This is a genomic window from Flavobacterium undicola (assembly GCF_009909155.2).
GTDB lineage: Bacteria > Bacteroidota > Bacteroidia > Flavobacteriales > Flavobacteriaceae > Flavobacterium > Flavobacterium undicola.
Genome location: NZ_JAAAPM020000011.1, coordinates 57672 through 115077, shown reverse-complemented (window position 1 = coordinate 115077; position 57406 = coordinate 57672). Strand labels below are relative to the sequence as shown.

The 57406-nt window shown below is 32.9% G+C and carries 59 protein-coding genes (2 of these 59 only partly in view); 18 read left to right on the top strand and 41 right to left on the bottom strand.

Annotated elements, in window-relative coordinates; genetic code table 11:
• Positions 1 to 848 carry the beginning of a metallophosphoesterase gene (locus GTZ96_RS08465; RefSeq protein ID WP_161642879.1) on the bottom strand. Its footprint begins 2878 nt before the window's first position, so only the first 848 of its 3726 coding nucleotides appear in the window; the start codon lies at positions 846 to 848; its stop codon lies beyond the left edge, outside the window.
• Between the two features lie 25 nt (positions 849 to 873).
• Between GTZ96_RS08465 and GTZ96_RS08460 the strand changes: the two genes are divergently transcribed.
• Positions 874 to 2064 carry a Pycsar system effector family protein gene (locus GTZ96_RS08460; RefSeq protein ID WP_161642877.1) on the top strand — a complete coding sequence of 397 codons (1191 nt, stop codon included), beginning with the start codon at positions 874 to 876 and terminating at the stop codon, positions 2062 to 2064.
• Here the strand turns inward: GTZ96_RS08460 and GTZ96_RS08455 are convergent.
• The 9 genes from GTZ96_RS08455 to GTZ96_RS08415 form a co-directional block, all read right to left on the bottom strand.
• Positions 2061 to 4427, bottom strand: coding sequence for a GAF domain-containing protein (locus GTZ96_RS08455; RefSeq protein ID WP_161642875.1), 2367 nt, complete (start codon positions 4425 to 4427; stop codon positions 2061 to 2063). The genes GTZ96_RS08460 and GTZ96_RS08455 overlap by 4 nt on opposite strands.
• A 74-nt stretch (positions 4428 to 4501) precedes the next feature.
• The gene (locus GTZ96_RS08450; protein WP_161642872.1) at positions 4502 to 4747 is read right to left on the bottom strand and encodes a hypothetical protein; all 246 of its coding nucleotides are present in this window, start codon (positions 4745 to 4747) and stop codon (positions 4502 to 4504) included.
• Between the two features lie 195 nt (positions 4748 to 4942).
• Positions 4943 to 6001, bottom strand: coding sequence for a nucleoid-associated protein (locus GTZ96_RS08445; RefSeq protein ID WP_161642870.1), 1059 nt, complete (start codon positions 5999 to 6001; stop codon positions 4943 to 4945).
• A gap of 93 nt (positions 6002 to 6094) precedes the next feature.
• Positions 6095 to 6634 carry an IS1096 element passenger TnpR family protein gene (locus tag GTZ96_RS08440; RefSeq protein WP_161642868.1) on the bottom strand — a complete coding sequence of 180 codons (540 nt, stop codon included), beginning with the start codon at positions 6632 to 6634 and terminating at the stop codon, positions 6095 to 6097.
• 104 nt (positions 6635 to 6738) lie between these two features.
• Positions 6739 to 7341: an HPP family protein gene (locus GTZ96_RS08435; RefSeq protein WP_161642866.1), complete on the bottom strand. Its 603-nt coding sequence runs from the start codon at positions 7339 to 7341 to the stop codon at positions 6739 to 6741.
• Positions 7342 to 7352: 11 nt separating this feature from the next.
• Positions 7353 to 8627, bottom strand: a complete 1275-nt coding sequence (locus GTZ96_RS08430; protein ID WP_161642864.1) for a chloride channel protein — start codon at positions 8625 to 8627, stop codon at positions 7353 to 7355.
• A 113-nt stretch (positions 8628 to 8740) separates the two neighbouring features.
• Complete coding sequence (gene gloA2, locus GTZ96_RS08425; protein WP_161642862.1) at positions 8741 to 9130, bottom strand: SMU1112c/YaeR family gloxylase I-like metalloprotein; 390 nt, start codon at positions 9128 to 9130, stop codon at positions 8741 to 8743.
• A 2-nt stretch (positions 9131 to 9132) separates the two neighbouring features.
• Positions 9133 to 9393, bottom strand: a complete 261-nt coding sequence (locus GTZ96_RS08420) for a hypothetical protein (protein ID WP_161642860.1) — start codon at positions 9391 to 9393, stop codon at positions 9133 to 9135.
• Between the two features lie 3 nt (positions 9394 to 9396).
• Positions 9397 to 9954, bottom strand: a complete 558-nt coding sequence (locus GTZ96_RS08415) for a sugar O-acetyltransferase (RefSeq protein ID WP_161642858.1) — start codon at positions 9952 to 9954, stop codon at positions 9397 to 9399.
• Between the two features lie 1281 nt (positions 9955 to 11235).
• On the opposite strand from GTZ96_RS08415, the gene GTZ96_RS08410 reads away from it, so the two are divergent.
• Positions 11236 to 11712, top strand: a complete 477-nt coding sequence (locus GTZ96_RS08410; protein WP_235972912.1) for a TlpA disulfide reductase family protein — start codon at positions 11236 to 11238, stop codon at positions 11710 to 11712.
• Between the two features lie 11 nt (positions 11713 to 11723).
• On the top strand, positions 11724 to 12329 hold the full coding sequence (locus tag GTZ96_RS08405) for a thioredoxin family protein (protein ID WP_161642854.1): 606 nt from the start codon (positions 11724 to 11726) through the stop codon (positions 12327 to 12329).
• 42 nt (positions 12330 to 12371) lie between these two features.
• Here the strand turns inward: GTZ96_RS08405 and GTZ96_RS08400 are convergent, their stop codons facing one another.
• The 4 genes from GTZ96_RS08400 to GTZ96_RS08385 form a co-directional block, all read right to left on the bottom strand.
• Positions 12372 to 13151 (bottom strand): CDP-alcohol phosphatidyltransferase family protein, encoded by a 780-nt coding sequence (locus tag GTZ96_RS08400; RefSeq protein ID WP_161642852.1) that lies wholly within the window; start codon positions 13149 to 13151, stop codon positions 12372 to 12374.
• Between the two features lie 60 nt (positions 13152 to 13211).
• Positions 13212 to 14231, bottom strand: coding sequence for a COX15/CtaA family protein (locus tag GTZ96_RS08395; RefSeq protein ID WP_161642849.1), 1020 nt, complete (start codon positions 14229 to 14231; stop codon positions 13212 to 13214).
• 59 nt (positions 14232 to 14290) lie between these two features.
• Positions 14291 to 15706, bottom strand: a complete 1416-nt coding sequence (locus GTZ96_RS08390; protein ID WP_161642847.1) for a CCA tRNA nucleotidyltransferase — start codon at positions 15704 to 15706, stop codon at positions 14291 to 14293.
• A gap of 69 nt (positions 15707 to 15775) precedes the next feature.
• Positions 15776 to 16345 (bottom strand): L-threonylcarbamoyladenylate synthase, encoded by a 570-nt coding sequence (locus tag GTZ96_RS08385; RefSeq protein ID WP_161642922.1) that lies wholly within the window; start codon positions 16343 to 16345, stop codon positions 15776 to 15778.
• Positions 16346 to 16432: 87 nt separating this feature from the next.
• Here GTZ96_RS08385 and GTZ96_RS08380 point away from each other — a divergent pair, with 87 nt between their 5' ends.
• Positions 16433 to 17332: a lysophospholipid acyltransferase family protein gene (locus GTZ96_RS08380; RefSeq protein ID WP_317168889.1), complete on the top strand. Its 900-nt coding sequence runs from the start codon at positions 16433 to 16435 to the stop codon at positions 17330 to 17332.
• A gap of 579 nt (positions 17333 to 17911) precedes the next feature.
• Here the strand turns inward: GTZ96_RS08380 and GTZ96_RS08375 are convergent.
• The 4 genes from GTZ96_RS08375 to GTZ96_RS08360 all read right to left on the bottom strand — a co-directional run bounded on the left by GTZ96_RS08375 (position 17912) and on the right by GTZ96_RS08360 (position 21729).
• Positions 17912 to 18673 carry a DUF4422 domain-containing protein gene (locus GTZ96_RS08375; RefSeq protein WP_161642845.1) on the bottom strand — a complete coding sequence of 254 codons (762 nt, stop codon included), beginning with the start codon at positions 18671 to 18673 and terminating at the stop codon, positions 17912 to 17914.
• 3 nt (positions 18674 to 18676) lie between these two features.
• Complete coding sequence (gene glf, locus GTZ96_RS08370; protein ID WP_161642843.1) at positions 18677 to 19777, bottom strand: UDP-galactopyranose mutase; 1101 nt, start codon at positions 19775 to 19777, stop codon at positions 18677 to 18679.
• An 11-nt stretch (positions 19778 to 19788) separates the two neighbouring features.
• Positions 19789 to 20889 carry a glycosyltransferase family 4 protein gene (locus GTZ96_RS08365; RefSeq protein WP_161642841.1) on the bottom strand — a complete coding sequence of 367 codons (1101 nt, stop codon included), beginning with the start codon at positions 20887 to 20889 and terminating at the stop codon, positions 19789 to 19791.
• 84 nt (positions 20890 to 20973) lie between these two features.
• Positions 20974 to 21729, bottom strand: coding sequence for a glycosyltransferase family 2 protein (locus GTZ96_RS08360; RefSeq protein ID WP_161642839.1), 756 nt, complete (start codon positions 21727 to 21729; stop codon positions 20974 to 20976).
• 80 nt (positions 21730 to 21809) lie between these two features.
• On the opposite strand from GTZ96_RS08360, the gene GTZ96_RS08355 reads away from it, so the two are divergent.
• The gene (locus GTZ96_RS08355; protein WP_161642837.1) at positions 21810 to 22517 is read left to right on the top strand and encodes a polysaccharide deacetylase family protein; all 708 of its coding nucleotides are present in this window, start codon (positions 21810 to 21812) and stop codon (positions 22515 to 22517) included.
• Here GTZ96_RS08355 and GTZ96_RS08350 read toward each other — a convergent pair.
• Positions 22509 to 23246, bottom strand: a complete 738-nt coding sequence (locus tag GTZ96_RS08350; RefSeq protein ID WP_161642835.1) for a glycosyltransferase family 2 protein — start codon at positions 23244 to 23246, stop codon at positions 22509 to 22511. The genes GTZ96_RS08355 and GTZ96_RS08350 overlap by 9 nt on opposite strands.
• Positions 23247 to 23302: 56 nt before the next feature.
• Here GTZ96_RS08350 and GTZ96_RS08345 point away from each other — a divergent pair, with 56 nt between their 5' ends.
• Complete coding sequence (locus GTZ96_RS08345; protein WP_161642833.1) at positions 23303 to 24118, top strand: glycosyltransferase family 2 protein; 816 nt, start codon at positions 23303 to 23305, stop codon at positions 24116 to 24118.
• 365 nt (positions 24119 to 24483) lie between these two features.
• Positions 24484 to 25293, top strand: coding sequence for a glycosyltransferase family 2 protein (locus GTZ96_RS08340; RefSeq protein WP_161642918.1), 810 nt, complete (start codon positions 24484 to 24486; stop codon positions 25291 to 25293).
• Between the two features lie 35 nt (positions 25294 to 25328).
• On the opposite strand, the gene GTZ96_RS08335 is transcribed toward GTZ96_RS08340, so the two are convergent.
• The gene (locus GTZ96_RS08335; RefSeq protein ID WP_161642831.1) at positions 25329 to 26390 is read right to left on the bottom strand and encodes a glycosyltransferase family 9 protein; all 1062 of its coding nucleotides are present in this window, start codon (positions 26388 to 26390) and stop codon (positions 25329 to 25331) included.
• Positions 26391 to 26455: 65 nt separating this feature from the next.
• On the opposite strand from GTZ96_RS08335, the gene GTZ96_RS08330 reads away from it, so the two are divergent.
• Positions 26456 to 27217 (top strand): lipopolysaccharide kinase InaA family protein, encoded by a 762-nt coding sequence (locus GTZ96_RS08330; RefSeq protein WP_161642916.1) that lies wholly within the window; start codon positions 26456 to 26458, stop codon positions 27215 to 27217.
• A gap of 66 nt (positions 27218 to 27283) precedes the next feature.
• Here GTZ96_RS08330 and GTZ96_RS08325 read toward each other — a convergent pair whose 3' ends face one another.
• Positions 27284 to 28099, bottom strand: a complete 816-nt coding sequence (locus GTZ96_RS08325) for a 2,3,4,5-tetrahydropyridine-2,6-dicarboxylate N-succinyltransferase (RefSeq protein ID WP_161642829.1) — start codon at positions 28097 to 28099, stop codon at positions 27284 to 27286.
• 113 nt (positions 28100 to 28212) lie between these two features.
• On the opposite strand from GTZ96_RS08325, the gene GTZ96_RS08320 reads away from it, so the two are divergent.
• From GTZ96_RS08320 to GTZ96_RS08300, 5 genes are all read left to right on the top strand, one after another.
• The gene (locus GTZ96_RS08320) at positions 28213 to 28947 is read left to right on the top strand and encodes a class I SAM-dependent methyltransferase (RefSeq protein ID WP_161642827.1); all 735 of its coding nucleotides are present in this window, start codon (positions 28213 to 28215) and stop codon (positions 28945 to 28947) included.
• Positions 28948 to 29023: 76 nt separating this feature from the next.
• On the top strand, positions 29024 to 29257 hold the full coding sequence (locus tag GTZ96_RS08315; protein ID WP_161642825.1) for a hypothetical protein: 234 nt from the start codon (positions 29024 to 29026) through the stop codon (positions 29255 to 29257).
• Positions 29247 to 29528 (top strand): type II toxin-antitoxin system RelE/ParE family toxin, encoded by a 282-nt coding sequence (locus GTZ96_RS08310; protein WP_161642823.1) that lies wholly within the window; start codon positions 29247 to 29249, stop codon positions 29526 to 29528. Before GTZ96_RS08315 ends, GTZ96_RS08310 begins: the two co-directional genes overlap by 11 nt.
• Before the next feature lies 1 nt (position 29529).
• Complete coding sequence (gene ruvX / locus GTZ96_RS08305; protein ID WP_161642821.1) at positions 29530 to 29946, top strand: Holliday junction resolvase RuvX; 417 nt, start codon at positions 29530 to 29532, stop codon at positions 29944 to 29946.
• Between the two features lie 113 nt (positions 29947 to 30059).
• Positions 30060 to 31553: a malate:quinone oxidoreductase gene (locus GTZ96_RS08300; protein ID WP_161642819.1), complete on the top strand. Its 1494-nt coding sequence runs from the start codon at positions 30060 to 30062 to the stop codon at positions 31551 to 31553.
• A gap of 46 nt (positions 31554 to 31599) precedes the next feature.
• Here GTZ96_RS08300 and GTZ96_RS08295 read toward each other — a convergent pair whose 3' ends face one another.
• Positions 31600 to 33822, bottom strand: a complete 2223-nt coding sequence (locus tag GTZ96_RS08295; RefSeq protein WP_161642817.1) for an FUSC family protein — start codon at positions 33820 to 33822, stop codon at positions 31600 to 31602.
• Between the two features lie 198 nt (positions 33823 to 34020).
• Between GTZ96_RS08295 and def the strand changes: the two genes are divergently transcribed.
• The 3 genes from def to mazG all read left to right on the top strand — a co-directional run bounded on the left by def (position 34021) and on the right by mazG (position 36029).
• A complete protein-coding gene (gene def, locus GTZ96_RS08290) occupies positions 34021 to 34608 on the top strand; it encodes a peptide deformylase (RefSeq protein ID WP_161642815.1) in 588 nt (195 codons plus the stop codon).
• A gap of 90 nt (positions 34609 to 34698) precedes the next feature.
• On the top strand, positions 34699 to 35172 hold the full coding sequence (locus tag GTZ96_RS08285; RefSeq protein WP_161642813.1) for a DUF5606 family protein: 474 nt from the start codon (positions 34699 to 34701) through the stop codon (positions 35170 to 35172).
• An 83-nt stretch (positions 35173 to 35255) separates the two neighbouring features.
• Positions 35256 to 36029, top strand: a complete 774-nt coding sequence (gene mazG / locus GTZ96_RS08280; protein ID WP_161642811.1) for a nucleoside triphosphate pyrophosphohydrolase — start codon at positions 35256 to 35258, stop codon at positions 36027 to 36029.
• Between the two features lie 180 nt (positions 36030 to 36209).
• On the opposite strand, the gene GTZ96_RS08275 is transcribed toward mazG, so the two are convergent.
• The 7 genes from GTZ96_RS08275 to GTZ96_RS08245 all read right to left on the bottom strand — a co-directional run bounded on the left by GTZ96_RS08275 (position 36210) and on the right by GTZ96_RS08245 (position 42942).
• Positions 36210 to 36665 carry an SRPBCC family protein gene (locus GTZ96_RS08275; protein WP_161642809.1) on the bottom strand — a complete coding sequence of 152 codons (456 nt, stop codon included), beginning with the start codon at positions 36663 to 36665 and terminating at the stop codon, positions 36210 to 36212.
• 181 nt (positions 36666 to 36846) lie between these two features.
• The gene (locus tag GTZ96_RS08270) at positions 36847 to 37140 is read right to left on the bottom strand and encodes a hypothetical protein (RefSeq protein ID WP_161642807.1); all 294 of its coding nucleotides are present in this window, start codon (positions 37138 to 37140) and stop codon (positions 36847 to 36849) included.
• Positions 37141 to 37297: 157 nt separating this feature from the next.
• Positions 37298 to 37879: an O-methyltransferase gene (locus GTZ96_RS08265; protein WP_161642805.1), complete on the bottom strand. Its 582-nt coding sequence runs from the start codon at positions 37877 to 37879 to the stop codon at positions 37298 to 37300.
• Positions 37880 to 38465: 586 nt separating this feature from the next.
• Positions 38466 to 38786 (bottom strand): hypothetical protein, encoded by a 321-nt coding sequence (locus GTZ96_RS08260; protein WP_235972909.1) that lies wholly within the window; start codon positions 38784 to 38786, stop codon positions 38466 to 38468.
• Between the two features lie 229 nt (positions 38787 to 39015).
• Complete coding sequence (locus tag GTZ96_RS08255; RefSeq protein ID WP_161642800.1) at positions 39016 to 40239, bottom strand: sterol desaturase family protein; 1224 nt, start codon at positions 40237 to 40239, stop codon at positions 39016 to 39018.
• A 99-nt stretch (positions 40240 to 40338) separates the two neighbouring features.
• Positions 40339 to 41625, bottom strand: a complete 1287-nt coding sequence (locus GTZ96_RS08250) for a Glu/Leu/Phe/Val family dehydrogenase (RefSeq protein ID WP_235972907.1) — start codon at positions 41623 to 41625, stop codon at positions 40339 to 40341.
• An 897-nt stretch (positions 41626 to 42522) separates the two neighbouring features.
• Positions 42523 to 42942: a hypothetical protein gene (locus GTZ96_RS08245; RefSeq protein WP_161642798.1), complete on the bottom strand. Its 420-nt coding sequence runs from the start codon at positions 42940 to 42942 to the stop codon at positions 42523 to 42525.
• Positions 42943 to 43398: 456 nt separating this feature from the next.
• On the opposite strand from GTZ96_RS08245, the gene GTZ96_RS08240 reads away from it, so the two are divergent.
• Complete coding sequence (locus GTZ96_RS08240) at positions 43399 to 43884, top strand: hypothetical protein (protein WP_161642796.1); 486 nt, start codon at positions 43399 to 43401, stop codon at positions 43882 to 43884.
• A 230-nt stretch (positions 43885 to 44114) separates the two neighbouring features.
• On the opposite strand, the gene GTZ96_RS08235 is transcribed toward GTZ96_RS08240, so the two are convergent.
• The 12 genes from GTZ96_RS08235 to GTZ96_RS08180 all read right to left on the bottom strand — a co-directional run bounded on the left by GTZ96_RS08235 (position 44115) and on the right by GTZ96_RS08180 (position 55754).
• Positions 44115 to 44669 carry an isochorismatase family protein gene (locus tag GTZ96_RS08235; protein ID WP_161642794.1) on the bottom strand — a complete coding sequence of 185 codons (555 nt, stop codon included), beginning with the start codon at positions 44667 to 44669 and terminating at the stop codon, positions 44115 to 44117.
• Positions 44670 to 45007: 338 nt separating this feature from the next.
• Positions 45008 to 46507, bottom strand: coding sequence for an FGGY family carbohydrate kinase (locus tag GTZ96_RS08230; RefSeq protein WP_161642792.1), 1500 nt, complete (start codon positions 46505 to 46507; stop codon positions 45008 to 45010).
• A 231-nt stretch (positions 46508 to 46738) separates the two neighbouring features.
• A complete protein-coding gene (locus GTZ96_RS08225; protein WP_161642790.1) occupies positions 46739 to 47713 on the bottom strand; it encodes an ABC transporter permease in 975 nt (324 codons plus the stop codon).
• A gap of 2 nt (positions 47714 to 47715) precedes the next feature.
• A complete protein-coding gene (locus GTZ96_RS08220; RefSeq protein WP_161642788.1) occupies positions 47716 to 49206 on the bottom strand; it encodes a sugar ABC transporter ATP-binding protein in 1491 nt (496 codons plus the stop codon).
• Between the two features lies 1 nt (position 49207).
• The gene (locus GTZ96_RS08215) at positions 49208 to 49822 is read right to left on the bottom strand and encodes a DUF2291 domain-containing protein (RefSeq protein ID WP_161642786.1); all 615 of its coding nucleotides are present in this window, start codon (positions 49820 to 49822) and stop codon (positions 49208 to 49210) included.
• A gap of 2 nt (positions 49823 to 49824) precedes the next feature.
• Positions 49825 to 50745: a D-ribose ABC transporter substrate-binding protein gene (locus GTZ96_RS08210; protein WP_161642784.1), complete on the bottom strand. Its 921-nt coding sequence runs from the start codon at positions 50743 to 50745 to the stop codon at positions 49825 to 49827.
• Positions 50742 to 51701 (bottom strand): transketolase family protein, encoded by a 960-nt coding sequence (locus GTZ96_RS08205; RefSeq protein ID WP_161642782.1) that lies wholly within the window; start codon positions 51699 to 51701, stop codon positions 50742 to 50744. The genes GTZ96_RS08210 and GTZ96_RS08205 overlap by 4 nt, the downstream gene beginning before the upstream one ends.
• Positions 51701 to 52540, bottom strand: a complete 840-nt coding sequence (locus GTZ96_RS08200; RefSeq protein ID WP_161642780.1) for a transketolase — start codon at positions 52538 to 52540, stop codon at positions 51701 to 51703. Before GTZ96_RS08200 ends, GTZ96_RS08205 begins: the two co-directional genes overlap by 1 nt.
• Before the next feature lie 10 nt (positions 52541 to 52550).
• Positions 52551 to 53954, bottom strand: coding sequence for an L-fucose/L-arabinose isomerase family protein (locus GTZ96_RS08195; RefSeq protein WP_161642778.1), 1404 nt, complete (start codon positions 53952 to 53954; stop codon positions 52551 to 52553).
• Positions 53955 to 53992: 38 nt separating this feature from the next.
• Positions 53993 to 54754, bottom strand: a complete 762-nt coding sequence (locus GTZ96_RS08190) for a DeoR/GlpR family DNA-binding transcription regulator (protein WP_071185836.1) — start codon at positions 54752 to 54754, stop codon at positions 53993 to 53995.
• A gap of 357 nt (positions 54755 to 55111) precedes the next feature.
• Positions 55112 to 55462, bottom strand: a complete 351-nt coding sequence (locus tag GTZ96_RS08185) for a HepT-like ribonuclease domain-containing protein (RefSeq protein WP_161642776.1) — start codon at positions 55460 to 55462, stop codon at positions 55112 to 55114.
• The gene (locus GTZ96_RS08180; protein ID WP_161642774.1) at positions 55455 to 55754 is read right to left on the bottom strand and encodes a nucleotidyltransferase family protein; all 300 of its coding nucleotides are present in this window, start codon (positions 55752 to 55754) and stop codon (positions 55455 to 55457) included. Before GTZ96_RS08180 ends, GTZ96_RS08185 begins: the two co-directional genes overlap by 8 nt.
• Positions 55755 to 55923: 169 nt before the next feature.
• Here GTZ96_RS08180 and GTZ96_RS08175 point away from each other — a divergent pair, with 169 nt between their 5' ends.
• Positions 55924 to 57406, top strand: the 5' portion of a protein-coding gene (locus GTZ96_RS08175) for a tetratricopeptide repeat protein (protein ID WP_161642772.1). The gene runs 239 nt beyond the window's last position; only the first 1483 of its 1722 coding nucleotides appear in the window; the start codon lies at positions 55924 to 55926; its stop codon lies beyond the right edge, outside the window.

Below are 57406 nucleotides of genomic sequence, written 5' to 3'. Positions count from 1 at the left end.
TGCGGACTAATTCCAGAAGTTTTTCTAAAGAAATTGACAAATGAACCAATTATAGGTAATGGGATTTTTTGTTCTAGTGGAAATAGTTGTTTCTCTAGTGAAAATTGTCCACCATGTGTTCCGTTGCTCATCAAAGGATGATGAAGTGCTAAGATTATGGTTTTGTCCTTGTTTTTGTTTAAAATGCTTTCGAATTCTTCAAAAAAGGCTTCGCGTGTTTTTATAGAACAATCGTCATTCATGTTTGGCGTTTTGTTCCAGTCTTCCAGAAACCATTGGCTGTCAATAGTAACTAAACAAAGTTGCTCATTTATTTTTTTATCGTCAATAGGACAGCTGTTAGCAGGAAGAAAGTTTTTTTTATCACCAAGATAATTGTTTACTATTTTTTCCTGACGTTTTAATCCGTTAATGCCTGAATACCAATCGTGATTCCCGGGAATAAAAATGGTTTTTCCTTTAAAATCTTTAGAAAGCGCTAATTGGAGTTTTATTTTTTCTAATGCAATATCGTAAGCTGTCTTATCTTTCTCATCAGGCATTCCTTTTGGATAGATATTGTCTCCCAAAAACAATAATGTAGCATTTTTATTAGATTGTTGAAGCTGTTCTTGTAAAGAATTCAGGATTTTTTTTGCGCTTTCTTTATCAGCATTTCCTGCATCGCCAATTAAAAAAAAGCGATGTGCAATTTTTGTTGTATCCTTGTCGTTAGTTAGTGTGATTTTTTTTGAATCTCTTCCAAATTGAGAATGATAGGTTGCGCAAGAAGTAATGATAAAAAGAGCAACAAGAGAGCAAAAAAATATTTTAATTTTGATGAATCGCATATCCGAAAACAATTTCATAATTTAGTAGTATAAAAATTTACTTATGAATCTTATAGAGCAAGCACAAGATTTTGTTTATAATTTACTCAAAGATAAACTTTCTAGTTCATTTATATATCACAATTTCGACCATACTTCTGATGTGGTTGCAGCAGTGAAAAAACTTTCTGAACAAGAGGATTTAACTGAGAAAGAGCTTGAGATGCTTCTTGTAGCGGCTTGGTTTCATGATACGGGTTATATTGAAGGCTTTGAAAATCATGAAGAAAAGAGCGTGAAAATTGCAGCCGATTTTTTGACTGATAAAGGAAAATCAACAGTATATATCGAGCAGCTTAGTACTTTAATTCGGGCAACCTTATATTGTTATGAACCTAAAAACCTACTTGAAAAAATAATCAAAGATGCCGATTTTTATCATTTTGCAACCGAAAATTATAATGACCGATGCGAACTTTTAAGAGAAGAATGGAAAATTGTAAAACAAAAACAAACTTCTGATTTAGAATGGGCTCAGGAAAATTTAAAAATGCTGACCCAATGCCATCAATATTATACAGATTATGCAATTGCTAACTGGCAAGTTCTAAAAGATAAAAACGTTAGTTTGATTCAAGAAAAAATTAAAAAAATGGAAGAAGATAAAGAAGAAAAAAAAGCAAAAAAAAATAAGGCTGAAAAACCGGCTAAAGCAGCTAAACCTGATCGCGGGATTGATACTTTGTTTAGGGTTACTTTGAGTAATCATACCCGTTTGAGCGGAATTGCCGATAGCAAAGCCAATATTTTATTGTCAGTAAACGCGATTATTATTTCTATTGCTTTGTCTTCGATAGTTCCTAAATTAGATAGTCCCAGTAATGCACATTTAGTTATTCCTACTTTTATTATGTTGACTTTTAGTGTGGTGTCTATTATTTTTGCGATTCTTTCTACCCGCCCTAAAGTAACTACTGGTGTTTTTACAAGACAAGATATTGAAGACAGAAAGGTTAATCTATTATTCTTTGGTAATTTTTACAAAATGCCTTTGGATGAATACGAATGGGCAGTTAATGAAATGATGAAAGACAACACCTATTTATACAATTCGATGATTAAGGATTTGTATTTTTTAGGAATTGTTTTAGAGCGAAAATATAAATTGTTACGCATTACCTACAATATTTTTATGATTGGAATCATCATTTCATTCCTGGCTTTTTTCCTGGCGTTCAACAGTACCCGAGTTTAGTGCAGCGTATCGAGTAATTCTTTGTAAGTGTATTTTGTGTCTAAACTTTCATCGGTATTCATTACTTTAATTCGAATGGCTTTTAAGCCATAAACACCTTGTAAATCTTCAACTTCAAATTGTTCTATTTGAGGTTCAAGGACTTTTTTGAATTGTAAAAACTTGATGTATTTTAGGTATTCAGTTTCTTCAAATTGATGTGAATAGACGATTGTAATTTTCTCTTTTTGGGTAATTCTTTCTTTTGTTCCTTTGATATTTGCTTTGTCTATGCGTTTTTTTACCACTTCATAACGGGCGTTGTAAGTGCCGTCAACATCAAAACGTTTTTCGTCCATTCTGAATCGAATTGAAATTGGCGAACTAAAAACAAGTATTAACGAACTTACATCTAATTGGCCATAAGGCAATACTTTTTTCAGACGATGGTGCGCTAATTCCATCTTACACAAGGTTTGTAATTGCCACAATCTTAAATTGTTTAAATAAATTAAATCAAAAGATTGAGAGGGAGTTATTGAAGCACCAATGTATAAATTATGCTCTACACCATCGGTTTTAAAGCGCTCAAAATAATGAGGAAAAATAGCCTGAGCTTCAATTTGCTCGTTATCTAAAACGGCTGCCATTTCTTTATTTATTATTGACATGGCTTCATCAAACTTTTTTCGGGAATGATAAAAAAGATTTGTTTTAGGATCTAAGTTTTCAAAATATGAGTTAAGAAGCAATTTGTCATTACTGTCAATAATTGCATTGGTCAAAAAAGGATGAATTTCTTTTTCGATATAATTTTGAATTTGTTGTTCAGTGTCGGCTTTTAATTCTTTTTCCAGTTCTTTTCCATAAGAATGCAATTCAAATTTGAGCTGTTCTAATAAAGGCAGCTTTTGGATTGATTTTGAATTTTCGAAAATAGATATTAAATGGTTTAATTGATTTTTTAAATCGTCTTTTACTGTATTGTTGCGATGTTCAGAAGAACCATTAATATCTATTTGACCATAAAGCGGATATACATCTTTAAAAACAATTTCTTTAAAAGTATGTTCTTTATTTGTAGTATCAGTATTTAAATATTTTTGTGCTTCGGCTTTAAATTTCCAATACACGCTGGAATGAATAGCGGTATATTCGCGTTGGATTATAGCTTCAATCTGATTTTGTAAATCGCTGTCGTAGCGTTCCAGTGTATCAATAATATTCGGAAGGATTAATTGAAGGTTATTCGCATTAATACTGTTTAATTGTCTAGGAGTTGCTGAAACTAGCTCGATGATTCCAAGTAATTTATTGTCTTTTACAATAGGAGTGAGAATGCAACTTTTGACATTTTGATCTAATAATTTTTGTGCAAAATTTTGGTTTCCAGGGATAGTGGCAAAAGTTTCCACATTTGAAATGGAAATAGATTCTTTACAGTCTAAAATCTTATTTAAAGAACATCCTAAAAAAGCATTACAAGATTCTATTTCGTCTTTGTTTTGCAAAATGAAACTGCCTATACTGTTTTTGTCGAAAGCTATTTTGGTAAACTTTTTTTCATCATCATTATAGATACTAATTCCAACTCTTAAATCAGGGATTTTAAAAATAGATCTAAAAATACTTTCTGAATTTTTATTTTTTTCGCCAGGTTCTTGATCTCTTTTTAAAAGATTGCTTTTTAGATTAGAAATAGCACTTTCTTTGGTTGCATCAAATAAACTAACGATTCCAAATCCTTTCAAAACCCAACTTTCTAATGGGAATTTTTCTTTCCACAAAGCTACATCGTCAAAGTTGTCCATTAATTCATCGATATCTTCTTGACTCAAAGTTAGCGCATTTTCCGAAGGATAAATTTCTATAAAATCGGCATTGTAAAGAATGCGATAATGTTTTAAAACCCCGTCAGCATCCGGAATGTCATAGAATAAGGGTTTGCTGTAATCAAAATTTTGATTGTAAAAAGCATTTAAAATAAGAATACAACTGAGCACATAAAATTGATCTTCGCTAAAATCGCGAATGTTTAGGTCAAAATCCCCAGCATTTTTTACTATTTTTTTAAATCTTTTTGTATAGTTGAAAGTTATATTTTGAAACGGAATTGTTACTGCCTTAATTTCATTATGCGTTAGTACTGTAGGAAATAAATCGGCTAGTAAGTATTTAATGAGTTTTTTATTGTCAGCAATGATAGAAAAATCCTCAATTCCAGTTCTGAATTCCGGAATATGTTCAATTTCTTTTAGTAATGATTTCGCATAATTAGATCGATAATCAACATCTGATAGGGCAATTTCTTCTAAAGACTCGATGAGTTTATGAAAAGAAATTAAGGTTTTAAAGGGACTCTCTTTAAATAAACGATGGTTCATTTTTGTATTTGTTAGCTATACAAAAATAGTGAATTAACTTATTCAAAAGTTTTTATTTAGAAGAGTATGTACGTTTAATGTTGTTTAACTGTTAATTTTTTTTGACAAAAAGTACCTAGGGCTTCATTTATTTCTTTTAACTCTGGCGTAAGAAATGTTATGCCTCCTTTTTCGTCATTTGTTAATTCCATTTTACAAACCGTGCATTTGTATTCTTTTAAATTATTGGTGATTTTTTTAGAAGTAACAATGTTGTGTCCAAAAATGGTGCATAAAAGTTTTTTACTTGCTATAAGTTTCTTGATTTCAATTAAATCCATAATAAAAGTAGGTTAGTTTTGTTAGGGATTGTAAAAATATTAATTTATAGTTAAAAGTACTTATAAAGTCGATAAAATACATATTTATATTATTTTCATAAGTATAAACTTATTTTTAAGTAATTGTTAAAAAAAATCTCCAATTGATTTAACAATTGGAGATTAGGTATGTAGTGAAACTGAATCCTGAGATATTTAGGATTTTTGTTCTTTATTAAAGTATACTAAGTAGTAGTACATTTGTTTTTCTTCGTCCCATCCTTTTTCTACGTATTTCTCAGCACTTTCAGGGTTAATGAAATCCATTTTAATTTGAATATTCGTATCGAGATTGATTACGTTTTTGATAGATTTTCGAGCATCACTTACGGCAGCATTTGCAATAGGGAAGGATGTTACGTCTTCAATGCTGTATTTTTCTCCTTTATCAACTTTGTAGTTTTTAAATTCAGGAATCAAATCAGGATTGTCTAAAACTTCGTTTAAGAAATTTTGTTCTTCAAACTGATCGTTTTTAGCAAAATAATTCACTGAACGGTTCATGAACATTACTTCTTCTTTTTTGTCTTCGGCAGGGAAAACAACATCTTTAGCAAAGCCTTGGCAAAATTTCAAATATTTTTTTGTGATGAAATTCTCGTCTTCAAAAGCATCTACTGATAAGAAATGCTCTAACCAATAACGTGCATCGTAGCGGTTGCTATCTACTGTTAAAATTTTGTAACCTTCTTCTTTTTTGTGATTAAAGATCAAACAACCTTTATCTAATTTGCTCAGGTTAATTCCTTGTTGCAAAATCATTTCCAGATTAGATTCTTTTTCTTCAAATTGTAAAAAGTCACTTTGCAACTCACTTTTGAAAATTCCAATAGCATCAACCACATTGTTGTCGATGTTTATGTTCGTTAAATAAGTCACATAAACTTCTCCATTTTTAATGTGTGGATGATTCGATTGTTCGAATAAGTGCTTGGTGATTTTTTTAGAACCTTCGTGCAAAGTACTTGGGTTTTCAAAAATTTCGGTAGCATACTTATACATGTCATTATAATCTAAATCAACTTCGTGGGCAAATTGAAAATAGTTTTCTTCTTTTTCTCTAAAAGGTTTAAAAAAGAATTCTTTTATAAGTGGAACAATTTCATCTTGTAGATTAAAAGATTGCTCCGATAAAAAGATAGATTCATTTCGGCTTTTATTTCCTACTCTATGAATAGAAAGTGTCTCGATGTGTGTGTTGAATAAGTTGATCATGTAGTTGTTTTGTTTTTAGATGCGAGAGCCAAGAAAAAAGACAGTTTTTTGAGGTCTTTCATCTTGGCTCTTGATTTAGCTATTGGTTATATTTTAGTTCCAATTTTCTTCAAAGCCGTAATCTTCATAGCTGTCGTCTCCTTCAAACATATCCATGTCTTCCTCGTCTAGGCCGTCTTCAAATTCGTCATAAAAATCGTCAGCATTATCAGCTTCAAAGTTTTTTTCTAAAGCTTCATCTGGCATTTCACCATGAGAGAACAAAGTTTCTGGGTAAATAGCTCCGGCAGTCAGTTCTTCAATTGCGGCTAGCTCCACTAAGAAAGTCCACATATTGATAAAATCATAAACATAAATGATTTTAGTGTTTTCCTGATCAAGAATGTCCGAAAGTTTATAATCACTCATGATTCGTTGTTCACCAGGAACGTCTCCAGTGTCAAAAAGCGAAATTTCTTCTTCTTGATTCCAAGTTTCATCGCAAGTGTAAAAAGAAGCGACTTCCATACCATCAAATCCAAAAGAGTTGAAGATAGCGTTGTGTAAATCTTCTAAAGTATCATCATTTAGTATAGCGATATCTCTGAAAATATCTTCTTCTGCGTCTAAGATTACTCTAAATTTATAAACCATAATCGTTGTTTTTATAAAAAAGTCAAAGGTACATTTAATCCTTTTTAATCCCAATGCGATTCGTTAATTTTTATTAAAAAAACAATGATGTGTTTGATGCTGAATTAGTTATTTCGTCTCAGACGTCTTATAATTCTATGATAGCGTTTGTGGTAAGTACTGTGTGTAGGATACTTACGACTCGAGGTCATGTTGTTGAAAAGTAAGGCAGTAAAAAATAAGATTAACACCCCGGTTAATACAGGAGATATTACATACCAATAGCCTAAATCTTTAATTCTTTGTGTACCAATAACTGCGATCAAGGCTGTTGCTCCTCCCGGTGGGTGTAAAGTTTTAGTTATTTGCATCAAAACAATCGACAAAGACACGGCTAATGGAGCAGCGATGTATATTGTATTGGGAAATAAAAGATGAACGGTCACGCCAATAAAGGCAGAAATTAAATGCCCTCCAATAAGATTTCGGGGTTGTGAAAATGGACTTTCGATGATTCCATAAACTAATACGCTTGAAGCTCCAAAAGAACCAATAAGGTACACAACATCCTGATGTGAGAATTGTTGACTTTGGGAATAAGCAATAAGACCTATTCCAACAAATGAACCTATAAAAGACCAAAAATGTTCTTTGAAATCAATCAAGGTTTCTTTGTATAGAACATAACGGGTTTTGCGATAACTGCGTTTGATTTTAGTCGTCGGCATGATTTTAAAATTTAAATACTAGGAACAAAGGTGTAAACCGTGTTAGGGTAAATCATTTTTGCGGTATATTTAGAAATTAAGCAAGCAGCTAATATTGGGAAAAATAAAGTGTAATTATTGGTAAGTCCGCAAACTAAAAAGATGGCGGTAAAAGGAGCGTGAATACTCGCACTCAAAACAGCTGCCATACCAATCACCATAAAGTTAATAGGGATGATTTGGGTGTCGAAAAAAGTATTGAGTATAGAAGCAACTAATAATCCTAAAAAAGCACCAATAAACAGGCTAGGAGCAAAAACTCCACCATCGCCACCTGAAGCTAGAGTAATTGAGGTAACAATAGGTTTTAAAAGTAAAACACCTATAAAAGTAAAAGCTAACGTTAGGGTTAAAGGGATTTCGTTATTGCTGTTAATAATGTTTTTTATGGCGTGATAACCTTCACCGTATAGTTGCGGAAATATAAAAAGCGAAAAACTTAAAATGGCTGAGCCAATAATGATTTTGTAATAATGCGTTTCAATTTTACCAAATTGCGATTTGAAAAACAACACACATTTGGTAAGGTAAACCGAATTGATTCCAGCTAAAATTCCCAATAAAATAAAGTAAGGAATGGCTCTAAAATGCCAAGTGTTGATAGAAACATCAAATAAAGGTTCTTCTTTTAAGATAGTCAATAATCCATAGGCAATGGATACTGCAACAAGGTTAGAGATTACAAAGGCGCGTGTCACTTTTCTCGAAATTACTTCTAAGGCAAATAAAACTCCAGCAATCGGACTGCTAAATAGAGCAGTGATTCCAGCTGCAACTCCAGCGCAAATTAATTCGGTTTTGTATTGACGAAACACATTTTCTTTTTGCTGAGCTACTGATCCAATGGTTGCTGTTGCCACAACAGTAGAAACTTCGATTCCGGTTGAGCCACCAAAAATAACCGTTAATAAGCCGTTTATAGTATGTGATGGTATTTTATAAGAAGGTAAGTTTTTTGTTTTAGAATTGGTGCTTTCAAAAACCTCTTTAATGCCTTTGTTTTCTTTTTTCTTAAACATATAAAGCCTTAAAAAGTATATTACTGATAGACCAAATACGGGGAATAAAATTAAAAAAAGCGGATTGGTATTGGATTGGTGAAAGAATATCTCTTCGTAGTATTCTGTGATTTTTTTTAAACTTATCCCTAAAAAAGCGGAAAGAAAACCAATTAGTATAGAAACGATTACTAGTTTTCGAAGTTTAATGAATTGATGATTTTTTTTGATTTGCGCCGTTTTATTCATCAGAAATTAAATTTGTATAACATATTGTTAAAAAGGACTGCGAATTTAAGTAAAAAGAATCTAAATTTAATAAAACACCGCTGTTTTGTTATAATAAAGTTTAGTTAAAAAAATTAAAGTTCATAGAATTCAATAGGTAAGGAGTCAGGGTCAGCAATGAAGGTAAATCGTTTTTGAGTGAATTCGTCTATGCGAATAGGTTCGACATAAATGCTTTTAGATTCTAAGAAAGCCACTGTTTGGTTTAAGTCTTCAACTGCAAAAGCCAAATGACGTAATCCTCGGGCTTCAGGAGTAGAAGGTCTGGCGGGAGGATTTGGGAAAGAGAATAATTCAATGCAATAAGTACCATTCAGTGCTAAATCGAGTTTGTATGATTTTCTTTCTTCACGATATACTTCTCGAACAATTTTTAGTCCTAGAATTTTAGTGTAAAATTGTTTTGATTTTTCGTAATCAGAACAAATAATGGCGATGTGGTGTATGTTGTTGAGGTGTAGCATTTTTATTTAAGATAAGTCATTAAGGGTAAATTGGCTTCTGGGTTTTGTGCTAATGCTTCTTGATGTAAATTTTCGATAAGTGCTTTTGTGTTTTCTATCGAATCGATTTTGAAAAGAAACAATACTTCGTTTGCATCATCTGCATTTTGCCAAAGATGTTCCAAGTACATTCCTTTCGAAGCATGAAAGGTTTTGTCTTTTTCCAGTATTTCTTTAATGGTACTAAAAGGAATATTGTTGAGTTTGGCTAATAGTTGTGGCATAATTTATTGATTTAGTTTCCGGATTACTTTGGCAGGATTGCCTACCGCAAGAGAATTGTCGGGAATGTTTTTTGTTACTACCGAACCAGCTCCAATTACACATCCATTCCCAATTGTTACTCCGGGACAAATTACCGAATTGCCACCTATCCAACAATCGTCTCCGATAGTTATCGGTAAGGCATTTTCAAGTGTCTTTCTGAGCTCGGCATCGAGTGGGTGAGTTGCGGTATATAATTGTACTGCGGGAGCAAAAAACACATTGGAACCAATGGTGACTTTGCTGCAATCCAGAACAACACAATTGACATTGAAATAGACATTTTTTCCACAAGAAATATTGTAGCCGTAATCACAATGAAAAGGAGGTTCAATATATAAATTGGATCCAGCGTTTGGGATTAACTCTTTTAAAATCTCTCTTGCTTTTTTAGTCAATCGGTATTCGGTTACATTCAAACGGTGTAATAAATTTTTAGCTTTTATTCGGTCTTTTATTAGGATAGGATCGCCTGCTAAATAGTATTCGCCGTCGATCATTTTTTCTTTTTCATTTTTCATTTTTCGAGTGTTTTATTGGGGCGTTTTTGTGGTCTTTTTTAATAGGTTTTTGAGGTTGTTTTTTGTGTGAAATAACAGCTTGGTTTTTGATGTTTTTTGTAGTTAAAAACGATCTGAAAAACTAGTCTATTTTTGTTCCTTTTTTATTAGCTGATTGAGGAGAATTGATTTGGTTTTTCTGGGTTTTGATTTGTGTAAATATAATTTAAAAATGTAAAGCTTGTTGGTTTTTTGATAGAACTATTTTAAAGTTAAATGGAATCAGCTGATTTTAAAGAGGAGTTTTGTGTGCTGTTTTTGAAGGTGATTTTGAGAAGAAATTTTGATGGAATAAGAAGGGGATGTAGGTGTTTAATGATTGCTTTTTTTGAGGATAGAATAGAGTTTTTGAGTGACTTTTTTATTTAAAGTGATACTTTATATGAAATCATTTAATTTTATAATTATTTAGAATGTTTTTCTAAATGTAAGTTTGAATATTGCTTGAGTTGAGTTTAATGCTTGAAAATGAGTTTGTTAATTTTATGGTTTATGTGATTTGTTTTAAAGTGCTGGAATTTAATTTTTTGCTTACTTGTTATAGATTATTTCTATGGCTTATTTTTGATTGTTTTCGGAGTGTTTGTTATGTTTTTTGGAGTTGTTTTGGAAAGAATACTCTTTTTTGTAAAAGAATTTGTAATTCTTTGTTTTGTGGTTAGGCTTTGTAAAAGTAGTTTTTAATTTTTATTTGTACTTGTTTTAAAAGGCTTTTTTCGCATTCAGTTTTATAGCAGTTTTTTGAATTTTTTTCTTAATACAAAAAGCTTTTTTTGAATGCGATTTTTAGATTGTAAAAATGGTGTGGTTTCGATTTTGTTTTTTGAAAAGTAAATGGTCTTGCTGTTTTCGGATTCGTTTTTTTAATGGCTCTTTTGGAATTTTATTGTTAGTGTTGAGGTGTTGTTGAGGAAAAAAAGACAGTAATTAATGTTGCTTTAAAGAGTGTTTTTTGTGTTCTTTTTAGGCCTGTTTTTGAGTGTTTTTTCTGGGTGGATTTGTTATCTGTTTTTGTGTGAAAATTGGCTGAAATTTTCGTTGTTTTTTGAAGAGAAAAAAGAGTGTTTTTTAGCTTGTAAAAGTGCTGCTTTTTTATCTGTTTTTTTAGTTTTTGAATGTGTTATTAAAGGAGTTTTTGGAGATGTTTTTTGATATAAAGACAGTAATAATATTTTGTTAATGCAGTTCTTAAAATAACTTAAAGATTGTAAATTCGTCGGGATGATAATTTAAAAAATGGATATGAAATATTTTGTTGTACTTGCTTTTGCATTTCTTTTTTCTTCTCAAATTCAAGCTCAAAAAATAGCTGTTTTTGATCATTATTCCGATTTGGAAAAGGCAGTTTTGAATGATGAAAACACAACTTATGTGGTGAATTTTTGGGCCACCTGGTGCGCTCCTTGCGTGAAAGAATTACCGCATTTTGAACAATTAAATTTCGAAAATAAAAAGATAAAAGTAGTACTCGTTAGCTTGGATTTTAAGAATCAATATGAGGCAAAATTGTTGCCTTTTTTGAAAAAGAAAGCTGTGAAATCCGAAGTGGTTTTGCTAACAGATAAAGATTATAATACCTGGCTTCCTGCCGTAGATAAAGATTGGTCAGGTTCTATTCCGGCAACTTTAATTATCAAAAATGGTAAAAAGTTCTTTGTTGAAAAGATGTTTTCCAGCTACGAAGAATTAAATCAATATGTAAATTCAATTATTAATTAACAATTAAAACTATGAAAATTTTATCGGCTCTTTTATTATTTGTTTCTGTCATTTTTACGACAGCCTTTACTTCAAATGCACCAACGCCATACAAAATTGGCGATACGGCGACTGATTTTAAATTAAAATCGGTTGATGGGAAAATGTATAGTATGTCTGATTATAAGAGCGCAAAAGGCTTTATAGTTGTTTTTACCTGTAATCATTGCCCTTTTGCTAAAAAATACGAAGATCGTATTAATGATTTATCTAAAAATTACAAATCGAAAGGTTATGTTTTGTTCGCAATTAACCCTAATGATCCTGTAGCAGAACCTGCAGATAGTTTTGACATGATGAAAGTAAGAGCCAAAGAGAAAGGATTTGCTTTTCCTTATTTGTTAGATGAAGGGCAAAAAATATTCCCACAATATGGAGCTACTAAAACACCACATGTCTTTTTATTAGATAAAAACCGTGTAGTGAAATACATTGGAGCTATAGATGACAACGTGGATAGCGCTAGTGATGTAAAAGAAAAATACCTTGAAAACGCTATTGTAGCTTTAGAAAGCGGAAAAACACCTTCGCCTGAGATTACTAAAGCTATTGGTTGTAGTATTAAGGTGAAAAAATAGAAATATAGAATTGTATAAAACAGGAAAGAGTAAGCTGCTAGTTTACTCTTTTTGTTTTATATATACTTTTCTAATTACAATCAAAACAGGAATTAAGAGTGAGTAAATTATGAAAAATGGAATGATAAATTCAATCCAGTTGAGTATTAGCATCAATGAAATTAATAGTAATTGAAAGCCTAAACCGTATAAAGAAACCAAGGTCATGAACCAATTAGGAAAGGTTTTTAATTTGGCTGCATTGCGGTCTAATTTATAGATTATTTTATCAAAACCGCCGTAAACTAGGGTGTAAATTTGAAACAAAAAAGTAACCCATTTTTGACTTTCTCCAGCTAAGGCTTTTGGAGTTTTGTTTTCGAAAATTTTACTGGTTTTATCTCCGCCAACTGATTTGGTTCTTAAAATTACATAGTAATAATTGTATAAGGTTCCTTGTAATTGTATGCAAAAGAAAGCGGCTATAGTGGCTCGAAATGTGGTGTCAGAAACATAACAGATGGTAACTAGGATTAAAAAGTTAAGAAAGATATCAAAAAGACTGTCAAGGTATCTTCCTGTATAAGAAGGTGTTTTTTTTAATCGGGCAAGTTCGCCATCGGCTGCGTCAATAATGGATTTTAATATTATAAAAAAACAAGCCAGATAATAGTGGTTTTTGTAGATACAGTAGATTGCGATAATTCCAGACAGGCCAAATAGTAGCGTGACATGAATGGGGGTAAATCGCGTGTTTTTTAGTGTATTGGCAATCCATTTTCCAGCAAATCTTCCGTAATCAGAAAAATCAAGAAATTTGTCTTGAGTAGCAAGTTTAGACATTTATTGTAACGAATATGGAAATGCGACAAAATAGTCTATTGTAAATATAAGCAAAATATACTATTTAGACAATCGATGTAAGCTATAAGTCATAGCCGATAAAAGGAAAAAAGCGTTAATTTGGTGAATTAGTCCAAGCCATAACGGAACTCCATAAAGTAGCGTGAAAACGCCCAAGGCAAATTGAACAAAGACAAGAAAAACTAATGTTTGGATTCCTTTTTTCTGATTGTAATCTAAATTGAAGCTTTTACTTTTAAAATATAAAAAGAGTATAAAGGCTACCACTACATAAGCTAAAGTCCTGTGAACAAATTGGACACCACTTTTGCCTTCGGTAAAACTTAAAAGAAGACTGTCTTGTTCTAAAAACACACTGTCATGTATAAATTGCCCATCACTCATTAAAGGCCAATGATTGTGAATTAAACCAGCATTTAATCCGGCAACAAAACCACCATAGATAATTTGTAATAACAGAAAAAATAAGGCGTATCGGGCAATAGTGCGAAGTGATTTTTCTACATTCCTTTTTATAGGATAAATTAAATCTAAGGCTACCCAAAACGTATACGCAAAGGTGATAAAAGCAGTAGTAAGGTGTAGCGCCAGTCTAAAATGGCTTACATCAGGATTGTCTATTAATCCGCTTTTTACCATAAACCAGCCAAAAAATCCTTGTAACCCACCCAATCCTAAAAGAATAACACATTTTTTAATAGTGCTATTATCGAGTTTTTTTCGAATTAAGAAATAGATAAAAGGAATAATAAATACCATTCCGATAGCACGACCTATAAAACGGTGAAACCATTCCCAGAAATAAATGAATTTATAATCAGAAAGTGTAAAATCGTTATGGACGTTTATTAATTTATATTCTGGAAATTGTTTGTATTGGTTGAAAGCTTCCTGCCATTTGGCTTCAGTAAGAGGAGGGAGTGTATCGGTGATAAGATGCCAGTCGGTCATGGATAAACCGGAATTAGTCAGTCTGGTGATTCCACCAACAACTACCATTATAAAAATTAATACGCAGCCTGAAAGTAGCCAGATAATAACGGATTTGTTTGTTTTCATGAGATTCAAAGTTTCAAAGCTTATGTGATTTTGTAATTCACTTTGTATTTATATGATGATTATTTTTTTTTTAATCCTAATTTCTCCGCACGTTTTAAAACAAATTGATAGGCTGCTTCGTATTCGTTTGGGATTTCACCTTCTAAGATTGCTTCTTTCACCGCTTCTTTTAAAACACCGATTTCACGGGATGGTTTTAAATCAAAGATTTCCATGATTTCTTCACCAGAAATTGGTGGTTGGAAATTACGAACAGAGTCTTTTTCTTCGACTTCGACTATTTTCTGGCGTACAATTTCAAAGTTTTTATGGTATTTTTTGAATTTTGTAGGGTTTTTAGTTGTAATATCGGCTTCGCAAAGGGTCATTAAATTTTCGACATCTTCACCGGCATCAAAAACCAAACGACGCACAGCCGAATCAGTAACGATGTCCTGAGAAAGCACAATTGGGCGCGAACTCATGATAACCATTTTTTGAACAAATTTCATTTTTTGATTCAAGGGCATGTGTAGGCGTTCAAATAGCTTTTTTACCATTTTTCCACCCAGAAATTCATGTCCGTGAAAAGTCCAGCCTTGTTTTTTGTTGAAACGTTTGGTAGGTGCTTTTCCAATGTCGTGTAATAAAGCGGCCCAGCGTAACCAAACATCATCTGTGTTAGGACAGATATTGTCCACAACTTCAAGCGTATGGTAGAAATTGTTTTTATGTGTTTGACCTTCAATTTCTTCCACTTGGTTTAAAGCCGTCAATTCAGGTAATAAAGTTTCTAAAAGACCTGTTTTGTATAGGTGTAAAAAGCCAATTGATGGTTTGCGAGTAGAAAGGATTTTATTCAATTCATCTACAATTCGTTCTCCGGAAATAATTTTAATGCGTTCGGCATTTTTGGATATGGATTGTAGCGAATGTTCTTCGATTTCAAAATTTAATTGGGTTGCAAATCGGATAGCACGCATCATTCGCAAAGGATCGTCAGAGTAAGTGATGTCCGGATCCAATGGTGTTTTTAATATTTTGTTATCAATGTCTTTAAGTCCGTCAAAAGGATCTAATAAGTCTCCAAAATCAGATTCGTTTAAAGATAATGCTAGTGCGTTGATGGTAAAGTCGCGTCGGTTTTGGTCGTCTTCCAGTGTGCCATTCTCTACAATAGGATTTCTGCTATCGTGAGTGTAAGACTCTTTTCTGGCACCCACAAATTCGATTTCGGTATCTTCAAAACGAAGCATGGCTGTTCCATAAGTTTTGAATACCTGAACTTTAGGCTTTCTTGGAAGTAATTCGGATACTTTTAAGGCTAATTCGATTCCGCTGCCCACGGCGACGATATCAATGTCTTTTTTGAAATCACGTCCTAAAATTAAATCTCTAACGAAACCACCAATAACGTAGCTGTCAACTTGAAGCTCTTTTGAAGCTTGAGAGATAAATTTAAAAATAGGATTATGTAAGGCTGATTTGTAGTTCATCAAAATTTTCAATTGAAAAATTCCAAATTCCAAAACGCTTTTGGGATTTGGAATTTGTTTTTTTGGAATTTACTTCCGTATTATTTTAACTTGAGAATCATTCGTTAATTTGATAATTGTCGAAGGTTTTCCCGCAATTTTATCGTGATGCAAATTTACAACATAGTCAACACCTTTTATAATCTCAGGGCTGATTTCTTTGAAACTTTTTGGTGTAGCTTGTCCTGAGATATTTGCCGAAGTAGAAACCAATGGTTTTTTCATTCGTTCTAATAATTTATAGCAAAAAGGCTCTTTAACAAGTCTCATGGCTAGAGTGTTATCGGCAGCAATTAAGTTAGAAGCTACGTTTCTAGGTTGGTCTAAAACCAAGGTCGTTGGGTTTTCGGATAAGTCTAGAATTTGCCAAGCAACTTCAGGGATTTCCTTGAAGACATTGTACATCATTTTTTCGCCATTCATCAAAACAATCATGCTTTGGGTTTCGGCTCTTTGTTTGAGTTTGAAAATTTTAGCAACGGCTTCTGGATTTGTGGCATCACAACCTATTCCCCAAACTGTATCAGTAGGGTAAAGAATAATGCCTCCTTCTTTGATAATTTCGTAAGCTTTGTGTACTTCGTTGTTGATTTCTTGCATAAAAAAATAAATGTAAGCAAAGGTATTCATTAGAATTCGGTTTTTGAAATTTGTTTTCTGTTTTAGTAGAAAATAAAATTTGTATTTTTGAACAAAATTTTACCAATGCAATTTCTTGTTTATTTATTAGCGTATCCCTTATTGATATTAATTTCGCTTTTACCTTTTAGACTGCTATATGTTTTGTCTGATATTGTTTTTGTATTAGTATATTATGTTTTTGGATATCGTAAGGAAGTGGTTCGTGATAATTTGTTGTTGGCATTCCCTGATTATACTGATGCTAAGCGCAAAGAAATCGAAATCAAATTTTATAAACATATGTGTGATATGTTTATAGAAATGATGAAAACCATGTCTATTTCTCAGAAAGAGATGGAAGAACGCTTTGTGTTTAAAAACCTAGATGTCTATTTAGATTTAGAAAAGAAAGGTAAAAGTATTGCCATGATGATGGCACATTATGCCAGTTATGAATGGGCAATTTTGATGAATACTAAAATTAGTTTTGAAGCATTTGCTATCTATAAGCGTTTGAGTAATCGATATTTTGATAATCTAATACGTAAAATACGTTCTAATTTTAAAACCAGATTAATTCATACCAGAGAGAGTGTTGCAGTTATTGAGCACAATGAGATTAGAAAAAATAAAGGGCTTTATGGTTTTATTAGCGATCAATCACCAAGAGCTAGGGGTAAGAGACATTTAGGGCAATTTATGGGTGTCGAAGTGCCTGTTTTTACAGGAGCTGAAATGCTTTCTAAAAGATTTGATATGAATGTAATCTATCTAAGAGTTACAAAAGTAAAGAGAGGTTTTTATGAAGCCGAAATTGAAATTCTTTCAGAAGATGTAAAAAACGTTCCTGATTATCAATTAACAGATTTGTTTCTAAAAAAGGTAGAAAGTCAAATAGTAGAAGCTCCAGAATATTATTTATGGACTCATAAAAGATGGAAACATCAAGGAAAGAGTAATAAGTAGTGCAAATTGTAATTCAGCATAACGATTTTTTACAATCTTATCAAAATCATCTTTCCATAGTCCTAAATTAGCAATCTAAGTAATGTAAAAGCTTACTCCTTTTAGATATTTAATGGGGGCAATTCACTTCTTTTTTACGGTTTTTAAGGGGTGTATTCTGATAAAAAAAAGATATTTTTTCCATTGTCTAAATTCTACTGAATGTAATTTAGTATTTTTTCAAGCGCCTTTGGCTTAAAAGAAAGTGTGACGTTAAACAATCTAATCCCCAATACAATAGAGAAACCAATGGTGCATCAAGTACGCTGATATGGATGAGAGTATTTGTTTTGAGTACTTTTTTATTGAAAAACCCTTTTCAATTTTATTTCAATTGTTTGTATGATCTAATTAAAAAATGGGATATTAAAAGATTTGAGGAGTGATGTTTATCAAAAAGTAATAACTCTGTCTGTTTCTTTTTATCCAATAAAGAAAAATTTGATTTCTAGGATGACCTCAGATCTCTTATACTTATTCTCATTGAGGTTTGAGCGTTGTGTTTTTTTAATTTATTATTCGGAAAAAAGAGGACTATAATTAGTCATTAATAAATAAAAGAGGATATTCTTTAATTTTAAATTTATGATGAAGAATGTATAAGTTAAATAAACGCTCTGATAAAAAACCAAAAACTCTTCTCTGAAAATTATCTTCTGGAATTTTAATGTTTTTTTCTAATTCAAAGAGGATATCAAAAAGCCATTTATGATAATCATCCCATATGTTTTTTGAAGTAATCATCATATTGCATTGATAAAACTGATTATTATTGTCGAGATAATCAGTTATACTTTTTTCGAAATCTGGATATTTGGATATAATGATTTCTTTTACTTTAATCCAATCACTTTCTCTGTGATTCAAAATATAGTCTTTTGAAATCGAAACTTTCATTTTTAGAGGTTTGGGTAAAATAAGATCAAATGTTTTTAAATCAGCTTTGATTTTATTTATTTGTTCCTCAACTGTTATTGTGGATATTTTGTGTTTATCTAATTTGGCTTTACTAATCCTTTTTTGGGTAGAAGGCTTAAAGCTTAATTTATTTGAAAAAAAATTAAAATATCTTCTATAATGACAAAGACCAATATAGTCAATGTTATCAAGGTTTTTCCATAACCAATAACAAGCAGTCAGTTCACAAAAATTATCATTTTTTGAGGAAATATTGTCAAGAGTGTTGTCCTGTAAAATACCATCAAAAATAATTGGATTCACATTACTATTTACCTGAAAAGCTTGATATAAATCATTAGTCAGATAAGGAATAGGTTTGTGTGTAATATTAAATATTTTCATAAATTATACTATTTCTTTTTTTACTGCAGTCAACGCAGAAGCGATTACTTGGTGCATGTCATAATATTTATATTCCGAAAGCCTTCCTCCAAATATTACATTGTCTTCCTGTAACGATAATTTTTTATATTCTTCAAATAATGCTTGGTTTTTAGCATCATTTATAGGATAAAAAGCTTCTTTAGTGGTGTCCCATTCCTGAGGGTATTCTTTTGTGATTACAGTTTTGTTTTGTTTACCAAATTCAAAATGTTTATGCTCAATAATTCTTGTAAAATCATAAGAGGCATCATTATAATTAACAACAGCATTTCCTTGAAAATTATCGGTTTCTAAAATTTCATTTTCAAAATTTAGCGACCTGTATTCTAAAACGCCTAATTTATAATCAAAATATTCATCTATTTTTCCTGTGAAAACTGTTTTTTCAGATAGTTTTTCAAAGTTTTTTCTGTCTGAAAAATAATCAACATCAACCTTAACCTCTATGCCTTTTAATAAACCATCAATTAGTTTGTTGTATCCGCCAATAGGTATTCCTTGGTATTTATCATTAAAATAATTATTGTCAAATGTAAATCGGACAGGAAGTCTTTTTATAATAAAAGCGGGTAACTCTGTAGCTTTTCGCCCCCATTGTTTTTCAGTATATTCTTTAATGAAATTTTCATAAATATCTTTCCCAACAAGACTTAATGCTTGCTCTTCCAGATTTTTAGGGTTTTCTACACCATAAATAGCAATCTGTTCATCGATTTTTTCTTTGGCTTCTTTGGGAGTTTTGGTTTTCCAAAGTTGGTAGAAAGTATTCATGTTAAAAGGCAAATTGTAAAGATTGCCTTTAGAATAAGCCAGTGGAGAATTTACATAATGATTAAATTCGACAAATTGATTCACATAATCCCATAAATTTTTATCATTAGTATGAAAAATGTGAGCACCATATTTATGAACATTGATTCCTTCAATATTTTCACAATAAACATTTCCTCCAGTATGTTTTCTTTTATCTAATACCAAACATTTTTTTCCTGCTTTTGTTGCTTCATGGGCAAAAACGGCACCAAATAGTCCTGCACCAACTATTAAATAATCATATTTCATTGATGTAATAATTATTTTAAAGATGAATAAAAAGAGTAATAATTTTGCTTCATTACGTTTAAATCATGGTTTTTTGAAACCAATTCAAAGGCATTCGCTTTTATGGTTTCAGCAAGTTGTTTGTCATTTAAAATTTTTAATACGCCTTTTGCAAGGTTCTCAGTATCTTTTAAATTAGTTACAAATCCTGTTTGACCATTTTCTATTACTTCTGCAATTCCTCCAGCATTTGTAGCTACGACCGGGATTTTTGTAGCAAAAGCTTCATAAATGGTTAGTGGCAGTCCTTCAGTTAAGGATGTTAGGAGAAAAATATCAAATTCTGGCAGCAGTTCCTGTATGTTGTTTCTGAACCCCATAAAAATAATATCATCTTCCAGATTTCTTATGGAAGCGTGCTTTTCGAGCTCAGCTCTTTGAGATCCGTCACCAATAACAACAAATTTCAGGGATAGATTCACAGGTTTTTTGTCCATTATTTCTCTGGCAGTGTCGATAAAGGTAAAAATGTCTTTTTGAGAAGTTAAAGCAGCAACATTACCAATAATAATTGTCTCTTTGGGTAATGAAAATTCCGTATGAATCAATTCGTTACTTCTGTTTTTTGAGAAAAAAGAAACATCTATGGCATCATAAATAGTCACCAATTTACTTTTGTCTTTTATAATATTGTCAAAGATAGCCTCTACTGCTTTAGAAACAGATATTATTTTTGTTATTTTCGGATGTGAATATTTATATCTATTTAAAAATTTGTCTTTGATTTTATTATTTCTTTTTCTGCTTAAGACAATTTTTGTTTTTGATGGCAGGAATATGGAGGCTAATAAAGTTGCCGTTAATGAATTTGAATCATGTACATGAATTAAATCAACTTTTTCTTTTCTACAAATTCGAATAATAGGCTTTATAAGACTAAAAATTCCAGAAGTCTTAGAATAAGTATAATGTTTTGAATTGTCCTCTATGCATTTTTTTGCTAATACAGAAGTGTCGGGACACAATATAATTTGATTTAAATCCTTGTATTCTTCTAAAAGTTTAAAACCAGTATACATTTGAGCATCTCCACCTCTCCATTCGGTCATTGTTGTAATATTAAGAATATTCATGTTTTAGAAGTGTTAAATGAGCTGCAAAGTAATATTAAATATTTGAACAATAAAAATAGCTGCGTTTTCTTTGTATCTGTTGTGTTATTCAATTTTTCGATACTTCATCCATAAGTGTAGGTATTTTTTTAATACTGAAAAGGCATGGATGTAAGCCAATATAAATCCTTCTTTTCCGTCTAAAAAGCCTAAACTAAATAGATGTTTTTTGAAAAAGTAAAAATTAGGTTTTATGATAAAATGATAGAAGTTGGGTTTTTGGTTTTTGCTGTAAAGGTGTTCAGCTTCTAATTTACCGTAAAAACTGAGTTTGGTATTATAGCTGTCAAAACTTTTGTAGCTAAGATGATTAATTTTTTCTTTTAATAGTTTTGTTTTACTACTGATTAATCGGTTGCCAAGGACAAAGTTTTCGTCGTATTTGCAAAATTTCTTATTGAAAATTCGAATCACTTTGTCTGACTGCCAGCCTCCAAATTTTATCTGTTTTCCAAAAAAATATAAATTTCGTTTAACGGAATATGCTGTAAAATCATCTGGAGAATCAAGGTTTTTAAGAATTTCGCTGGTTAGCTCTGGTGAAATAACTTCGTCTAAATCAAAAAAAACAATCCAGTCATTTTTTGCTTGCTCGATTGCAAAATTCTTTTGATTAGCAAAATTATCAAACGCTCTTTGAAAAACAATAACTCCAGATTCTTTGGCAATTTCTACTGTTTTATCAGAACTAAAAGAATCGATAAAAATAATTTCATCGGCAAAAGACAAACTTTGAACATAACGTTTTACATTTTCTTCTTCGTTGAAAGTAATGGCTAAGGCTGTTATTTTTGGTTTCAAATTATTTGGTTTCTATTTTTAGATATTTCAGGGCAAATGTAATAAATTTACATTCATAATTTTTAACTTAGATTAGTGAAATGACACGTTTACCTATATTGATGTACCATAATGTTTCTGATGATAAGGATAGTAACGGACTTACTGTTTTTTGCAATACTTTAGAAGAACAGTTTCGCTATTTGCACGACAAAGAATATACTACATACCATTTTTCAGAATTTGAGCATAGAGCCTCAATAAATCCTAAAAGTGTGGTGATTACTTTTGATGATGTTACTGTGAATCAGTTGGATTATGCGGTTCCTTTACTTCAAAAATACAATTTGAAAGCTACTTTTTTTATTCCGTTTGGCTATATTGGAAATGTAGATTCATGGAATTCTGGAAAAGAGAAAATTATGTCTATTGAACAATTGAAAGCTTTAGATAATAGAGTAGAGTTAGGACTGCATTCTTTTGCACATAAAAGATATGCTACTTTAACTGAAACTGAAATCAATGCTGATTTTTCTAAATGTTTTGAAATTATTGAGCAAAATGATCTGAAAGTTTATAATGCTTTAGCGTATCCTTATGGGAATTATCCTAAAAAAGAACCTGGTAAATCGATGTTTACTACTGTTTTACGACAAAACAATGTAAAAGCAGGATTGAGAATAGGTAACAGAATCAATAAATTTCCTTTTAAAAATCCGTATGAAATTCAGCGAATTGACATTAAAGGAGAAGATGGTCTGTTAAAGTTTAAACTCAAACTTCGTTTTGGAAAATTGAAATTATTTTAATCCTTTTTCAATTAAAATCATTTTAGCATATCTGGAAAAAACACCATAAGCATTAATAGTTGCTACGGCAAGACCGGGAATACCATCCAGAAAACCTCTTTTGAGAATGTAGGAATGGAAGAAACGATAAAAAGGCTTGAAGATTAATAAAAAAAGGTTCGCTTTTTTGTTTTTTTCTAATGACATTTGGGCTTGAAACCACGCATAAGAATCCTTCTTGTTTATGTAATGAAGTAAGCCTTTGTAGGTGTAGTGGATTACAAAATTGTCCAAAATCCCTGTTTTTCCAGTAGTTTTTAATTTTTCGTGAACAGCTCCTTCAAAATAGACGCCGTTATTTTTGACTAATCGGAGCACCTTGCTTTCCGAATGATATAAAAAACGATTCATGTAAAAATGAGGAAATCTTAGTTTGTAGGAATTGTATTTGGAGCTGCTAATAGCTTCTTGAATTTCAATTTGCAGTTTTTTTGAAATTCTTTCGTCTGCATCCAAAAATAAAATCCAATCACCTGTTGCAAAGGAGATTGCATGGTTTTTTTGATTGGAAAAGTTGTCAAATTTTCTATCTAAAACTTTACATCCTAATTCAACCGCTTTTTCTTTAGTACCATCAGTACTAAAAGAATCGATTACAATAATTTCATCAGCAAATTCAATTGATTTTATAGCATCTTCAATATAATCAATTTCATTGTATGTAGGGATTATGGCGGTAAGTTTAGTCATTTTTTTTTAGTGTTAAATGTCGCAAAATTAGTAATTTTGATTACTTTTGGGAGATTATGCAAAAAAATATTTCAATTATTATCAGTACTTATAATTCGCCTGAATTATTAAAAAAAGTTCTACTTGGCTATAACACTCAAACCTATAGGGATTTTGAGGTTGTTATTGCTGACGATGGTTCTTCTAAAGATACTTTTGATTTGATTGATAAAATGAAACAAAAAGTTTTTTATAGCATACATCATGTTTGGCATCCGGATAATGGTTTTCAAAAAACAATTATTCTTAATAAAGCAGTTTTAGAGACATCGGCAGATTATATTTTGATGACCGATGGCGACTGTATTCCTCGTGCAGATTTTGTAGAACATCATATCAGAAATCGTAAATTGGGTTTTTTTCTCTCAGGTGGTTATTATAAATTAACGGATTCCATTTCGAAAAAAATATCGGAAAACGATATTTATTCAGGTAATTGTTTTGATCTTAAATGGTTAAAAAAAAATGGAATGTCTTTTTCTTTTAAAAACAATAAAATCTGCGAATATGGATTTAAAAGTTGGGTTTTAAATAATATTACACCAACAAAGCCAAGCTGGAATGGTCATAACGCATCCGGGTGGAAAGCTGATTTTATAGCGGTAAATGGTTTTGATGAACGTATGCAATATGGAGGTGAAGATAGGGAATTTGGGGAAAGATTGGTTAATTATGGTATCAAGCCCAAGCAAATACGTTATGCTGCTATCTGCTTGCATTTGGATCATCCTCGCGGATATGTTAAACCTGAAATGATTATTAAGAACCAACAAATCCGTAAAGAAACTAAAACCTTAGGCAAGATTAGAACTGAATTTGGATTGCAAAAATAAATCCTATTTTGATTCTTTTTTGATAACATAATTTTAACATCCTTCTAAAATAGATTATACATATTGTACTTGTAAGAGTTGCGTTTTTAAAAAATATTCATAAAATCTCTTAAAAAAAATATAAAAAACGTTTGATGTTAAATGGAAACTAGTTGTTTTTCTCTTTTTTTTTTAACGTTGTATTGGTTTGAAACCAAAAATAGAGTCTTATTTTTGCAAAAAATAAAAAATCCTTTGTGAGTTAAGAAATCATGGAAAAAGATTTAAAAAGATTTAAACTTTTTTAAACTTTTAGGGTCTAATCTATGGTTAGAACAAACAACAACATTAATAAAAGCAATCCCCAAATCGCTAAAAAAAAGAAAATGAAAATATCTGTAATTGTAAGTACTTATAATTCTGTCGAATGGCTTAAAAAAGTCATTTGGGGTTATAATACTCAAACCTATCGCAATTTTGAAATGGTCATTGCCGATGATGGTTCACGTCAGGAGACTTTCGATTTAATTGATGAATTGAAAAAAGAAGTTTTTTATCCTATTATTCACGTTTGGCATGAAGACAATGGTTTTCAAAAATCTCAGATTTTGAATAAAGCTGTTTTAGCTTGTACGACTGATTATATAATGATGTCTGATGGTGATTGTATTCCTCGCCCGGATTTTGTTGAACAGCATATTAAATTTAGAGAAGAAGGTTGTTTTCTTTCAGGAGGCTATCATAAGTTGCCAATGCAATTATCCCAAAATATTACAGAAGATGATATTTACTCCATGAAATGCTTTGATGTTTCCTGGTTAAAGAAAAACGGAATGAAAGCTTCTTTCAGGAATAATAAAATAAATGCGACTGGTTTAAAAACTTCAATCCTAAACTTTTTGACACCAACAACTCCAAGTTGGAACGGACATAATGCTTCCGGCTGGAAAAAAGATATTTTGGCTATCAATGGTTTTGATGAGCGTATGCAATATGGCGGACAGGATAGGGAATTAGGTGAACGATTGGTGAATTATGGTATAAAACCAAAACAAATAAGATACAGTACTATTTGTTTGCATTTGGATCATCCAAGAGGTTATGCTACGCCTGAGTCAATAAACAAGAATATAAACATTCGAAAAGAAACTAAATTACAAAAGAAAAGATGGACTGATTTTGGAATCGTAAAATAAGTAAAAAAGCATTCGCCGCAACGAATGCTTTTTTGTTATAAATTGTTTTTCAGGAAAGTATCTAATTCGGGGATAATCATTTCAGGAGTTAATTGTTTGTATAATTCATCTGGATTTTTTTCAATTCTTTTGCACTCTTCAAAAGTAAAACTATCAAATAAATTGGGTTTCATTTCCAGTAAGTGTACCGAATGATGGAATTTTCCATCTTCAAAACTAGCCCAATGGTCTTTATTGACGTAAGGAGAGAAAATGGTAAAAGTAGGTTTGTTTAAGGCTTTGGCTATATGTACGCTTCCTCCTTCATTGGAAACTAAAACAGTACATTGGTTCATTACTTTAATAAAATCCCGAATGCTTGGTGCATAAATGTCTAAAATAATATTGGCTTTGTTTTTGCAAAGTGCATATATTTTTTCAGCTTCGGCTTTTTGATGTGGTGCATAATTGAATAGAATGTAGGCATCGTATTGATTAGCTATAAAATCAACTATTTCAGCCACATAATCATACGGCATCGATTTTTGAGGAGTACTTCCTAATATACCAAAAACAATTACTTTTTTATCAGTATACTTGCCTAATTGATTTTCGGATTTTTCCTCATCGGATAAAAATAATTTGGGTTCATAATCAATATTTGAAAATGTTTCGGCTTGTTGCAACAAATGGATTCGGTCTTCAATGGCTTTACCGCAAATCTTAGTCTTTTCTTTGGATATTGCAATTGGATGAGTGTAATAGCCCCAATTTCCTAGTTTTTTTCGGCTTTTGTGACCAATAGTCTGCTTGGCTCCTGAAAATTTACAAATCAGTTTACTCTGTGTTTTGGAGTAAGGGTCAAAGATAATGTCGTATTTCTCTTTTTTGACCGTTCGAATGAGTTTAAATAAGACAGGAAGTTTTTTTAGTTCCTTGTCATTGATAGAAATAATTTTATCAATATTGGGATTGTTTTGAAGTACTCCGTGTGTGAAATCATACGCCATAAAGTGTATTTCACTATCAGGGTGTTTAGCCTTGTAGTTGTTAGCTATTACGGAGCTGATTAAAACATCTCCAATTCGTTTATTTTGTATGATCAGGACTTTTTTCATAAAACTATTTCTTGCCGCAAAGTACTATTTTTTATACTTTTAAACCAAAAATAATATCCAATATCGTGCAAATCACTGTTCATCCACAATACAAAGAAAAAGAAGTTCTTATTCCTCAGCTGATTGATGTCTTTTTTGATAGTGGCGATTTGATTGTTCAAGGCGCGAGAAACACTATTAAATCTAATTTTCTAGGGACTGAAAAAGTTAATATTAAGTTTTTTCAAAAACCGGGACTTTTTAAATCGATTATTTATTCTTTTTTTAGAAGTACGAAAGCCAAGCGCTCTTTTGATTATGCCAATTACCTTTTAGAAAACGGAATAGCAACCCCTTTTCCAATTGCGTATATCGAACAAAAAAATAGTTTTGGTTTACTTCAGGATAGTTATTACATCTGTCAGCAAATAGACTATGATTTTACCATTCGAGAATTAATTCACGATCCATTGTTTCCAGAGCGAAATGTTATTTTGGAACAGTTTGCTGCTTTTACCTATAAGATGCATGAAGCCCGTGTGAATTTCTTAGATCATTCGCCAGGAAACACCTTGATTGTTAAAAAAGGCGAGGGGCAATTTGATTTTTATTTGATTGATTTGAATCGGATGAAATTTGAAACGTTATCAATCGAAGCAAGAATGGATAATTTCAAAAAAATGTGGCTTTCGAAAACGATGGTCAAAGTGATTGCGAAAAAATATGCAGCATTAAGCGGAGAATCAGAAGTGAAACTGCATCAAATTTTACTCGAAAAGACAAAGGCTTTCAAAGGAAAAATTACCCGAAAGAAATATTTGAAGCGAAAACTGAAATTAATGAAATAAAAAATTCCAAATTTCAATCGTTACAACAATTGGAATTTGGAATTTAAAATATTGAAAATTCGGAATTTATACCGCTACATCATATTCTCTTAACGCATTGTTTAATGAGGTTTTCAAATCGGTAGATGGTTTACGAGTACCAATGATTAAAGCACAAGGCACTTGGTATTCTCCTCCAGGGAATTTTTTAGTATAACTTCCAGGAATTACTACTGAACGAGCTGGAACAAAACCTTTCATTTCTACCGGAGTATCTCCAGTAACATCGATGATTTTAGTAGAAGCAGTCAAACATACATTTGCACCAAGAACAGCTTCCTTACCTACATGAACTCCTTCTACTACAATACAACGAGAACCTACAAAAGCACCGTCTTCAATAATTACCGGAGCAGCTTGTAATGGCTCTAAAACTCCACCAATTCCAACACCACCACTTAAGTGAACGTCTTTTCCAATTTGAGCACAACTACCTACAGTTGCCCAAGTATCTACCATAGTTCCAGCATCAACATAAGCACCAATATTTACATAACTTGGCATCATGATTACTCCACTAGAGATGAAAGAACCGTAACGAGCAGAAGCTCCAGGAACTACACGAACTCCTTTTTCAGCATAGTCTCTTTTTAATTCCATTTTGTCATGGTATTCAAAAACACCTGCTTCAATAGTTTCCATTTTTTGAATAGGGAAGTACATCACTACTGCTTTCTTAACCCATTCGTTTACTTGCCATCCGTCCCCTTTTGGTTCAGCAACACGTAATTTTCCTGAATCTAATAATTCGATTACTTCTCTAATCGCGTTAGTAGTTGTTTCTTCTTGCAACAAAGCTCTGTTTTCCCAAGCTTGTTCTATAATTGTTTGTAATGCGCTCATTTTTGAATATTTTTTGACAAAGATATGTTTTTAAAGCAAAAACCAAAAGTCAAATTAATTTAATATATTTCAAACAGGAAAAGCATTTGTATCTTTAAATAATAAGAACTCTTATGAAAGATAATTTTTCAAAACAAGCTTCAGGATATTCAAAGTTTCGTCCGCAATATCCGGATGAATTGATTCGTTATATTGTTTCTTTTGTCGAAAACAAATCGAAAGCGCTTGATGTGGCTACAGGAAATGGTCAGGTGGCGTATAAGTTATCAGCTTTTTTTGAGAAGGTTTACGGAATCGATATCAGTCAGAATCAATTGGATAATGCTTATGTAGCCGATAATATTATTTATAAGGTGGCATCGGCAGAAAATACTTTTTTCAAAGATCGAGAATTCGATTTGATAACGGTAGCGCAGGCGGTTCATTGGTTTGATTTTGATTCTTTTTATAAAGAGGTTTATCGAATATTAAAACCATCGGGTATTTTTGCTGTTATTGGATACGGATTGTTTTCAACGAATGCCGATTCGGATAAAATTTTAAACCATTTTTATTATAATATAGTAGGATCTTATTGGGATGCTGAACGAAAATATTTAGACGAAAATTACCTGACAATTCCGTTTCCGTTTGAAGAAAATCCTGTGAAAAAGTTTCAGAGTCAATTCAGTTGGTCTTTTGAGCAATTGATAGGTTATCTCGAAACTTGGTCTTCAGTTCAGCATTATATTTCTAAAAATGGTCAAAATCCTATAGATTTGATTCGGAATGAATTAAAAATTTCTTGGGAAGAAAATGATAAAAAAGTAGTTTTTCCGTTGTTGTTGAGAGTTGGAAAATTGAAGTAATTTTTTTATTAGTAAAGAATTATTCAATAAAAAATAGTTTGAAAAAGCTTATATTTGTATTGTAAATGAAACTGATATGGAAGCGATTAGATTGGAATTTAAATCAGAGATTAAAGAGAAGATTTTAGAATTATTAAGTTCGTTTTCTTCGGATGAATTAAAAATAGTTCAAGAAGATCCTGATTTCGATGCAAATAAAAAAAAATTAGATGTTGCTTTGGCTAAGATAAAAAACGGAACAGCCAAATTTTATACTATTGAAGAAGTTGACGCAATTCTAGAAGAAACTATATCTAAGTATGAAAATTAAGCTTCAGGAAGATTTTTTGTTTGAACTTAATAACCAGATTTATTATATCTCAAAAGATAAGCCAGTTGCAGCTAGAAAGTTTAAATCTGATTTATTGAGAAATATCAAGAAAGATTTAAAAAATCCACTTCATTTTAAGAAATCCAGATACTATAATGATGAAAACATTCGAGATTATGTTTTTAAAGGTTATACTATTGTATATTATATCGATATAGAACAAGAAATAGTTTTAGTATTTGGTTTCATAAAACATAAAAACTCTTTATAAAATGCCAAGAATTCTCTCCATAGATTATGGTCAAAAACGTACAGGAATTGCTGTAACTGACGAAATGCAAATCATTGCTTCGGGATTGACTACCATTCCCAGTTCAACAGCAATAGCTTTTTTAAAAGATTATTTTTCGAAAGAAAAAGTAGAGTTGGTGCTTATTGGCGAACCCAAACAAATGAACGGGCAACCTTCTGAAAGTGCTTCCATCATTAAAGGATTTGTAACACATTTTACCAATCATTTTCCTGATATGAAAGTGCTTCGTGTAGACGAGCGTTTTACTTCTAAAATGGCTTTCCAAACCATGATTGATAGTGGGTTAAAGAAAAAGCAACGCCAAAATAAAGCGTTGATTGACGAAATTTCGGCTACAATTATGCTACAAGACTACTTATCCCGCAAAATGTTTTAATAATTCTTTGTTAAAACGATTAAACGTAGTGATAAATGTAACTTTTTACCCTCTAAATGGTCTTTTAATTATCAAAATAATAAAGTAACTTTGCACTTTATAAAAAAATACTTATGTCTGATACAACCATACGTTCAAATAGTGATGTAGTTCTTATTGGAGCTGGAATTATGAGTGCCACTTTAGGCTTAATTCTAAAAGAATTACAACCAGATTTAACCATCGATATTTTTGAAAGATTAGATAGCGCAGCTGCTGAGAGTTCTGATGCTTGGAATAATGCAGGTACAGGTCATTCTGCTTTTTGTGAATTGAATTATACACCAGAAGGGAGTGATGGAAGTATTGATCCTAAAAAAGCCATCAGTATAGCGGAGTCTTTTGAGGTTTCTCGTCAATTCTGGGCTTATTTAGTGCAACAGGAAAAGGTATCAGCTCCAGAAAATTTTATAAAAAGAATTCCACATATCAGTTTTGTATGGGGAAATAAAAATGTAGATTATCTTAAAAAACGATTCGAAGCTTTACAAGCCAATCCGCTTTTTGAAGAAATGATATATAGTACTGATTTTGCAGAATTAAAAAAATGGATGCCTCTGGTAATGGAAGGTAGAAAAGAATCAGAAAAAGTAGCAGGTACTTCAATGGCTATTGGTACCGATGTGAATTTTGGAGAATTGACTCGTAATATGTTTGGTTACCTGACTAAAATGGAGGGGGTCAATATGTATTTTAATCATGAGGTTAGAAAGTTAAGACAACGTGAGGATAAATCCTGGAGAATAAAAGTTATTGATTTAGGTACTGGAGAAAAAAGAAAAGCTTATACTAAATTTGTATTTATTGGTGCAGGTGGAGGTTCATTACCATTATTGGAAAAAGCCGATATTCCTGAAGGAAAAGGTTTTGGAGGTTTCCCGGTAAGTGGACAATGGCTAAGATGTACTAATCCGGAAGTAATTGCCCAACACGAATCAAAAGTGTATGGAAAAGCAAGTGTGGGTGCACCACCAATGTCTGTTCCTCATATTGATTCCAGAATGATTAATGGTGAGAAGCAATTATTGTTTGGACCTTTTGCAGGGTTTTCTACTCGTTTTCTGAAAAATGGTAAATATTCAGATTTACCAAAATCAATACAACTAGATAATATTGTACCAATGGTTATGGCGGGAGTTAAAAATATTCCGTTAACTAAATATTTAATTGAGCAAGTAAGACAATCTCCTGCTGATAGAATTAAAGCTTTAAGAGAATATGTACCTGGTGCCAGATCTAAGGATTGGGTTATAGAACGTGCAGGACAAAGAGTTCAGGTAATTAAAAAAGACGAAAAAGAAGGTGGTAAATTAGAATTCGGTACAGAGGTAATTACTTCGGCTGATGGAACTTTATCAGTATTGTTAGGAGCGTCACCAGGAGCTTCAACGGCAGTTTCTATTATGATTGATGTAATAGGAAGATGTTATAAAGAGGAAATGAAAACTCCGGAATGGCAGGAAAAATTTAAAGTAATGATTCCTTCTTACGGACAAAAATTAAATAAAAATCCAGAATTGTTAAAAGAAGTAAGAGAAAATACAGCTGAAGTTTTAAAATTAAAATAATAGCTATTTGCTCCGATTTATAAAACGAGAATCCCATTAGCCGCGGCTAATGGGATTCTTTTTTTACAGCCATTAATAGCTGCGTTGTTTTTACAATGTTTTCAGATAAACTAGTCAGCCAAATTAACTGTTCAATAACTAATTGTGCTTCCTGCATCTTGATTTGGTACTCCTCTTCGTCGATTAGTTTTATTTGTTTTAATTCTCTAGCCCGAATGTTTTTCAATTCAGTAAGCCTTTGATTTAAATCTTCGTTAGATGCTGCTATTTTTGAATCAGGATTGCTTAATGTGTTCATGGCAAATTCTAAATTCTCAATGACTTTGTCTACTACCACATTAAAAGCTTTAGATGCTTCGGTTGTTTTGTGCGATTGAATATAAGTGCCTAACGAAGCAATAGAAGACAATAAGGAATGATTCAATACCGTTAGTTTGTATAGCTGAGGAAGTTTACTCTGTTTCGATTTTGGTTCTTGCAACATGCGCTGAAACGAAGCCATTAAATTCCCAATTTCGATAAAAGCCTGTTTTCGGGCTAATCGATATTCGGTAGGAACGTCCCCTTTTTGATTATACAAAACAGAGATTTGCTTCAAATAATTTCGGTTAGCTTCTATAGCATCTTGTATATAAACCGGCAGGCTTAAAAACTCCCATGAAGGCCATAAAAAATAATTAGCAAGCAAGCATAAAACAGCACCTACAAAGGTGTCTAAAATTCGATATTCAATCACATTTCCATTGTCAGGAGATAAAACGCCGTAAATTAAGATAACATAAATGGTAATAAAAGTAGCGCCAATTTTATAATTAGTAGGGTTGAACGAAAAACCTAAAAGCATGGCAATAATGGCGAGAGTACTAATAATGTAGGAATCATGAATCACAGATAAGATTCCGAAAGCAATAATACCACCAGCTAAAGTCCCAAAAATACGATGATAGGTGCGCTCATTTGTAAGTCCAAATCCTTGTTTCATAATTACCACTATGGTAAGAATGATCCAATAGACGTTTTCTAAAGGAAGGACTTTCCCAATCATGTACCCTAACAAAATAGTGATTGTTATTCTAAGCGAATGCCTGAAAACCGTAGATGAAAAGCTGAAATTTTCAACAAAAGTACTCAACGGATAATACTGTGGTTTGATGAACTTCTCAATATCTTTATCTCTTCCTTTTAAATCTCCGGAGTTAATATTGACAGTATATGCCCGCTCTAAAGTTTTAATTTTTTCGACCTGTTTTTCGGCATAATGCAACATGGTAATAAGCATTAATACCTCTTCGGAAGAGGAATCAGCTTTTAATTCTTTTTTGTAATTACTAATTGTAATTTCAAATTGATGTAAATCTTCAATTAAATTATGTTCGGATTCATAAGGTTTTCTTTCTATGATACTTTTCGATAGTAATTTTAAACTTTTAGCCAAGTTGTAGGCTAGATTTTGATAAGTCTCTAAGGCTTTTGGATAGACATCAAATTTTTGATGCAATTTATTATGATCGAAAGAAGTCGAGATGGCCAATTCCATTATTTCTACCAATGTGATAAAACTCAACAGTAATTTTTGGTTTTGCCCTGAAGCACCTGATTTGGTTCTATTGGTAATTAAAACTTCTCTAATATTTTCGTGAATTGTGTTCAGTTCTACCTGAAAATGCAGTTGTTTTTTGGTAATTGCTTTTCTGTTCGAATTTAATTCCCAAAGATCACCACGGAGTTTCAGGTATTTTGAAGTTAGTCGGATACATTCTGCCATTTGTAATTCGACATAATGATTGGGTTTTATGTGGGAAAAAATAACAGAAATAAGGGTGTAGAATAGCCCTCCGGCAAATAAAAGTCCGGAATAGTGCAGCATTTCCCAACCCGAATTTAAGTGGGCAAAAGCCAGTGAAAGCGATAATAAAGCCGAAAAAGAAACCATGGTAGCTCGTTGTCCATACACTAAAATCATCGAGACACAAAAAATCAATGCAATAAGTATTGGATAAAACAACCACGGATAAGGATAACAAAGATTAATAATCAAATTTACTCCGGCTATAATCAATGAAGTAACCAGTAGTCCCTTAATTTTATGTTTTAAATTACTGGGAATATCACTCGGGAAAGTAAAGAAAGCCCCTAAAGCAATGGTGAAACCTATATGGAAATTATCTAAGTAAGAAAACAATAGTACGGGAGAAACAGCTGCAATAGTAATTTTTAAAGCATTACTGAAATCAGTACCAGCAATAAATTTCTGAATTTTAGAGGTCATAAATTTAGGATTATACACAAAGGTATGAATTGTGCGATTTATCTATACGAATAAATGAAAGTGTTTTTAGTATTTCATTTAAAAATACTATTTCTCGGTTTTCCGTTTAAGCTTTGTCTAAATTTTTACTATTTTTGGCAATCCTAATTCAGGATGTAGAACCTTTATTTGAGGTTAATAATATTTAATACAACAACAATGATTTTACCAATTGTAGGATATGGCGATCCGGTTTTGAGAAAAATAGGAGTGGAAATAACAGCCGAATATCCTGATTTGAAAGAAACAATTGCCAATATGTACGAAACAATGTATAACGCATCTGGAGTAGGACTGGCAGCGCCACAAGTAGGAATAGCAATTCGTTTATTTATAGTAGATGCTTCTCCTTTTAGTGACGACGAAGATTTAGCAGCCGATCAACAAAAACAGTTAAAAGGATTCAAACGTACTTTTATTAATGCTAAAATCATTAAGGAGGAAGGAGATGATTGGGCTTTTAACGAAGGTTGTTTGAGTATTCCTGATGTTCGCGAAGACGTTTATCGTAAAGAAAAAATTACTATCGAATATTGCGAAGAAGATTTTGTGATGAAAACAGAAGTTTTCGACGGATTGATTGCACGAGTGATTCAGCACGAATACGATCATATTGAAGGTATTTTGTTTACCGATAAAATTTCGTCTTTGAAAAAGCGATTAATCAAAGGGAAACTGAAAAACATCATGGAAGGAAAAACATTCCAAGAATACAGAATGCGATTCTTTGGTAAAAAAGGAAGATAAGAGTCCTGAAAAACCTTTTTTTGGTATTGTTTTTGAAGAATACCAAAACATTAAAAAATAAAATGAATTCTTAATAATAATTTAAAAAGCATGAATTTAGAAAAAATATTAGCGATTTCTGGTAAACCAGGTTTATATGTTTTAAAAGTACAAACACGTACTGGTTTTGTAGCAGAATCATTGGCAGATGGAAAAAAAATCACAGTTAATTTAAAAAGTAATGTGAGTTTGTTATCTGAGATTTCAGTTTACACTTATGATGGTGAAAAGCCATTGAAAGAAGTAATGAGCAGTATCGCTGAAAAAGAAAATAACGGAGCTGCTATTTCGCACAAAGAAGACAATGCAGCCTTAACTGCTTATTTTAAAGAAGTTTTACCAACTTATGATGAAGAAAGAGTATATGCTTCGGATATTAAGAAAATTTTAAACTGGTACAATACTTTGCAAGCTAAAGGTTTAATTGTTGAAGAAACTGCAGCGGAAGAAGTAGTAGAAGCGGCGGTTACAGAAACAGAAGCTCCAGTTGAAAAACCAAAAAAAGCTAAAAAAATAGCAGAATAAATCCTTTCTGATTTTTATAAAAATCCTGTGTTCTAAACTAATTAGAACACAGGATTTCTTATTTTTACCCAAAACAAAATGCAATGAATACAAGACAAACCCAGTTACAGACTTTTGAACGATTATTAGATATCATGGACGATTTGCGTGAAAAATGTCCTTGGGATAAAAAGCAAACCTTACAAACGCTGAGACATCTTACAATAGAAGAAACCTATGAATTAGGTGATGCCATCTTAGATAATGATTTGAATGAAGTCAAAAAAGAGTTGGGCGATTTGTTGTTGCATATTGTTTTTTATGCCAAAATAGGCAGTGAAACCAATGATTTTGATATTGCCGATGTGTGCAACGAAATATGCGAAAAACTCATTCATCGTCACCCTCATATTTACAGCGATACTGTGGTAAAAGATGAAGAAGAAGTCAAGCAAAACTGGGAAAAACTAAAACTCAAGGAAGGCAAAAAATCAGTTCTGGAAGGCGTTCCTAAAAGTTTGCCAGCCTTAGTAAAAGCCAGTAGAATTCAGGATAAGGTAAAAGGTGTTGGTTTTGATTGGGAAGAATCACATCAGGTTTGGGACAAGGTGCAGGAAGAATTACAAGAACTGCAAGAGGAGGTGAAATTAGGAAATCAGGACGAAATAGAAGCCGAATTTGGTGATGTGTTGTTTTCGATGATCAATTATGCCCGTTTCCTGAATGTAAATCCTGAAGATGCCCTTGAACGAACCAATAAAAAGTTCATTAAAAGATTCCAATATTTAGAAAGCAAAGCGGGAGAATTAGGCAAATCCTTAATGGATATGTCCTTGGCTGAAATGGATGTTTTTTGGGAAGAAGCGAAGCGGCTTTAGAGGTTGGAGGTTAGAGGTTAGAGGTTAGAAGTTAGAAGTTAGAGGTTAGAGGTTAGAAGTTTAGAAAGCATAATTTAATGATACTAAAAATATAACCGCAAACTTGTCATTTCGACGAAGGAGAAATCTCATCAAGTAACTCTACAAAGTATTTGATTGCTTCACTGTTGTGGGTACGGATTACAAATCTGCACTATCTGGAATATTCGGTTCTACCAAACGTTTTAGTTTGTCTAACGATTCTTGCCAACCTAAATAACACATTTCAGTGGGTATTACATCAGGTATTCCTTCTTGTGTAGCAAAAAGTTCTGTGCCACACAATACTTTTCGTAATTCTATTTTTGTAATCATTTGTCCGGGCAAATTTGGATCGTCAAACTCGTCAGTATATTTTAATAGTTCATTAGGGATAATTTCTAAATATTCACCACCAAATGAATGACTATTACCCGTAGTGAAGTTTGTAAACGACATTTTGTATTTACCTCCAATTTGCACATCCATACTATGTACTTTGCAAACAAAACCATAAGGTGGTAACCAGGACGCCATAGCGTCAGCATCTGTGAAAGCTTTATAAACTTTTTCAGGACTTGCAGTAAAAACTCTGTGAAGTGTAACTTTATTTGCCATTGTATTCTTTTTTAAATTAATAAAATTAAATATTTCCTTTTTTTGATAGAATTATGATTGTTGGATTTGAGATTAAATTAATCACTTTTTTCGGATTTTACAAATCATCCCAAATACACAACCAACTTTCCATTAAGCCTATTGCCCAAATCCGTTGTAGTAGGTGTTGGTAGTAGTGCTGTTACATATTCAGATCGAAATATATTCCGCTAACTATTGTCACGAGCAAACCTGAGTATAAATAACTTTTAGCTTTTAATTTTTCTGTTAAAGCTCTGTATTTAAAAATCCCAAAGAGCAATGGCAATAAAAATAGGATTACAAACGACACATTTTCAGTTAATATAGCTTTGTCAGAACTTGCTCCAGCACCTGAACCAAAATAAAGAAAGAAAAATAAAATAAGTCCAAAAAATCCACCAACCACACAAAGCGATTCAATAATAACTAACAGAAAAAATAATTTTATGTTCATAATACTATATTGGATTTCTGGGTATTGCAACTAATGTTCCGGTACTACAGCTGGTTTGGTACTAAATTATGCCCTATTTTCGGATTTGCAAAATCATCCCTTTCCATTAAGCCAATTGCTCAAATGCGTTGTAATAGCTGTTGGAATGCTGTTGTGCCTAGTACTTTTTTGTCGCAATTACAATACCTGTTGACCAATTCATCTTTGTTAAGTTGAAATCCATTCTGTTTTCCAAATATTCGATTAGTTTATTGACATTTTCTTGATGTCCTTCAGGCCAATTTGGTTGTGTCAACATATCATCAATAATATAAAAACCTCCGACTTTTACCAATTCCAGAATTTCATCTATTTCACTATATTTTCCTGGCCAAGCGTCTGCAAATACTAAATCAAATTTTTCACTATTGTAGTTTTTAATCCATTCACTTCCGTCCGCACAAATAATTTCAACTCTTTCATCAGTTCCAAAATAACTTTGAGCTATATCAGTTAGTTTTGGGTCATTGTCAATAGTAACTAATTTAGATTCAGAATCCATTCCGTCAATCATCCAAGAAAGTGAAAGACCAATTCCAGTTCCAAGTTCCAATATTTTTGATTTTGGTTTGGAAGTAATAAGTGTCTTCAATAATGTCCCAATCAACAAATCTGAAGGCATAGTGAAGCCGATTTCTTTCGATTTTGCATCGATTTCAAAATGAAGTTTAGGGATATCTAAGATATTTGAATCTTTCATAGTTTAATTTTTAGTATTAGGCACAACGTTCTATTGCTACAAGTGGTTTGGGATTAAATTAAGCCAATTGTCCAAATCCTTTGTATTAGATTTTAGGCGTTCGGTTGCTTATTTAATTTATGTTTCCATTTTCTGTTTTTCTCCGTATTCAATGTTTTCTACTCTGTATTTTTTAAAGAAATAGTAAATCACAAATCCAATTAATAAACTAAGACTAAATTCAAAATAAGTTTCAATTCTATATCTATTATAGCCATAAAACAAGAATTCTTTTAAACCATAAACTATCATAAAAATTGGAAATACTATTTGTTTAAAAATTATGTAAATCTTAATTATTGACAATGAATGTTTTGTTGTTATGAAGAATGAAATAAAGGTAACTAAAGTTAAAAGTAGATTAAAATACCGCAAAATTATTGTAGAAGCGAAGTCATTATTGCTAGAAATTCTTGAAATTGTAATTATAAGATCAATTCCAACAAATAAAATTAATAATGTCCTGAAAATTTTGTTGGTAAATAATTTATCGATCATAGTTTTCAATTTTTATTTTAGGAGAGTGTTTTTTTGTAATAATTTGATTTTAGGCTAATAGTTGCATTAATTGCGCTTTTACAGTTAAACAACTAAAACAAACATAATTATGAATTACCATACAATCCGCTAAATCATAATTTTCTCCAATACTATCTATTTGAGCATAAAAAGTCATTTCTTTTTTGCAATTATCGCAAGTTGGATAATCATCCTCACTAACTTCTTCAGGTTTTCCGCCTAAGAAATGTCTAGTTCCCGCAATCTCATTCCATTTGTAACCTACCGCAGATGCCGCTTCGTTTGTTTCTGGACTTGGGACTAATTTAATTTTTGGAATTTCCATTTTTTTCAATTTGTTATTTTCCATTTCGTTTCTTGTCAACTGACGCCTAACTTGTATATAGATCAGATAAAATTAGACTTATCGACCCAATTTTTGGTGGATAGACCTGACGGCATTCAGATTTTATTATTATCAAATATATAAAATATTCTTACAAATAATTAAATATATTTTTAGTTTTCAGAATAGTTTCGATGCTAATATCTAAAAATAAAAAACCTGTAAAATCAAGTTTTACAGGTTTTGTTATAATTTATTCTGAAGTTTCTAATTGAAGGATAACATCCCGATACCGCTTTCCTAACGAGAACAGTTGTTCGGCAAAAAACATAATAAATAAAGGGACTAGGAAGAAAGTGATGAGGTTTTCTTCGTATAAAAAATAGCTGGTTACAATGTAAATTCTGCCGTATTCAAGATAATAAATCCATTTTCGCTGTTCTAATAAAGCCCCGCAATTGATGAGTGTAATAAGGATAAAAGTCAACGCAAAAACTTTGTCAATACCGTTTAAAAACTCAAAATAATAGGTAACGACAGTCAAAAACAAAATTGAAATTCCCAATTGGATATAGAGATAATTCCTGAATTTTAGGCGTTTATTCGAAGTAGATTTATCCTGAAGAAAGCGTTTTTCTAACTCAGGTCGGATGTTCTGATCCATGTGAGCCGGACTTCCAAATACCGCATTAAATTTGGCTTTAAAACCCTTAGAGCGTTTCCATAATTCGAAAATTTCGAAATAATAATGGAAATGCTGCCACAGAAAACTATAGCTTTTTAATGGATGAGTTAATCCGTATTTTGGTTTTTCTTCTTCGGATTGAAAAGTTCCAAAAAGTCGATCCCAAAAGGTAAACATATCTCCAAAATTCTTGTCTAAATATTTCTCATCTGAGGCATGATGTACACCGTGTACTGACGGAGTTACAAAAACATATTCGAGCCATTTTATTTTGCCTACCAATTGGGTATGCGTAAAAAAAGAATAGGCACCGTGAACAATTAACATCGTGATGACCATCGATGGGTGAAATCCTAATAAAGGCAGGACGCACCAAAATCCGGTTCGAACAATAGCCTGAAAAGTGGTAATTCGGGCGGCGGTGGTAAAATTGAATGCTTCACTGTGATGATGCACAATATGGGCAGCCCAGAAAAAATTCACTTCATGCCCCAGTCTGTGGTACCAATACCAGACAAAATCGGTCATGAGAATCAATATGAACCATATAAATATGTTACTCGGAATATTAAAAATGCGATAATCATCATAAATCAAATAATACAGCTGATAAAAACTCGCTGCTATAAATAAATTGATCAATCTTTCGGCAATTCCAATACTGATATTGGAAACAGAACTTTCATAATTAAAAATTTCCGGTCTTTTTCTACGTTGGGCAAGCTTAAATTCTAAATACAAAAACAGAAAAAAAGCAGGCATCACGAAGGCAAGAAAATTTATATGCTTCATTTTTTAATAATACATTTAAACAAAAAGAGATATTTATATCAATTAACAAACCTTACGGCTTATAACAGATACAATATCCCTTTCCGACTTTTGAACAATCTAATTTTGTTTATAATTGACAGTAGTCAAGGCTACTTCTTTCACAGCTTGTGTTACGGCTACTTTTCGCAAAGCAAGGATGTAAGAGGCAATACGCGGCGTCACATTATACTTGCTGGCTGTTTGAAAAACAGTTTCAAAACTTTTCGTTAATATGCTTTCCAGTTGTCTGTTTACTTGATTGACACCCCATTTTTCTACTAGCGTATTTTGAAGCCATTCGAAATAAGAAACTGTAACTCCACCCGCATTGGCTAAAATATCAGGAACTACTAAAACATTATTGGCATGCAAAATGGCATCAGCATCTGAAGAAACTGGGCCGTTGGCGCCTTCGACAATAATTTTAGCTCTAACATCGCCAGCATTGCTTCTGGTAATCACATCTTCTTTTGCAGCAGGTATTAACACATCAACTTCTAAAAGCAACAGTTCCTCATGCTTAATTGAAACCGAATTTGGGTAGCCTTTGATGCTCTTATTGTTGAGGTTATAATACAAAATCAGTTCCGGAATATTAATTCCGTCCGGATTGTACAATGCTTCCGAAACATCACTAACAGCAAGCACTTTCAATCCTTTTTCGAAAAGAAATAAAGCCGAATGCAATCCTACGTTTCCAAATCCCTGAACCGCAACAGAAGATTTAGCCGGTCTTAGCTTTAAATGTTCAAGTGCTAAAAGTGTGATAATGCTCACGCCTTTTCCCGTTGCTTCTACGCGTCCTAAAGAACCTCCGGCGTGTAAATGTTTACCTGTAACTACACCATGAACCGTTTTGCCATGAACTAGCGAAAATTCATCCATTAGCCATCCCATTTCATCCGGTCCTGTTCCCATATCCGGGGCAGGAACATCTTTTTCAGGTCCAAAAATATCCGATAAACTTTTAGTATAAGCTCTTGTTATTTTCTCCAATTCTCTTTTAGAGAGTGTGCTTGGATCGCAAATAATTCCTCCTTTGGCTCCTCCAAAAGGAATTCCAGTCACCGCCGATTTCCAGGTCATCCAGGCTGCCAGGGCTTTTACTTCTTCTAAATTCACAGCAGTGTCGTAGCGAATTCCGCCTTTTGAAGGCCCTAAAGCCGTATTGTGAATAATACGGTAGCCTTCAAAGTTTTGTTCGATTCCGTTATCTAACAAGATCGAAAAGTTAACTACAATTTGTTTTTCCGGGCGTTGTAATTTTTGACGAATTGGGGCATCCAATTTCAAAATGTCTGCTGCTATATTAAACCTGTCAATCATTGATTGAAAGGGGTTCTGTTTGATAATTTCTGCACTCATGATTTTATTCTGTTAAATCTGTTTGATTGTATTTTTTAAATTTATTCCATAAAAAAGCTCTTTTGAGTTGTTGCAAAAGAGCTTTATTTTTCTACAAATAAGACTAAGTAACAACAACATGGAGGAATTTTCATGTGACAGGATTGCATCATTCTATTTCTGTTTCTATTGGATCTCATGTTATTATTTTATAAAATTTTAAAAAAGCCTTTCACTTTGGATGAAAGGCTCCAAAAAAAAAATCAAGAAGCTATTAAAGCCATTTTATGTCGAAAAACTTCCAAGTTACATTCGATATAAAAATGTTGTTTAACTTAAATACTTTCATTGTTGATGCAAACCTACAAAATAATTTATAAATTCTATAGAATTAGTAGAGTTTATTTGTGAAAAAATACTGAACTCAGTATTTATAAGGCTTTAGGAAGGGTTTTTTTGAAAAATATTCTAAAAAAGTGATGGGGAATATATTTTTAGAGGTGGTTTTGAGAATGTTTTGGGTACGTTAAACTATAAATCAAAATATTCTCGTTTCTGCGGTTCAATTGTCCTTAGCTTCCGCAGTCGAGTGTCAAATGTTTGAAGAATATGTAAAAAGAAAATCTGTTTGAGCGTAGCGAGTTATTTTCTTTTAATATTCGAAAACTAATTTGACCGACGAGGAAGTGTAAGACTTGATTTTTTTGTTTCTTTTTTGATCAAGCAAAAAAGAAAATTAATAAGCCCAAATTTTTCTTTCCAATAGAATGTATCAAGAACGCTACTTTATATAAACTTCTCGATACAATTTTTAATAGTAAAGCTGTCGCATTACTATTAAAAGCCACTAGAAGAGACGGCAGAATGGCTTAATGTGCTAAGGTTTGAACATATCTAAAAGATTAGATAACGTTTTTATTATAATTCAATCCTTAAACAGAGCGAAGGTTGTTTTTTAAAAGTGAAATTATTTTCTTGAGGAAGAAGGATATTTTGATTATCAATGGTTACGGCTAACGCTAACTTTTTATTTTTAGAGGAATTTACAAAAAAAGGAATGCTGGCTAGAGACAAAACACCTCCACCAATGGCAATGTAAGCTCCGGTAAAATCGAAATCAAAGCCCGAACCATAAGATGTTTGGTTTGCATTGCTTAATTGTACAAGACCTCCAATTGCAGCAATTCCTAAACCAGCTCCTAAAATTCTCCAGCCTGTTTTTTTTTGGCTTTTACTTTTTTCCAAATAGTAATCTTTCGAAAATGTTGTAGTTTGTGTCTGGCAAAAAGAATTTACAATGAAAAACAACATTGAAAGTGATAATGTAATTTTTTTCATGACCTAAATTTTTGTTGCCTACTCTTTCAATATGCAGTTTTCGGCTACTCTGGTGTATTCTTTTTTTTGATATTAAATGATTTGTATTATAGCATTAAATTAATAAAAAAAATGATGTGAAAAGTTTTTATTTTATTCTAAGTTGTTGATTTTTAGTATGGATGTTGTGTAGTGAGTTCCTTGAGTTAACGTGTCACTGGGTGGGCTAATTTATTTTATTAGTTTCTAGAAGTTATTTGAGCTAAAATGTTGGAACAACTGCTCTCATCGGGTGGGTTCATTGATACTATCATTTGATATTATCAAAGAGTTTTTTTATGAGCACTAAAATTATTGTTTGATGGTATTTTAATGTGTCTAAGATGTTGTTTATCAATGATAAAAAACATTGTTGTGTCAAATAAAAACAATAACTTTATTATGTAAAAGTACATTACAAAATTTATAATTTTTATTATGAAAAAAATGATATTAACTGTTTTTGCTACAATTGCATTTATTGCCGTTGGATATTGCCAAAATGATTATCCCAATAACATTTTAAACATTGGTGTTGGTATAGGAGGCAACTATGGAGGGATTGGAACTAAAACTATAATTGGGTACAGAAATTCGGGTTTATTGGTAGGATTAGGCTCATTCGGAGGAGGACTTTGGTACGAGATTGGCGGGCAAATTAGCTACAAATGGATGTATCTGAATTTGGGATATGGAATTATTGGAGTTTCTGAAAATCTATTAACCAATGATAATACTGAATTAATTAAAGGCAAAATGGCTACCATAGGAGCAATGATTAATCTTGGAAAATCTAAAAAATATTTTTTGGATTTAGGTATTGGATATGATTGGGATGGAACATATACCTCAAATAGTTACACTAACGAAAAAGATACATTTAATACTATTGATGCCGCAATTGGATTCGGAATTAGATTATGAGAATTGAACTAATGAACTAGTCTTTTATTCACCCAATTCCTTAAATCTTTTGTAGCAGGTGTTAGCGGTTAGGCTAACGTTTGAACATATCTATGAGGTTGAGTTAAAAAAGAAACTATTCCCGCAAACTTGTCATGCTGACGAAGGAAGCATCTCCGTAAGAAATTGACGTTAGTTGGAGTTGCTTAGTTTGTGTGGCGAAGTCAGGAGACTTCGCCTAGCAGGCCTTATTAAAAATTCAACACTTTTTTTATCTCCTCAAAGTTTTTAACCTCTATTTTGCCCTTGGTCGGAATCATATTTTGCCAAACCCAATTATAATGCTCGATTACTTTTTCAGCTTTCAAGTGTGGTCTTTCTCCAGTTGTATGACCATCTTCAACCACTATTATGTTATAATCTTTAGTTAATGCTGACTGTATTGTTGATTCAACACAAAAGTCAGTTGCACAACCTGTGATAAATAATTCATTTATATTTAGTTTGGTTAGTTTTGATTGGAGTAGGGAATTGTAAAACACATCATTAGCGTACTTGTTGATGCAAATATCAGTTGGATTTACTTTTAAATCATCTAATAATTCCCATTCAGTTGTATTTGGTTTAAATTCATTCATTTCTGTACCATCATGTTGAATAAAAATAACAGGTAAGTTAGACTCTCTAAATATTTCGGCAAGAGAATTAATTCGATCTACAATTCCATTTGTGTCAAATCGGGGTGTTTCAGGTGTGAAAGAACCTTTTTGCATATCAATTATCAATAGAGCTTTTTTGTTTTTCATAACAGTCAAAATGTTCTTTTGTAAATGTAATAATTTATAGTATTTACTCTATTTTTAGAGTATTGTTTTTGGCGTAATTTTGGAAAACACTTGCTGCTAACTTGTTTGTACTCGCATAAATTTACCCTGTTTTATTTTAAACTGGCATGTTATGCGTATGTTTTAATTTCTTTTGTTGTGTATTATTTTTTAATAACACTACACAAAAATAAAAATATTACTTACGTATGCAAAAACAGCCGCTTTAAAACGGCTGTAAATTGGCAATACTATTTTCTAAAAATCTATTTTAACTATTGTGTACTACGTTCTATAATCTGCTTTCTTATTTCTGTATTCTAAAATCGAGCTATTTTTTCTTTCCAACCCTCATACCCATTTCTAGGTAATTCATTGTTTGAGTCGGCTAAAACCTGTTCGGTTTGGCTTTTATTAATTGCTGAAAGTTGTTCAATGCTGCTGTAAACACCACTTTTAAGTCCGGATAAATAAGCAGCACCTAAAGCAGAAACGTTTGGATTTCGTTGTTTGTTCAACGGAATTCCTAATAAATCGGCTAAAAAATGGATGACAAACTTGTTTTGAGTCATACCACCGTTTACCGAAATGGATTTTAATGCGGCTTGCATGTCTTTTGCCATCGCTTCCACCACATCTTTTATTTGGTACGGAATGCTCTCTAAAGCTGCCCTGACAATATGATTTTTAGTAGTTCCAAAAGTCATTCCTTCAATCGATGCTTTTCGGCTCATTTGCCAGTGTGGCGCACCCAGTCCACTAAAAGCAGGAATCAGATAAACACCCGCATTGTCCGGAATAGCTTTTGCCATAGCTTCGGTTTCAGCAGGAGAGGAGAATAATCCCAATTCGTTTTTTAACCATTCGATAGTAGAACCACAGGAAACAATAGCGCCCTCCAACGCATAATCTACGCGGTTTTCAGTACTCCAGCAAATGGTGGTCAACATCCCGGAATTGGATAAAACGGCTTTGTCGCCAATGTTCATCATAATCGAACTTCCTGTTCCCAAAGTGACTTTGGCAGTACCTTTTTCGAAACAGCCTTCTCCAAAAGTCGCCGCATGAGAATCGCCAATTAAAGAAGTAATTGGGATAGAAAGCGGGGTTTCATGGTTCAAAATTTGTCCAAAATCAACCATTCCAAAATCATGGGAGGAAGGGCAGGGTTGAGGTAGATTTAAGTTGGATAATCCCCAGGTTTCTAAAATTTCAGCATCCCATTGTAAAGTATGAATATTGAAAAGTAAGGTTCGGGAAGCATTGGTGTAATCGGTTTTAAAATGGGTTCCATTGGTCAATTTGTACAAAAGCCAGCAATCTACCGTTCCAAAATACACTTCACCTTTGGTCACTTTTTCTTTTAATTCGGCATCATTTTCCAGCAGCCAAAGTAATTTGGTTCCTGAAAAATAAGGATCTAATAATAAACCTGTTTTTAGTTTGATAAAGTCATTCTGCCCCTTTTCGATTAAGTCCGTACAAATGGAAATAGAGCGTTTACAAGCCCAAACCACCGCCGGAGCCAATGCTTTTCCATCTTTGTCCCAAAGGACAAAAGTCTCTCTTTGATTGCTGATACCGCAGGAAATAATGTCTGAAACAGCCAGACCTTTTTGGGTGAAATCTTTCACGCATTCGGTTACGGAATCGAGAACATTTTGGAAGATGTCTTCAGGATTTTGCTCTACAAAACCATTGTCAAAATAATTCGTTTTTAAATCGACACTGCCTTTAGCCGCAGCCTGTCCTAATTCGTCAAAAAGTATGGTTTTGGTACTGCTGGTACCTTGGTCTATGGCAAGAATATATTTTTTCATTTGTATAATTATAGTATAATACCTAGATTAGGTAATCATTCGTAATTTTAATATCTATTGTCACACTGAGCTTGTCGAAGTGCTTGTGGAACGTGTCTTCGACAGGCTCAGACTGACATGAGCTTATTTTAAAAACGAACATTGAATAGAAATTTTTCCACCATTAAGAAGTTAAGATAATTAAAACTTAATGCTCCTTAACTTCTTAATGGTGGAAAAAGAATTAATGTTTTACTTGTTTTTTTGATTCATTTTATCAATAATCACCGCCAATAAAATAACGATACCTTTTACCACTTGCTGCCAAAAAGGCGATACATCCAGTAAAACCAATCCGTTGTTTAGAACCCCAATAATTATCGCACCAATTACAGTTCCTGCTACAGTCCCCACACCACCTGATAGCGATGTACCTCCAATAACTACTGCTGCAATAGAATCCAGTTCGTAACTCATACCGGCATTAGGTTGTGCCGAATTTAGTCTCGAAGTGACTAAAACACCACCTACAGCCGCCATCATTCCGGCAATTCCATAAACGGCCAATTTGATTTTATTAATGCTGATTCCTGATAAAAACGCTGCTTTTTCATTTCCTCCAATGGCATAGATGTAGCGTCCAAAAGTGGTTTTTTTAGTTAAGAAAACGACAATTAAAACCATGAACAGTGATATCCAAACCGGTACCGGAATTCCTAAAATCCAACCTGAACCAATAAACTCAAATTCAGGACCTAAATTAGAAATGGGAATCCCTTCAGTATAAAGCATCGTTAATCCGCGGGCAATGGTTAGCATGGCTAATGTTGCCACAAAAGGAGGAATGGAGAATTTAGTAATCACCCAGCCGTTGAAAAGACCTAAGGCCATTCCGATGAGTATTGCGGCTAAAATGGCTCCTAAAACGGTGAAGCCTACAAATAAATCCATGGATTCAAAGGAGAGTCCGCTTTTTAATAAACCAGCACATATTGCTGCGGTAAGACCCAATACTGAACCTACTGAAAGATCGATTCCCGCCATTAAAACTACTAATGTCATTCCGACAGAAATACAAACATTGACAGAGATTTGTCTTAATACATTCCAAAGATTAGTACTTGTCATGAATTTATCAGACAACAGGCTAATAAATAAACACAACAGAAATAGTGCAATCAACGATTGCGATTTTTTAACAAGAGGGTGGTTTAAGGTGATGTTCATAATTATTCAGGTAAGGCTGATTTTAATAATTTATCTTCGTTGGCTTCTGCGGCTAAGTAGGAAGCTTTAATCTTCCCTTCGGCCATCACTAAAATTCGATCCGAAAGCGCTAGTATTTCGGGAATTTCAGAAGAAACTAAAATGATACTCATTTGGTTGGTTGCGAGTTCTTTTATTAGATTGTAAATTTCATTTTTGGCATTGATATCGATTCCGCGGGTAGGCTCATCCATCATTAAAATTTGAGGATTGGTTGCGAGCCATTTGGCTAAAACTACTTTTTGTTGATTTCCACCACTTAAATTTTGGCACAATTGCATTTCAGATGGTGTTTTGATGCGTAGCTTTTCGATATAATCTTTTGAAGAAGCCTTGTCTTTTGAAGGATTCAAAAGTCCAAACGTAGGCAGATTAGTCAGGCTGATATTAGACGAAATATCCATGCCTAAAACCAATCCTTCGGTTTTACGATCTTCGGTTACAAAAGCCAATCTATTTCCAATAGCATCTTTTGGCTTTTTGTGGAAAGTACTTTTTCCATCAATTTCCAGATTATACTCGCTATTTGAAGGATGCATTCCGAATATAGTTTCCAAAAGTTCGGTTCTACCAGCTCCCATCAAACCAAAGATCCCCAGAATTTCTCCCTTTTTTAATTCGAAAGAAATATCGTGAAGGAGCTTTCTTTTTTTATTGCTGGGATGGATCAGGTTTAAGTTTTCTACTTTTAGAATGGTATTTTCGAATTGATTTTCGGTATTTTTTTTCTCGATAAGCACATCACGACCTACCATTTTTCGAATTAATTCCTGCTCGGTGGTGTTTTTCATTTCCCCGGCATCAATGCTGTTTCCGTCTCTTAAAACGGTGTAGTTTTCAGCAATTTTGAATAATTCATCCATTTTATGAGAAATGTAAACAATGGTTTTGCCTTCTGCTTTTAGCTCATAAATAATACGATGTAAGTTGTCTATTTCTTTGTCACTCAAGGCTGAAGTAGGTTCGTCCATCAAAATAACATCGGCATTACAAAGCAATGCTTTTGCAATTTCGACCAATTGTTGTTCTCCTACTTTTAGTTGTTGCACTAAGGTTTTTGGGCTGACATTCAATTGGATTTTTTCAAAAATGCGTTTGGCTTCCGCTTCCATTTTTGAGGAATCTAAAAGTCCGAATGAAGTTTTAATTTCTCTTCCTAAAAATAAATTTTCGGTTACACTAAGCTCAGGGATTAAGTTTAATTCCTGGTGAATAATCGCAATTCCCGCATTTTGAGCTTCTTTTATATTCGAAAATGAAACGGTTTCGCCATTTAATTGAATCTCACCATCGTAATGGGTGTAAACGCCTGTCAGAATTTTTAACAAAGTCGATTTTCCCGCACCGTTTTCTCCCAATATGGCATTGACTTTGGCAGGATAAAATTTAAAATTTACCTGATTCAGTGCTTTTACGCCTGGGAATTCTTTGGATATGTTAATTGCTTCTAACAATTTACTGAAGTTTAATTTGTGATGGAATAATTAAAAGGTCGGTAAACAAAGTTTGTTTTTTGCTTAGTTTGATGGCTCCTGAAAATGAAACGCTATCGCCAATTTGTACCTTTTTAATTTCTTTTGGGATGACTTCATTTCGAACAATATCGTTCAAAGATTCAGACACTTTATTAAATTGAGCATTGGTTTTAAAATCAGTCAATTTCACTAAACCCGATGCATCTCTTAATGCATTTCCGAAAATGTATTTGGTGTCAATGTAAACGATACCATTTTTTTTGTCGGCAATAGTGTAAACTCCATCTTTGATATCAATGATTTTTCCGGTGCTTTGAATCATAAAATAAGCCGAATTTCCTATTCCAAGGCGGTTTCCATACTTTTTAAAAGCAGCTTCCTGATTGGTTTTTACCGAAGTGATTAAATTAGTTAAAGCAATCGTTTTTTTGCTTTTCAAAATACCTTTAAAATAGATTGAATCAGCATAGGCTTTGAAATCAAAATTTTCTTTTTGGGCATTTTTAACCACACTCAGTTTTTTGAAATAAACCGAATTGTATCCTAAAATTGCGATTATTACGAAAACTAAAATATATACATACTTTTTTTTCATCTTTAGTAGTCTTTAATGTTTGCTGCATTTACTAATTCGACTTCTACAGGAACTCTTTGAGGGAAATCTCTTCGTCCTTTGAAATATTCATCTGCATATTGGGCAGCAGTTTGTGCCATCACTATAGGGAACTGCATTCCGGTTGCCACAATTTTCTTTTCCCGAATTTTTTCAATGACATCTCCGGCACCATCAAATCCAAAAATTTTGACTTTAGTTTCTTTTCCTGCTGCTTGTAAGGCTTGAAAAGCACCCATTGCCATCGCATCATTACCACAAAAAACACCGTCAATATCAGGATTAGCCTGTAGGATTGTTTCTAAAACTTCCATCGCTTTATTTCTGTCGAAATCGCCACTTTGTTGAGCTACCATTTTTAGTTTTGGGAATTTATCCACCACCGAATGGAATCCTCCTGATCGAGCCCAGGTGTTATTGTCGCCAACTAATCCCAGAATTTCTACATACTTTCCTTTTTCTTTTAATTCTTTAACAAATTCGATTCCGATAGAAACACAACCAGAGTAGTTATCCGAAAGAATTTGGCTTGTTGCAGCATCATCGGCATTTACTTCTCTATCCATGCAAAACACCGGGATTCCGGCTGTTTTAGCTTTTAAAATATTCGAAATAGATCCGTCAGAATCGGTTGGATTTAAAAGAATGGCATCATAACCCGAAGAAATGAGGTTTTCAAAATTATCCGATTCGATAGCAGGGTTGTTTTGCGAATCAAATATTTTGGCTTCATATCCTAATTTTTTGGCGTTTTCAGCAGCTGATTCCGCCAGCATTACAAACCAGGGATTGTTTAAGGTGGAAACCACAACTGCAATTTTAGGCTTTTCAGACTTCTCTTTCGAGGAACATCCAAAAACTAAAACCAATGTTAGCAGCACTAAGGAAAGGTGTTTTATCTTCATAGGTTGGTTATGTTTAAAGCAGTATTTTTTAATCCTTCGGCTGAAATTCCATAATGATTGAAAATTTCGATTTGCGAACCCGAAACAGTGTGATCATCAGGTAATCCTACGATTTTGAATTTATTAGTACATCCGTTTTGGAATAATAAAGAAGCCACAGCTTCGCCTAATCCGCCATTGATGGAATGTTCTTCAACGGTAATAATGGCTTTTCCATTGGCAGCAGAAGCCAATAATAATTCAGTATCCAAAGGTTTAATGGTGTGTAAACTGATTATTTTACAGGAAATGTTATGCTCTTTTTTCAGTAGTTTAGCTGCTTCAACACAGGGAAGTACTGCTTCACCAGTAGCAATAAAAGTCAAATCGTTTCCTTCCTGAATAACACGTCCTTTACCAATTTTAAAATCAGTATTTAAGTTTGTTGCTAAATTAGCAGGCATTGTTTTTTTACCAAAACGCAGGTAAATAGGGCTTGTCATTTCGGCAGCTTGTTTGATGGCTTCGGCAGTTTCAAAATTATCTGCAGGTGCCACAATGGTAATGTTATTGATGGCTCTAAGTACTGCATAATCGTGTAAACTATGATGTGTGGTTCCTAATGCTCCATAACTTACCCCGGCACTGATACCAATTAGTTTCACAGGATTGTCTGAATAAGCCACGTCATTTTTAATTTGTTCCAATGCTCGTGCCGTAAGAAAACAGGCTGGAGAAACGGCAAATGCTTTTTTGCCCATGCTGGCTAATCCTGCAGCTACGCCTACTAAGTTTTGTTCGGCAATACCCACTTCAACAATTTGTTCGGGATATTTTTGTCCAAAAGGGACTAACTTTCCTGAACCACGAGAATCACTCGTAACCACCATAATATCTCTATCGGTTGCGGCTAATGACTGCAGCACTTCAGAAAAGACTTCGAGGTTAGCGGCATCAATTGTTTTTATTTCTTCCATTATTTTGAGACAGTTTCAAGTTCTTGTAATTGTTTGTCTAACTCTTCTATAGCCAAATCGTATTGTTCTTTTGAAGGAACACCATGGTGCCATTTCAATACGTTTTCCATGTAGCTGATTCCTTTTCCTTTGATGGTATGTGCTATGATGAAGGTGGGTTTTCCCTTTTCTAACGGAAGTCCTCTTAGTGCTTGCGAAAGTTTTTCAATGTTGTGACCATCTACATGTTTTACTGCCCATCCAAAGGCTTCTAATTTTTGATCAATGGGTTCTAATCCCATCACATCTTCATTAGGAGCTGTGATTTGAAGCTTGTTGTAATCTAAAATTGCACATAGATTATCCAGTTTATAATGAGCTGCAAACATCATCGCTTCCCAGTTAGAACCCTCGGCCATTTCGCCATCTCCTAAAATGGTAAACACTTTTACCCCTGAATTGTCTTTTTTGGCAGCCAAAGCAGCTCCGGCACAAATGGGCAAACCGTGACCTAATCCACCGGTATTTTGTTCAATACCGTGAATGGCTTTGGTTGGATGTCCTATATAAGGCGAGTTGTATTGGCACATCGTCAACAAATCTTCTTCAGGAAAAAAACCTTTGTCAGCCAAAACAACGTACAATGCTTCCACACAATGTCCTTTACTTTGGATAAATCGGTCTCTGGTATTAGAGTCGAAATTCTCAGGAGAAACGTTCATTACATCATTATATAATACATTCAGAATGTCTAAAATAGAAAGACTTCCACCAGTGTGACCTGCTTTCGCATTATAGATGTATTTGAGTATTTTTTTTCTACTCTCAACTGATTTTCGTTTTAATTCTTCAATATGCATCTTGATTCTTTTAGTGTTTGTAAACTTCCCAACCCATGTAATTTCCTAAGGCTTCTTCTAAGATGGCTGCTGTTTTTGAAGCGTTCATCACCACGTGGTGTTCAAATCCGTTTTTACAAACGTATTGCATTAGTCCTTGTAGGTTAGGTATTTGTGCTACAGCTCTGTTTCCAAAAGTTTCTAAGCTATCGTTTGTAAGTTCGCCTTCACCTATATATACTTTAATGATTCCTTTAGGATCATCCGTACTGATTCGACCATAAGTAAGCGGCATAGCAGGTGTTCTTCCGTCCAGAGCGCCATAAGTGTTTTCTACACCCACGGTTGTACCTAAGATAGGAGCAGTGCCCATTTGAATGTCCGGTAGGAATGATTTTGCCCAGTTTCCACAGTGGAATAAAACACATTTTTCAGGATCGTCGGCATAGTTGTTATTCCAGTCTACCAATGCACTTGGAGAACCCGAAGCCAACTGCATCGCATACATACTCAAGGTTCCTGTTACGTCAACCTCACAAGCACTAGGAAGCATGTTCTCGCTCATGATACTCATGCTTGTACACACATTGCAACCGTAATTTTGCTGTAATGAAGTCCAACATTGGATAGCAGTCGCATCTAAAGCGTATTCTTCCATGAATTCTTTCAAAACCACATCTAATTTGGCAATTTGTAGCATCGCTTCATTAGGCGTTTTTCCTTGAGCAACATACGCGTTTATGGATTCCAAATGGCGTTTCACCGATTCGTCCTCAGCGGTTAATTTATTGGCTTTACCTAAAATTTCAGATAAATCTACCGTAGTAACCGTAATGCCATTTCTTTGTAATATTTTTTCAGAATAACGAACGGTATTAAACGCACCCGGTCTTGCTCCGATAGCACCAATACGCACATTTCGCATTCCTTTTACCACTCTGCAAACAGCGGTAAAATCTATTAAATCTTTTTGGAAAATAGGATCCGACGGACTCATTACGTGCTGAGATGTTAACGAATATTTGATTCCGTACTGGTATAAATTGTTGCAAACCGAGATTTTTCCACACCAGGAATCACGTCTGTTGACCACATTCATTTTTGTCAATTCATCAGGGTAAGCCTGAATTAAAACTGGAACATTTAAGTTGGCTAATTTTAGGGTGTCAGCAACTCCTTTTTCATCACCAAAATTTGGCAGTAATACCAGTACTCCCATAATTTCATCCTGATGTTTTTTGAATAAATCGGCACATTTTTGTACTTCTTTATAGGTTTCTACACCGCCTAGTTTTGTATCGGTACTTTCTAACAGAATAGGTTTGATGTTTAATTTAGCAAAAACTTCAATGATTTCAAATCTTGCTTTTTCTACTAAACTGTCCGGGAAAAAATCTCTGTTTCCTATAATTACTCCTAATGTTGATGTTGCCATTTTCTTTGCTTTTTTTATGTTTTTTTGTGTTTTGTCTTTTATGCTACGATAACTTCAATTTCGTTATCTCTAAATACTTCTTTGTGTTTTTCTTCAATTCCATTATCAGTAATGATATAATCAATTAAGGATAAGGCGCCTAAGCTGGCTAAAGCACTTTTACCAATTTTGGTGCTATCGGCCACTAAGTAAGTAACTTCGGCAGCATCGATCATGGCTTTTTTTACCACTAAATCACTAATACTAGGATAAGTAAGTCCTGATTTTAGTGAGATTCCCGCAGTGGCTAAAAATAGTTTTTGAACGTTTAAGCCTTTGAAGAAATCGGCGGCTTTTTGACCTGTTAATGATAAAGTAGGTGGTTTGAATTCGCCTCCGGTCATAATAACTTCTATATCTTGTTCAGTACCAAGTAATAAGGCAATATTCAAGGCGTTAGTAATGACTGTTAAGTTTTTGAAACCTTTTAATTTTTTTGCTATTTCAGTGGTTGTAGAACCGGAATCCAGAATAATAGTGTCTCCATTTTCAATAAATTCGAGACATTTTTGGGCAATAGCCGATTTTAATTCTAAGTTTTCCTGACGAATCAGCGAAAAGCTTCTTACCTGATCAGCAACGTTTTTTATACTTGCTCCTCCGTGTTCTTTGATGATAAGATCTTCGCTTTCCAGTTTTTCAAGGTCCTGACGAATAGTGACTTCGGTTACTTTGAATAAACGGGCTAAATCGATAACTTTTGCAAATCCATCTTCTTTTAAAAGATCTAAAATTTTCTCCCTGCGTTGATTTGGCAACATAATTTGTTTTCTTTTTGTATTAGTGTTAAAACAAATATAAAAGAAAATAAACGAAAGAAAAAGAAAATAAACGTTAATTTTAGTTGAATGAATTAAATTTTAAGAAACAATTTAATTATTCGGAAAAAGGATGCTATTTTGTTGATATATTTTTATGTGACGACAGAATAAATTGATGATTAAACAGTTCGCTCCTACGAGTTAAAAAAGGAAACCATTTATTTTCTACAAAAAGAAAGTCCCGATGGGACTTTGACTAACTCAGCAGGAGTGAAATGTTTTAAGATGTCGTTATGAATTGAAAAATATTTTAAATGATATTAAACCTGAATTTTGAGGTATGGCTGTTAACAGTGGTTATTTTTCGTTCTTTATTAAGGTATCAACTTCAAGTTGTAATTTTGGAAGATGGTTTATAAGTATCGACCAAATATTTTCATCGGATATATTGTCGTAAGCATGAATGACCTGATTTCTCAAACCAATAATTGCTTTTGCATTGCTGATTTTTTCAGTAAATGAGTTATCACGGGTTATTATCCTGTTTACGGCTTCTCCAATAATCTCAAAATTTCTTTCTACAGCTCTTTTAAGCATTATGTTATTTTTGTATTTGAAAAAATCTTTTTCTTCTTCTTTGAAAAAGCTGTCAATTTCTTCAATACATATTTTAATATCGTAAAGCCATTTAAGAATTCTTTCATCCATAAATTAGCTCTTTAGATTTATTTATTGAGTTGATTAAGATTGGATTTCTTAGAGTTTGTTCTTCAACCAGGTCAACTTCACGACCCAAAAGCTTTTCTAAGTTTTCTTTAAAAGCCATATAATTATCAAAATAGCTTGATAACTCAATAGATTTAAATTTTACGAGAAAGTCAATATCACTTTTTTTATTGAAATTAGAATTTAAAGCAGAACCAAACAGGTACATCTTTTCTACGTTGTACATTGTACAAAGTCTTTTCAAGTCTTCTATATTTTGGTTAACTATTCTCATTAATACAAATTTAGAAAAAAAAAGTCTCTTTAAGTGTTGTAATAAATATAATTAACCAAGATGCTCGCACCAGCTGAGTAAAATCAGAGTTTGATTCTGAACGAACGAGTTAAATTATTAATTTTTAGTAAATTTATGTTGATTTTCAGTTATCTAATAAGTTGTGATTATGAAAAAAAATATTTTTTTACTGCTGATTATTGCTTTTCTGTTTTTTTCCTGCAAAAAAGAAATTACTCCAAACAAAGAAGTAGTTGTTGGAAAAAAAAGTATGAGTTGTGCTCCTCCAACTGTTGATGCGAAATGGTACACTTCAAACAATAAAGCACCTTTGTTTGAAGGAATGGATGTCGTTAATTATCCGATCAGTACTAAAGATACGGAAGCTCAAAAATATTTTAATCAAGGACTAGCTTTATCCTACGGCTTTAATCATGCGGAAGCCGCTCGTTCCTTTTATTATGCCACTAAACTTGATCCGGAATGTGCTATGTGTTTTTGGGGATTTGCATACGTTCTTGGACCAAATTATAATGCCGGAATGGAACCAGATAATTACCAAAGAGCCTATAAGGCAATCCAACAGGCGATAAAATTACAGGATAAAGCTACTGAGAAAGAAAAAGCTTTAATTCAGGCTTTAGCTAAACGATATGTTGCCAAAGCGGTTGAAGATAGAAGTCAACTGGATATTGCTTACTCCAACGCTATGAAAGAAGTAAATAGTAAATTCCCGGATGATGTTGATATTAATGCGTTGTATGCCGAGTCGGTAATGGATTTGCATCCTTGGGATTTATACGAAAAGAATGGAACTCCTAAAAAATGGACGCCAGAAATTGTTGCCTTATTTGAAAAAATACTCAAAAAAAATCCAAAGCATATTGGTGCCAACCATTTTTACATTCATGCTGTAGAAGCTTCGAATACGCCACAACGAGCCAATGCTTCTGCTCAATTTTTTGATGATGGGAATGCAAAATCTTTAGGACATTTGGTTCACATGCCTTCTCATATTTATATCAGAACGGGAGAGTATCATAAAGGAACTTTGGCTAATATTAACGCTGTTAAGGTGGATAGTAATTATGTTACCAAGTGCCATGCGCAAGGTGCTTATCCGTTAGCCTATTATCCGCACAATTATCATTTTATGGCTGGAACAGCTACTATGGAAGGCAACTCAAAATGGGCTATGATTGGCGCTACTGAAACTTCCAGTCATGTACATCCCAAAACGATGATTGAACCTGGATGGTCAACGTTACAACATTATTATGTAATTCCGTATTTTGTAGCAGTAAAATTTGGTAAATGGGATGAAATTCTGAAAATGAAATTGGTTTCTGATACTTTAAAATACCCCGTGGCAATATCCCATTATGCCCGGGGAATGGCTTATTTGGGTAAAAATAATTTAAAAATAGCTAAAGCCGAATGGCGCAGTCTCGATGTTTTGGCAAATGATAAATCCCTTGAGAAAATGACCATTTGGGAAATCAATTCGATGTCGAGTATTGTTCAGATTGCGTCTAAGGTTTTAAAAGCCGAAATTTTGGCTTCCGAAAGAAATTATGCTCAAAGTATTAATTTGTTGCAAAAAGCAGTGGCTATAGAAGATGGTTTGAATTACAATGAGCCACCAGATTGGT

What these genes read in the sequence shown, in the direction of transcription:
- def (WP_161642815.1), top strand. Translation starts at nt 34,021, where the DNA reads ATGATTTTACCAATTGTAGGATATGGCGATCCGGTTTTGAGAAAAATA.
- GTZ96_RS08430 (WP_161642864.1), bottom strand. Translation starts at nt 8,627, where the DNA reads ATGAATAAAACGGCGCAAATCAAAAAAAATCATCAATTCATTAAACTT.
- GTZ96_RS08265 (WP_161642805.1), bottom strand. Translation starts at nt 37,879, where the DNA reads ATGAAAGATTCAAATATCTTAGATATCCCTAAACTTCATTTTGAAATC.
- GTZ96_RS08260 (WP_235972909.1), bottom strand. Translation starts at nt 38,786, where the DNA reads ATGGAAAATAACAAATTGAAAAAAATGGAAATTCCAAAAATTAAATTA.
- GTZ96_RS08405 (WP_161642854.1), top strand. Translation starts at nt 11,724, where the DNA reads ATGAAAATTTTATCGGCTCTTTTATTATTTGTTTCTGTCATTTTTACG.
- GTZ96_RS08295 (WP_161642817.1), bottom strand. Translation starts at nt 33,822, where the DNA reads ATGACCTCTAAAATTCAGAAATTTATTGCTGGTACTGATTTCAGTAAT.
- GTZ96_RS08435 (WP_161642866.1), bottom strand. Translation starts at nt 7,341, where the DNA reads ATGCCGACGACTAAAATCAAACGCAGTTATCGCAAAACCCGTTATGTT.
- GTZ96_RS08230 (WP_161642792.1), bottom strand. Translation starts at nt 46,507, where the DNA reads ATGAAAAAATATATTCTTGCCATAGACCAAGGTACCAGCAGTACCAAA.
- GTZ96_RS08415 (WP_161642858.1), bottom strand. Translation starts at nt 9,954, where the DNA reads ATGAAAAATGAAAAAGAAAAAATGATCGACGGCGAATACTATTTAGCA.
- GTZ96_RS08190 (WP_071185836.1), bottom strand. Translation starts at nt 54,754, where the DNA reads ATGTTGCCAAATCAACGCAGGGAGAAAATTTTAGATCTTTTAAAAGAA.
- gloA2 (WP_161642862.1), bottom strand. Translation starts at nt 9,130, where the DNA reads ATGCTACACCTCAACAACATACACCACATCGCCATTATTTGTTCTGAT.
- GTZ96_RS08200 (WP_161642780.1), bottom strand. Translation starts at nt 52,540, where the DNA reads ATGCATATTGAAGAATTAAAACGAAAATCAGTTGAGAGTAGAAAAAAA.
- GTZ96_RS08335 (WP_161642831.1), bottom strand. Translation starts at nt 26,390, where the DNA reads ATGAAAAAAGTCCTGATCATACAAAATAAACGAATTGGAGATGTTTTA.
- GTZ96_RS08365 (WP_161642841.1), bottom strand. Translation starts at nt 20,889, where the DNA reads ATGAATATTCTTAATATTACAACAATGACCGAATGGAGAGGTGGAGAT.
- GTZ96_RS08420 (WP_161642860.1), bottom strand. Translation starts at nt 9,393, where the DNA reads ATGCCACAACTATTAGCCAAACTCAACAATATTCCTTTTAGTACCATT.
- GTZ96_RS08385 (WP_161642922.1), bottom strand. Translation starts at nt 16,345, where the DNA reads ATGCAAGAAATCAACAACGAAGTACACAAAGCTTACGAAATTATCAAA.
- GTZ96_RS08255 (WP_161642800.1), bottom strand. Translation starts at nt 40,239, where the DNA reads ATGAAGCATATAAATTTTCTTGCCTTCGTGATGCCTGCTTTTTTTCTG.
- GTZ96_RS08400 (WP_161642852.1), bottom strand. Translation starts at nt 13,151, where the DNA reads ATGTCTAAACTTGCTACTCAAGACAAATTTCTTGATTTTTCTGATTAC.
- GTZ96_RS08250 (WP_235972907.1), bottom strand. Translation starts at nt 41,625, where the DNA reads ATGAGTGCAGAAATTATCAAACAGAACCCCTTTCAATCAATGATTGAC.
- GTZ96_RS08300 (WP_161642819.1), top strand. Translation starts at nt 30,060, where the DNA reads ATGTCTGATACAACCATACGTTCAAATAGTGATGTAGTTCTTATTGGA.
- GTZ96_RS08325 (WP_161642829.1), bottom strand. Translation starts at nt 28,099, where the DNA reads ATGAGCGCATTACAAACAATTATAGAACAAGCTTGGGAAAACAGAGCT.
- GTZ96_RS08310 (WP_161642823.1), top strand. Translation starts at nt 29,247, where the DNA reads ATGAAAATTAAGCTTCAGGAAGATTTTTTGTTTGAACTTAATAACCAG.
- GTZ96_RS08210 (WP_161642784.1), bottom strand. Translation starts at nt 50,745, where the DNA reads ATGAAGATAAAACACCTTTCCTTAGTGCTGCTAACATTGGTTTTAGTT.
- GTZ96_RS08375 (WP_161642845.1), bottom strand. Translation starts at nt 18,673, where the DNA reads ATGAAAATATTTAATATTACACACAAACCTATTCCTTATCTGACTAAT.
- GTZ96_RS08285 (WP_161642813.1), top strand. Translation starts at nt 34,699, where the DNA reads ATGAATTTAGAAAAAATATTAGCGATTTCTGGTAAACCAGGTTTATAT.
- glf (WP_161642843.1), bottom strand. Translation starts at nt 19,777, where the DNA reads ATGAAATATGATTATTTAATAGTTGGTGCAGGACTATTTGGTGCCGTT.
- GTZ96_RS08240 (WP_161642796.1), top strand. Translation starts at nt 43,399, where the DNA reads ATGAAAAAAATGATATTAACTGTTTTTGCTACAATTGCATTTATTGCC.
- GTZ96_RS08215 (WP_161642786.1), bottom strand. Translation starts at nt 49,822, where the DNA reads ATGAAAAAAAAGTATGTATATATTTTAGTTTTCGTAATAATCGCAATT.
- GTZ96_RS08235 (WP_161642794.1), bottom strand. Translation starts at nt 44,669, where the DNA reads ATGAAAAACAAAAAAGCTCTATTGATAATTGATATGCAAAAAGGTTCT.
- GTZ96_RS08355 (WP_161642837.1), top strand. Translation starts at nt 21,810, where the DNA reads ATGACACGTTTACCTATATTGATGTACCATAATGTTTCTGATGATAAG.
- GTZ96_RS08245 (WP_161642798.1), bottom strand. Translation starts at nt 42,942, where the DNA reads ATGAAAAAAATTACATTATCACTTTCAATGTTGTTTTTCATTGTAAAT.
- GTZ96_RS08455 (WP_161642875.1), bottom strand. Translation starts at nt 4,427, where the DNA reads ATGAACCATCGTTTATTTAAAGAGAGTCCCTTTAAAACCTTAATTTCT.
- GTZ96_RS08395 (WP_161642849.1), bottom strand. Translation starts at nt 14,231, where the DNA reads ATGAAAACAAACAAATCCGTTATTATCTGGCTACTTTCAGGCTGCGTA.
- GTZ96_RS08390 (WP_161642847.1), bottom strand. Translation starts at nt 15,706, where the DNA reads ATGAACTACAAATCAGCCTTACATAATCCTATTTTTAAATTTATCTCT.
- GTZ96_RS08460 (WP_161642877.1), top strand. Translation starts at nt 874, where the DNA reads ATGAATCTTATAGAGCAAGCACAAGATTTTGTTTATAATTTACTCAAA.
- GTZ96_RS08320 (WP_161642827.1), top strand. Translation starts at nt 28,213, where the DNA reads ATGAAAGATAATTTTTCAAAACAAGCTTCAGGATATTCAAAGTTTCGT.
- GTZ96_RS08225 (WP_161642790.1), bottom strand. Translation starts at nt 47,713, where the DNA reads ATGAACATCACCTTAAACCACCCTCTTGTTAAAAAATCGCAATCGTTG.
- GTZ96_RS08180 (WP_161642774.1), bottom strand. Translation starts at nt 55,754, where the DNA reads ATGAGAATAGTTAACCAAAATATAGAAGACTTGAAAAGACTTTGTACA.
- GTZ96_RS08410 (WP_235972912.1), top strand. Translation starts at nt 11,236, where the DNA reads ATGAAATATTTTGTTGTACTTGCTTTTGCATTTCTTTTTTCTTCTCAA.
- GTZ96_RS08345 (WP_161642833.1), top strand. Translation starts at nt 23,303, where the DNA reads ATGCAAAAAAATATTTCAATTATTATCAGTACTTATAATTCGCCTGAA.
- GTZ96_RS08450 (WP_161642872.1), bottom strand. Translation starts at nt 4,747, where the DNA reads ATGGATTTAATTGAAATCAAGAAACTTATAGCAAGTAAAAAACTTTTA.
- GTZ96_RS08315 (WP_161642825.1), top strand. Translation starts at nt 29,024, where the DNA reads ATGGAAGCGATTAGATTGGAATTTAAATCAGAGATTAAAGAGAAGATT.
- ruvX (WP_161642821.1), top strand. Translation starts at nt 29,530, where the DNA reads ATGCCAAGAATTCTCTCCATAGATTATGGTCAAAAACGTACAGGAATT.
- GTZ96_RS08275 (WP_161642809.1), bottom strand. Translation starts at nt 36,665, where the DNA reads ATGGCAAATAAAGTTACACTTCACAGAGTTTTTACTGCAAGTCCTGAA.
- GTZ96_RS08270 (WP_161642807.1), bottom strand. Translation starts at nt 37,140, where the DNA reads ATGAACATAAAATTATTTTTTCTGTTAGTTATTATTGAATCGCTTTGT.
- GTZ96_RS08195 (WP_161642778.1), bottom strand. Translation starts at nt 53,954, where the DNA reads ATGGCAACATCAACATTAGGAGTAATTATAGGAAACAGAGATTTTTTC.
- GTZ96_RS08185 (WP_161642776.1), bottom strand. Translation starts at nt 55,462, where the DNA reads ATGGATGAAAGAATTCTTAAATGGCTTTACGATATTAAAATATGTATT.
- GTZ96_RS08445 (WP_161642870.1), bottom strand. Translation starts at nt 6,001, where the DNA reads ATGATCAACTTATTCAACACACACATCGAGACACTTTCTATTCATAGA.
- GTZ96_RS08205 (WP_161642782.1), bottom strand. Translation starts at nt 51,701, where the DNA reads ATGGAAGAAATAAAAACAATTGATGCCGCTAACCTCGAAGTCTTTTCT.
- GTZ96_RS08340 (WP_161642918.1), top strand. Translation starts at nt 24,484, where the DNA reads ATGAAAATATCTGTAATTGTAAGTACTTATAATTCTGTCGAATGGCTT.
- GTZ96_RS08350 (WP_161642835.1), bottom strand. Translation starts at nt 23,246, where the DNA reads ATGACTAAACTTACCGCCATAATCCCTACATACAATGAAATTGATTAT.
- mazG (WP_161642811.1), top strand. Translation starts at nt 35,256, where the DNA reads ATGAATACAAGACAAACCCAGTTACAGACTTTTGAACGATTATTAGAT.
- GTZ96_RS08440 (WP_161642868.1), bottom strand. Translation starts at nt 6,634, where the DNA reads ATGGTTTATAAATTTAGAGTAATCTTAGACGCAGAAGAAGATATTTTC.